58 protein-coding genes, 10 tRNA genes and 1 pseudogene (1 of these 69 running past the window's edge) are annotated in these 57,671 nt (G+C 36.5%); 56 read left to right on the plus strand and 13 right to left on the minus strand.

The window, feature by feature from the left end; translation table 11 throughout:
- Nucleotides 1-33: 33 nt before the first annotated feature.
- The 19 genes from J7E66_RS08115 to dacB all read left to right on the plus strand — a co-directional run bounded on the left by J7E66_RS08115 (nt 34) and on the right by dacB (nt 14,550).
- A tRNA-Val gene (locus J7E66_RS08115) sits at nt 34-109 on the plus strand.
- Between the two features lie 15 nt (nt 110-124).
- A tRNA-Leu gene (locus tag J7E66_RS08120) sits at nt 125-209 on the plus strand.
- A 34-nt stretch (nt 210-243) separates the two neighbouring features.
- A tRNA-Gly gene (locus J7E66_RS08125) sits at nt 244-318 on the plus strand.
- A 9-nt stretch (nt 319-327) separates the two neighbouring features.
- Nucleotides 328-416: transfer RNA gene (locus J7E66_RS08130), tRNA-Leu, on the plus strand.
- A gap of 56 nt (nt 417-472) precedes the next feature.
- Nucleotides 473-549, plus strand: a tRNA-Pro gene (locus J7E66_RS08135).
- 21 nt (nt 550-570) lie between these two features.
- Nucleotides 571-643 (plus strand) — tRNA-Ala (locus J7E66_RS08140).
- Nucleotides 644-664: 21 nt separating this feature from the next.
- Nucleotides 665-741, plus strand: a tRNA-Met gene (locus tag J7E66_RS08145).
- Nucleotides 742-771: 30 nt separating this feature from the next.
- Nucleotides 772-864, plus strand: a tRNA-Ser gene (locus J7E66_RS08150).
- Nucleotides 865-885: 21 nt separating this feature from the next.
- A tRNA-Tyr gene (locus J7E66_RS08155) sits at nt 886-970 on the plus strand.
- 5 nt (nt 971-975) lie between these two features.
- Nucleotides 976-1,046: transfer RNA gene (locus tag J7E66_RS08160), tRNA-Trp, on the plus strand.
- 255 nt (nt 1,047-1,301) lie between these two features.
- Nucleotides 1,302-1,943: a transcriptional regulator CcpN gene (gene ccpN / locus J7E66_RS08165; protein ID WP_214999222.1), complete on the plus strand. Its 642-nt coding sequence runs from the start codon at nt 1,302-1,304 to the stop codon at nt 1,941-1,943.
- Between the two features lie 17 nt (nt 1,944-1,960).
- Nucleotides 1,961-2,776 (plus strand): pyruvate, water dikinase regulatory protein, encoded by an 816-nt coding sequence (locus J7E66_RS08170; protein WP_214999047.1) that lies wholly within the window; start codon nt 1,961-1,963, stop codon nt 2,774-2,776.
- Between the two features lie 2 nt (nt 2,777-2,778).
- On the plus strand, nt 2,779-5,448 hold the full coding sequence (gene ppdK, locus J7E66_RS08175; RefSeq protein WP_214999049.1) for a pyruvate, phosphate dikinase: 2,670 nt from the start codon (nt 2,779-2,781) through the stop codon (nt 5,446-5,448).
- A 113-nt stretch (nt 5,449-5,561) separates the two neighbouring features.
- Complete coding sequence (locus J7E66_RS08180; RefSeq protein ID WP_168244672.1) at nt 5,562-5,753, plus strand: YbxH family protein; 192 nt, start codon at nt 5,562-5,564, stop codon at nt 5,751-5,753.
- A gap of 78 nt (nt 5,754-5,831) precedes the next feature.
- A complete protein-coding gene (locus tag J7E66_RS08185) occupies nt 5,832-8,405 on the plus strand; it encodes a DEAD/DEAH box helicase (RefSeq protein WP_214999051.1) in 2,574 nt (857 codons plus the stop codon).
- A 118-nt stretch (nt 8,406-8,523) separates the two neighbouring features.
- A complete protein-coding gene (locus tag J7E66_RS08190; protein ID WP_214999053.1) occupies nt 8,524-9,867 on the plus strand; it encodes a methyltransferase domain-containing protein in 1,344 nt (447 codons plus the stop codon).
- Nucleotides 9,867-12,461, plus strand: coding sequence for a polynucleotide kinase-phosphatase (locus J7E66_RS08195; RefSeq protein WP_214999054.1), 2,595 nt, complete (start codon nt 9,867-9,869; stop codon nt 12,459-12,461). Before J7E66_RS08190 ends, J7E66_RS08195 begins: the two co-directional genes overlap by 1 nt.
- A 99-nt stretch (nt 12,462-12,560) precedes the next feature.
- Entirely contained in the window at nt 12,561-13,835 is a 1,275-nt protein-coding gene (locus J7E66_RS08200) for a LysM peptidoglycan-binding domain-containing protein (protein ID WP_214999056.1), read from the plus strand.
- Nucleotides 13,836-14,079: 244 nt separating this feature from the next.
- Entirely contained in the window at nt 14,080-14,550 is a 471-nt protein-coding gene (gene dacB / locus J7E66_RS08205) for a D-alanyl-D-alanine carboxypeptidase/D-alanyl-D-alanine endopeptidase (RefSeq protein WP_251032833.1), read from the plus strand.
- Nucleotides 14,551-15,513: 963 nt separating this feature from the next.
- Here the strand turns inward: dacB and J7E66_RS08210 are convergent.
- The 8 genes from J7E66_RS08210 to J7E66_RS08245 form a co-directional block, all read right to left on the minus strand.
- On the minus strand, nt 15,514-16,209 hold the full coding sequence (locus J7E66_RS08210; RefSeq protein ID WP_214999058.1) for a hypothetical protein: 696 nt from the start codon (nt 16,207-16,209) through the stop codon (nt 15,514-15,516).
- 73 nt (nt 16,210-16,282) lie between these two features.
- Nucleotides 16,283-16,468 carry a hypothetical protein gene (locus J7E66_RS08215; RefSeq protein WP_214999060.1) on the minus strand — a complete coding sequence of 62 codons (186 nt, stop codon included), beginning with the start codon at nt 16,466-16,468 and terminating at the stop codon, nt 16,283-16,285.
- Nucleotides 16,446-17,015 (minus strand): hypothetical protein, encoded by a 570-nt coding sequence (locus tag J7E66_RS08220; RefSeq protein ID WP_214999062.1) that lies wholly within the window; start codon nt 17,013-17,015, stop codon nt 16,446-16,448. The genes J7E66_RS08215 and J7E66_RS08220 overlap by 23 nt, the downstream gene beginning before the upstream one ends.
- Before the next feature lie 87 nt (nt 17,016-17,102).
- Nucleotides 17,103-18,080 (minus strand): hypothetical protein, encoded by a 978-nt coding sequence (locus J7E66_RS08225; protein WP_214999064.1) that lies wholly within the window; start codon nt 18,078-18,080, stop codon nt 17,103-17,105.
- An 11-nt stretch (nt 18,081-18,091) separates the two neighbouring features.
- Nucleotides 18,092-21,031, minus strand: coding sequence for a helix-turn-helix domain-containing protein (locus J7E66_RS08230; protein WP_214999066.1), 2,940 nt, complete (start codon nt 21,029-21,031; stop codon nt 18,092-18,094).
- Between the two features lie 6 nt (nt 21,032-21,037).
- On the minus strand, nt 21,038-21,211 hold the full coding sequence (locus tag J7E66_RS08235; protein WP_214999068.1) for a hypothetical protein: 174 nt from the start codon (nt 21,209-21,211) through the stop codon (nt 21,038-21,040).
- A 22-nt stretch (nt 21,212-21,233) separates the two neighbouring features.
- The gene (locus J7E66_RS08240) at nt 21,234-22,484 is read right to left on the minus strand and encodes a hypothetical protein (protein ID WP_251032834.1); all 1,251 of its coding nucleotides are present in this window, start codon (nt 22,482-22,484) and stop codon (nt 21,234-21,236) included.
- Nucleotides 22,485-22,942: 458 nt separating this feature from the next.
- A complete protein-coding gene (locus tag J7E66_RS08245) occupies nt 22,943-23,641 on the minus strand; it encodes a hypothetical protein (RefSeq protein ID WP_214999070.1) in 699 nt (232 codons plus the stop codon).
- Nucleotides 23,642-24,401: 760 nt separating this feature from the next.
- Between J7E66_RS08245 and J7E66_RS08250 the strand changes: the two genes are divergently transcribed.
- From J7E66_RS08250 to J7E66_RS08270, 5 genes are all read left to right on the plus strand, one after another.
- Nucleotides 24,402-25,124 carry a hypothetical protein gene (locus tag J7E66_RS08250; protein ID WP_214999071.1) on the plus strand — a complete coding sequence of 241 codons (723 nt, stop codon included), beginning with the start codon at nt 24,402-24,404 and terminating at the stop codon, nt 25,122-25,124.
- Nucleotides 25,125-25,260: 136 nt separating this feature from the next.
- Nucleotides 25,261-25,575 (plus strand): YolD-like family protein, encoded by a 315-nt coding sequence (locus tag J7E66_RS08255; RefSeq protein WP_214999080.1) that lies wholly within the window; start codon nt 25,261-25,263, stop codon nt 25,573-25,575.
- Between the two features lie 36 nt (nt 25,576-25,611).
- Complete coding sequence (locus tag J7E66_RS08260) at nt 25,612-26,013, plus strand: hypothetical protein (RefSeq protein WP_214999082.1); 402 nt, start codon at nt 25,612-25,614, stop codon at nt 26,011-26,013.
- Nucleotides 26,014-26,481: 468 nt separating this feature from the next.
- Nucleotides 26,482-28,596: an ATP-dependent nuclease gene (locus J7E66_RS08265; protein WP_214999084.1), complete on the plus strand. Its 2,115-nt coding sequence runs from the start codon at nt 26,482-26,484 to the stop codon at nt 28,594-28,596.
- Nucleotides 28,593-30,428, plus strand: a complete 1,836-nt coding sequence (locus J7E66_RS08270; protein WP_214999086.1) for a UvrD-helicase domain-containing protein — start codon at nt 28,593-28,595, stop codon at nt 30,426-30,428. The genes J7E66_RS08265 and J7E66_RS08270 overlap by 4 nt, the downstream gene beginning before the upstream one ends.
- A 583-nt stretch (nt 30,429-31,011) precedes the next feature.
- Here the strand turns inward: J7E66_RS08270 and J7E66_RS08275 are convergent.
- The 3 genes from J7E66_RS08275 to J7E66_RS08285 all read right to left on the minus strand — a co-directional run bounded on the left by J7E66_RS08275 (nt 31,012) and on the right by J7E66_RS08285 (nt 32,147).
- Complete coding sequence (locus tag J7E66_RS08275) at nt 31,012-31,353, minus strand: hypothetical protein (protein ID WP_214999088.1); 342 nt, start codon at nt 31,351-31,353, stop codon at nt 31,012-31,014.
- A 229-nt stretch (nt 31,354-31,582) separates the two neighbouring features.
- The gene (locus tag J7E66_RS08280; RefSeq protein ID WP_214999090.1) at nt 31,583-31,870 is read right to left on the minus strand and encodes a hypothetical protein; all 288 of its coding nucleotides are present in this window, start codon (nt 31,868-31,870) and stop codon (nt 31,583-31,585) included.
- A gap of 67 nt (nt 31,871-31,937) precedes the next feature.
- Nucleotides 31,938-32,147, minus strand: coding sequence for a ribbon-helix-helix domain-containing protein (locus J7E66_RS08285; protein ID WP_214999092.1), 210 nt, complete (start codon nt 32,145-32,147; stop codon nt 31,938-31,940).
- Nucleotides 32,148-32,398: 251 nt separating this feature from the next.
- Here J7E66_RS08285 and J7E66_RS08290 point away from each other — a divergent pair, with 251 nt between their 5' ends.
- The 17 genes from J7E66_RS08290 to J7E66_RS08370 all read left to right on the plus strand — a co-directional run bounded on the left by J7E66_RS08290 (nt 32,399) and on the right by J7E66_RS08370 (nt 41,855).
- Nucleotides 32,399-32,713, plus strand: a complete 315-nt coding sequence (locus J7E66_RS08290; protein ID WP_214999094.1) for a hypothetical protein — start codon at nt 32,399-32,401, stop codon at nt 32,711-32,713.
- Between the two features lie 22 nt (nt 32,714-32,735).
- Nucleotides 32,736-33,077 carry a YolD-like family protein gene (locus J7E66_RS08295; protein WP_214999096.1) on the plus strand — a complete coding sequence of 114 codons (342 nt, stop codon included), beginning with the start codon at nt 32,736-32,738 and terminating at the stop codon, nt 33,075-33,077.
- Nucleotides 33,078-33,151: 74 nt separating this feature from the next.
- Nucleotides 33,152-33,325 (plus strand): hypothetical protein, encoded by a 174-nt coding sequence (locus J7E66_RS08300; protein ID WP_214999097.1) that lies wholly within the window; start codon nt 33,152-33,154, stop codon nt 33,323-33,325.
- A 384-nt stretch (nt 33,326-33,709) separates the two neighbouring features.
- Nucleotides 33,710-33,895 carry a hypothetical protein gene (locus J7E66_RS08305; RefSeq protein WP_214999099.1) on the plus strand — a complete coding sequence of 62 codons (186 nt, stop codon included), beginning with the start codon at nt 33,710-33,712 and terminating at the stop codon, nt 33,893-33,895.
- A gap of 317 nt (nt 33,896-34,212) precedes the next feature.
- Nucleotides 34,213-34,767 carry a hypothetical protein gene (locus J7E66_RS08310; RefSeq protein ID WP_214999101.1) on the plus strand — a complete coding sequence of 185 codons (555 nt, stop codon included), beginning with the start codon at nt 34,213-34,215 and terminating at the stop codon, nt 34,765-34,767.
- Nucleotides 34,768-34,953: 186 nt separating this feature from the next.
- On the plus strand, nt 34,954-35,331 hold the full coding sequence (locus J7E66_RS08315) for a hypothetical protein (RefSeq protein WP_214999103.1): 378 nt from the start codon (nt 34,954-34,956) through the stop codon (nt 35,329-35,331).
- A 131-nt stretch (nt 35,332-35,462) separates the two neighbouring features.
- Complete coding sequence (locus J7E66_RS08320; RefSeq protein WP_214999105.1) at nt 35,463-35,720, plus strand: hypothetical protein; 258 nt, start codon at nt 35,463-35,465, stop codon at nt 35,718-35,720.
- A gap of 41 nt (nt 35,721-35,761) precedes the next feature.
- Nucleotides 35,762-35,914, plus strand: a complete 153-nt coding sequence (locus J7E66_RS08325; RefSeq protein WP_214999107.1) for a hypothetical protein — start codon at nt 35,762-35,764, stop codon at nt 35,912-35,914.
- Nucleotides 35,911-36,327: a hypothetical protein gene (locus J7E66_RS08330; RefSeq protein WP_214999109.1), complete on the plus strand. Its 417-nt coding sequence runs from the start codon at nt 35,911-35,913 to the stop codon at nt 36,325-36,327. The genes J7E66_RS08325 and J7E66_RS08330 overlap by 4 nt, the downstream gene beginning before the upstream one ends.
- A complete protein-coding gene (locus J7E66_RS08335; RefSeq protein ID WP_214999111.1) occupies nt 36,324-36,557 on the plus strand; it encodes a hypothetical protein in 234 nt (77 codons plus the stop codon). Before J7E66_RS08330 ends, J7E66_RS08335 begins: the two co-directional genes overlap by 4 nt.
- Entirely contained in the window at nt 36,554-36,808 is a 255-nt protein-coding gene (locus J7E66_RS08340; protein ID WP_214999113.1) for a hypothetical protein, read from the plus strand. Before J7E66_RS08335 ends, J7E66_RS08340 begins: the two co-directional genes overlap by 4 nt.
- Nucleotides 36,765-37,349: a hypothetical protein gene (locus tag J7E66_RS08345; RefSeq protein WP_214999115.1), complete on the plus strand. Its 585-nt coding sequence runs from the start codon at nt 36,765-36,767 to the stop codon at nt 37,347-37,349. Before J7E66_RS08340 ends, J7E66_RS08345 begins: the two co-directional genes overlap by 44 nt.
- Nucleotides 37,342-37,644, plus strand: a complete 303-nt coding sequence (locus J7E66_RS08350; protein WP_214999117.1) for a hypothetical protein — start codon at nt 37,342-37,344, stop codon at nt 37,642-37,644. The genes J7E66_RS08345 and J7E66_RS08350 overlap by 8 nt, the downstream gene beginning before the upstream one ends.
- Nucleotides 37,645-37,646: 2 nt before the next feature.
- Nucleotides 37,647-37,877: a hypothetical protein gene (locus J7E66_RS08355; RefSeq protein ID WP_214999119.1), complete on the plus strand. Its 231-nt coding sequence runs from the start codon at nt 37,647-37,649 to the stop codon at nt 37,875-37,877.
- Between the two features lie 220 nt (nt 37,878-38,097).
- Nucleotides 38,098-39,078, plus strand: a complete 981-nt coding sequence (locus J7E66_RS08360) for an aldo/keto reductase (RefSeq protein ID WP_214999121.1) — start codon at nt 38,098-38,100, stop codon at nt 39,076-39,078.
- 289 nt (nt 39,079-39,367) lie between these two features.
- Entirely contained in the window at nt 39,368-40,372 is a 1,005-nt protein-coding gene (locus J7E66_RS08365; protein ID WP_214999123.1) for an aldo/keto reductase, read from the plus strand.
- A 310-nt stretch (nt 40,373-40,682) separates the two neighbouring features.
- A complete protein-coding gene (locus tag J7E66_RS08370; protein ID WP_214999125.1) occupies nt 40,683-41,855 on the plus strand; it encodes an MFS transporter in 1,173 nt (390 codons plus the stop codon).
- A gap of 222 nt (nt 41,856-42,077) precedes the next feature.
- On the opposite strand, the gene J7E66_RS08375 is transcribed toward J7E66_RS08370, so the two are convergent.
- Nucleotides 42,078-42,623, minus strand: a complete 546-nt coding sequence (locus J7E66_RS08375) for a TetR/AcrR family transcriptional regulator (RefSeq protein ID WP_214999127.1) — start codon at nt 42,621-42,623, stop codon at nt 42,078-42,080.
- A gap of 249 nt (nt 42,624-42,872) precedes the next feature.
- Between J7E66_RS08375 and J7E66_RS31695 the strand changes: the two genes are divergently transcribed.
- The 14 genes and pseudogenes from J7E66_RS31695 (at nt 42,873) to J7E66_RS08440 (ending at nt 55,812) form a co-directional block, all read left to right on the plus strand.
- Nucleotides 42,873-43,106, plus strand: coding sequence for an SGNH/GDSL hydrolase family protein (locus J7E66_RS31695; protein ID WP_251032835.1), 234 nt, complete (start codon nt 42,873-42,875; stop codon nt 43,104-43,106).
- 15 nt (nt 43,107-43,121) lie between these two features.
- Complete coding sequence (locus J7E66_RS31700) at nt 43,122-43,313, plus strand: nuclear transport factor 2 family protein (protein WP_483861497.1); 192 nt, start codon at nt 43,122-43,124, stop codon at nt 43,311-43,313.
- 269 nt (nt 43,314-43,582) lie between these two features.
- On the plus strand, nt 43,583-44,023 hold the full coding sequence (locus J7E66_RS08385) for a nuclear transport factor 2 family protein (protein WP_214999129.1): 441 nt from the start codon (nt 43,583-43,585) through the stop codon (nt 44,021-44,023).
- A 275-nt stretch (nt 44,024-44,298) separates the two neighbouring features.
- Nucleotides 44,299-44,739, plus strand: coding sequence for a nuclear transport factor 2 family protein (locus J7E66_RS08390; protein ID WP_088087117.1), 441 nt, complete (start codon nt 44,299-44,301; stop codon nt 44,737-44,739).
- A gap of 269 nt (nt 44,740-45,008) precedes the next feature.
- The gene (locus tag J7E66_RS08395; protein WP_214999131.1) at nt 45,009-45,449 is read left to right on the plus strand and encodes a nuclear transport factor 2 family protein; all 441 of its coding nucleotides are present in this window, start codon (nt 45,009-45,011) and stop codon (nt 45,447-45,449) included.
- Between the two features lie 102 nt (nt 45,450-45,551).
- Nucleotides 45,552-46,535: an aldo/keto reductase gene (locus tag J7E66_RS08400; RefSeq protein ID WP_214999133.1), complete on the plus strand. Its 984-nt coding sequence runs from the start codon at nt 45,552-45,554 to the stop codon at nt 46,533-46,535.
- A gap of 189 nt (nt 46,536-46,724) precedes the next feature.
- Nucleotides 46,725-47,312 carry an SDR family oxidoreductase gene (locus J7E66_RS08405; protein ID WP_214999141.1) on the plus strand — a complete coding sequence of 196 codons (588 nt, stop codon included), beginning with the start codon at nt 46,725-46,727 and terminating at the stop codon, nt 47,310-47,312.
- A gap of 239 nt (nt 47,313-47,551) precedes the next feature.
- Nucleotides 47,552-48,733: an MFS transporter gene (locus tag J7E66_RS08410; protein ID WP_214999144.1), complete on the plus strand. Its 1,182-nt coding sequence runs from the start codon at nt 47,552-47,554 to the stop codon at nt 48,731-48,733.
- A 179-nt stretch (nt 48,734-48,912) separates the two neighbouring features.
- On the plus strand, nt 48,913-49,962 hold the full coding sequence (locus J7E66_RS08415) for an NAD(P)-dependent alcohol dehydrogenase (protein ID WP_214999145.1): 1,050 nt from the start codon (nt 48,913-48,915) through the stop codon (nt 49,960-49,962).
- Nucleotides 49,963-50,317: 355 nt separating this feature from the next.
- Nucleotides 50,318-51,607 (plus strand): annotated as a pseudogene (locus J7E66_RS08420) (cation:proton antiporter); the annotation flags it as partial.
- A gap of 240 nt (nt 51,608-51,847) precedes the next feature.
- Nucleotides 51,848-52,216, plus strand: a complete 369-nt coding sequence (locus J7E66_RS08425; RefSeq protein WP_214999150.1) for a nuclear transport factor 2 family protein — start codon at nt 51,848-51,850, stop codon at nt 52,214-52,216.
- A 208-nt stretch (nt 52,217-52,424) separates the two neighbouring features.
- Complete coding sequence (locus J7E66_RS08430) at nt 52,425-53,570, plus strand: low temperature requirement protein A (RefSeq protein ID WP_214999152.1); 1,146 nt, start codon at nt 52,425-52,427, stop codon at nt 53,568-53,570.
- A gap of 301 nt (nt 53,571-53,871) precedes the next feature.
- On the plus strand, nt 53,872-54,717 hold the full coding sequence (locus J7E66_RS08435) for an aldo/keto reductase (protein ID WP_214999154.1): 846 nt from the start codon (nt 53,872-53,874) through the stop codon (nt 54,715-54,717).
- Between the two features lie 129 nt (nt 54,718-54,846).
- The gene (locus J7E66_RS08440) at nt 54,847-55,812 is read left to right on the plus strand and encodes an aldo/keto reductase (RefSeq protein ID WP_214999156.1); all 966 of its coding nucleotides are present in this window, start codon (nt 54,847-54,849) and stop codon (nt 55,810-55,812) included.
- 293 nt (nt 55,813-56,105) lie between these two features.
- Here the strand turns inward: J7E66_RS08440 and J7E66_RS08445 are convergent, their stop codons facing one another.
- Nucleotides 56,106-56,651, minus strand: coding sequence for a TetR/AcrR family transcriptional regulator (locus J7E66_RS08445; protein ID WP_214999158.1), 546 nt, complete (start codon nt 56,649-56,651; stop codon nt 56,106-56,108).
- 201 nt (nt 56,652-56,852) lie between these two features.
- Here J7E66_RS08445 and J7E66_RS08450 point away from each other — a divergent pair, with 201 nt between their 5' ends.
- A protein-coding gene (locus tag J7E66_RS08450) for an MATE family efflux transporter (RefSeq protein WP_214999160.1) crosses the window boundary here: on the plus strand, nt 56,853-57,671 show its 5' portion. It continues 543 nt past the right edge of the window; the window shows 819 of its 1,362 coding nt (coding positions 1-819); it begins with the start codon at nt 56,853-56,855; the stop codon falls past the right edge of the window.

The raw sequence follows: 57,671 nt of genomic DNA on the forward strand, positions 1-57,671 counted from the left end.
GAGAGTAGGACGTTGCCAGGCGGTATTATATATGGAGGATTAGCTCAGCTGGGAGAGCATCTGCCTTACAAGCAGAGGGTCGGCGGTTCGAGCCCGTCATCCTCCACCATTTTTCTTTTACTATGCGGGTGTGGCGGAATTGGCAGACGCACCAGACTTAGGATCTGGCGCCGCAAGGCGTGGGGGTTCGACTCCCTTCACCCGCACCATAGTTTTTTGCGTTAGAAAAAAACATCCATATATGCGGAAGTAGTTCAGTGGTAGAACATCACCTTGCCAAGGTGGGGGTCGCGGGTTCGAATCCCGTCTTCCGCTCCAATTGTTTTAGCCGGGGTGGCGGAACTGGCAGACGCACAGGACTTAAAATCCTGCGGTAGGTGACTACCGTACCGGTTCGATTCCGGTCCTCGGCACCATGCTTTATCGAAGGTAATTTAACACATCAAATATAGCGCCCAGTGCGTCATATTATCGGGAAGTAGCTCAGCTTGGTAGAGCACTTGGTTTGGGACCAAGGGGTCGCAGGTTCGAATCCTGTCTTCCCGACCATTCTTTATTGCAGAATATTTTGGGGTCTTAGCTCAGCTGGGAGAGCGCCTGCTTTGCACGCAGGAGGTCAGGGGTTCGATCCCCCTAGACTCCACCTTAATAATATAATTTTTTTGGCGGTGTAGCTCAGCTGGCTAGAGCGCTCGGTTCATACCCGAAAGGTCGGGGGTTCGACTCCCTTCGCCGCTACCAAAATACTATTATATGATTTTCTTTTTCCATGGAGGAATACCCAAGTTTGGCTGAAGGGATCGGTCTTGAAAACCGACAGGCGGGTAACACCGCGCGGGGGTTCGAATCCCTCTTCCTCCTCCAGTTTTATTATTTTTTATATGTGGAGGGGTAGCGAAGTGGCTAAACGCTGCGGACTGTAAATCCGCTCCCTCCGGGTTCGGCGGTTCGAATCCGTCCCCCTCCACCATGTTTAGGGGCATAGTTTAAAGGTAGAACTAAGGTCTCCAAAACCTTCAGTGTGGGTTCAATTCCTACTGCCCCTGTCAAAAAGGCAAAAAAAATTCCAAGTATATGCTTGGAATTTTTTTTGCCTTTTTTTATTTTGCCTCTTTCGTCGCATGCGGCGGGATTAACTTGTTTGGGCTCCTTATTAAAAAAATAGTTTAATATTTTGTAAAAAAATAAAACTTATTGTTTCGGTTTATAACATAATGTAATATACTATATACAAATAAGTATAACACATTTATAATGAATCTATTGAATATAACATATTTAATGTAGATAAGGGGGGGGTAATTATTAAATTATCTAAACGTCAGGATGAAATCCTCCAGATTGTTAAACAAAACGGGCCCATTACAGGAAAAGACATCGCAGAGAAGCTTTCATTAACAAGAGCTGCACTAAGACCCGATCTTGCCATTTTAACGATGTCAGGTAACTTAGATGCAAGGCCGCGAGTAGGTTATTTTTTTAATGAAAGCTTTGAAGCAAAGCAACAGGCTAAAAGGTTTATCCACCAAAAGGTAACGGATTATAAAGCCCATCCAATTGTCGTTGAGAAATCAACCTCCGTGTATGATGCGATCGTGCAGCTCTTTTTAGAGGATGTGGGCACACTTTATGCGGTTGATACAAAAGGACATCTAGCAGGGGTTGTTTCCCGTAAGGATTTGCTCAGAGCATCACTAGGAAATCAAAATCTAAATGAATTGCCTGTCAGTGTCATCATGACTAGAATGCCAAATATTATTACAATTAATCCTGAAGAGACCTTGCTCGAAGCAGCCAAAAAGATGATCCATAATCGCATTGATTCTTTACCAGTTGTTAAGGAAATAGAGGAGCAAAGAAGTACATATTTGCTGGTAGGAAGAATCACCAAAACCACCATAACGCGGGCATATTTAGAAATCATGGAAAACAATTCAAACTAAGGAGAGTGGCTGCCATTTTGGTACAGAAAGAAGTTGTCTATGTTGTATCTGACTCAGTAGGTGAAACAGCTGAGTTTGTAGTAAAGGCGGTGGCAACACAATTTAATGGCGGGCAGGTAGAAATTCGCCGTAATTCCTATGTGGATGATTTTGAAGATATTGAAGATATCATTTTACTAGCAAAAAAGGGACGGACGATTATTGCCTATACGATCGTTATTCCATCATTAAAAGAGTATTTAGATCGACGTGCAAAAGAAGAAAGCATTTTTGCTGTAGATTTACTAAGTCCATTGATGAATGCGTTTGAAATAAGCTTCAATAAACAGCCGCACCATCGACCTGGATTGATGAGAAAATTGGACGAAGAATACTTCCGGAAAATTGAAGCAATTGAATTTGCAGTTAAGTATGATGATGGGCGTGACCCAAGAGGGATCAAAAAGGCGGATATTGTTCTAGTCGGTATCTCACGTACATCTAAGACCCCTTTGTCTATGTACTTAGCACATAAACGATTTAAAGTGGCCAATGTTCCTTTGGTTCCAGAGGTGCCACCGCCAGATGAATTATTCGAAATACCCCGTAAGAATTGTATTGGATTAATAATATCACCAGATAAATTAAACGAAATTCGCAAGGAACGTCTAAAGGCTTTAGGGTTAGCCTCACAGGCTAACTATGCAAGCTTTGGGCGAATTCTTGAGGAACTTGATCATGCTGAAAAAGTAATGAAGCGATTAGGCTGTCCTGTTATTGATGTATCAAATAAAGCTGTTGAAGAAACAGCTGGCTTAATTTTAGACGTGTTAAAAAAAGAGAGGAGCTACTAATAATGGAAAAATTCGTTTATTTATTTCATGAAGGAAATGGCAATATGAAGGGGTTACTTGGGGGAAAAGGGGCAAACCTAGCGGAAATGACGCGTATTGGTCTTCCGGTTCCGTATGGTTTTACAATCACTACACAGGCTTGCAATGCATTCTATGAAGCTAGCAAAACCATTCCAACCTTTGTTGAAGTCCAGACTTTAGAGGCTCTAACCCGTCTTGAAGAAAAAATGGGCAAAAAGCTTGGCGACCCAAAAAATCCTTTGCTCGTTTCCGTACGTTCTGGTTCTGTTTTCTCCATGCCTGGCATGATGGATACCATCTTGAATCTTGGAATGAATGATGAAACCGTTATCGGAGTAGCAGAATTAACCAATAATCCACGGTTTGCTTATGATTCCTACCGTCGTTTCATACAGATGTTTAGTAATGTTGTACTAGATATCGATACCTACTACTTTGAACAATTATTAGAAGAAATACGCGAGGAAAAAGGCTATTCCTCTGACCCAGAAATGAGTGCTGATGATTGGAAAGAAGTGATTATTGGCTATAAAGGTATAGTCAAAAAGCATAAACGAAAGGATTTCCCGCAAGATCCAAAAGAGCAGCTATTCCTTGCGATTCATGCAGTCTTTAACTCTTGGAATAATCAGCGTGCGATAGTCTACCGTCGCCTTAACAAAATTGCTGACCATTTAGGAACAGCTGTAAATATTCAAAGTATGGTGTTTGGCAACATGGGGAATGATTCAGGCACAGGCGTAGCATTCACAAGAAATCCATCGACTGGTGAGCATGTCCTTTACGGTGAATACTTAATCAATGCCCAAGGGGAAGATGTAGTGGCAGGGATTCGTACTCCACAGCCAATCGCTACTTTAAAAGATGAAATGCCAGGAGTATATAAGCAATTCACTGATACTTGCAAGCGCTTGGAACAGCATTACGAAGAAATGCAAGATATCGAATTTACGGTTGAAGGTGGTAAGCTATTTATCCTGCAAACCCGTAATGGAAAAAGAACAGCGCAGGCAGCGATTCGAATCGCCGTGGAAATGTTCGAAGAAGGAATCATTGATAAAAAGACGGCCTTGCTACGTGTTGACCCGGAACAATTAGATCAACTGCTGCATCGCAGGATTGACGACAAATTTGAGAAAAGAGTTTTAGCTAAAGGCTTGCCAGCATCACCAGGTGCTGCGACAGGTCAAGTCGTTTTTGATGCCGATGAAGCAGAGCAATTAAATAATGATGGAAAAAAAGTAATTCTTGTTCGTCCTGAAACCACTCCAGATGATATCCATGGTATCGTTGCATCGCAAGCAATACTGACAAGCCGAGGCGGCATGACAAGCCACGCTGCAGTTGTCGCGCGTGGTATGGGGAAAGCGTGTATTTGCGGATGTGAAGCATTAAAGATAGATCTGAAAGCTAAACAATTTACAATTGGTGAGACAGTTATTAATTATGGAGATATCATAACGATTGATGGCTCTACGGGTGAAATTATGCTTGGGGAGATTCCAATGATTGACCCAGAACTTTCGGATGAGTTTCAAATGTTGCTTGCATGGGCAGACCAAGAGCGTAAATTAGGGGTCCGTGCCAATGCAGATAACCCAGAAGATGCAAAAAAGGCATTTGAATTTGGTGCAGGCGGAATTGGCTTATGTCGTACTGAACATATGTTTATGGATTTAAAACGGATTCCAACCGTGCAAAAAATGATTCTTGCTGAAACTTATAATGAGAGAATGGAAGCTTTGAACCTGTTATTGCCCATGCAGCAAGGGGACTTTGAAGGAATCTTCGAAGTTATGCAAGGATTACCTGTCACTATCCGTTTACTAGATCCACCCTTACATGAATTCTTACCGGATAAAGAGGAACTGTTAGTGGAAGTAACGAAGCTTCAGATTTTAGATCCACAATCACCAGAATTGAAGAAAAAAGAGCAATTGCTGAAAAAGGTCCGCCAATTAGATGAGTTTAACCCTATGCTTGGTCACCGTGGCTGCCGCCTTGGGATGATTTACCCGGAAATTTATGAAATGCAAGCAAAAGCCATTTTCTATGCAGCCGCTAAGCTCGCTGATAAAGGCATCGAAGTACAACCAGAAATCATGATTCCTTTGGTCGGTCATGTGAATGAATTAAAGGATATGCGTAAATTGGTGATCGATGCGGCATTACTTGTCCAGGAGGAAACTGGAAAAAGATTCAAGTACACGATTGGAACCATGATTGAAATTCCGCGTGCTGCTTTAACTGCAGATAAAATTGCCGAGGAAGCTGATTTCTTTTCGTTTGGGACCAATGATTTAACACAAACAACATTTGGTTACAGCCGTGATGATGCGGAAGGCAAGTTCCTGCAAGCTTACATTGAAAATAAAGTGCTTCCGGATAATCCGTTTGCTGTCCTTGATCAAGAAGGCGTAGGTAAGCTTGTTGAAACAGGGGTGAAGCTTGGCCGTGGAACAAAACCGTCCTTAAAAACAGGTATTTGCGGCGAGCATGGCGGAGAAAAGAGCTCGATTGAATTCTGCTACAAAACCGGCCTAGATTATGTCAGTTGTTCACCATACCGGGTACCACTAGCACGTTTGGCTGCAGCACAAGCAACCATTCGACATGAACAAAATAAACAAGAAGTTTTTACAACAGCATAAAGGAAGAACAAGGGATGTTGCAGCATGCACCATCCCTTTTTTATTGTGATGTAATTGGATAGACGCCCATTTTATGCAAATACTATAAAAAATTATTTTAAAGGGGACTTACAATGGGGGCTATTGAACGCAGCGGTTATCGATTTGTACCAGAATTTAGTGTCATTCAACAAAATGGGGCCATTCATGTATATAATCAGGATAACTTCATCGAGGAAATTAAATTCCACTTTTCAGGGAAGTTTCCTGAACTGGATCAAATCGAAGACCTGGTTGATCAATATTGCAGCCAGCATCAACTTTAAAACCGAATGCTTGTTCGGTTTTTTATTTTGTGATAGAATGGATATAATAAACCATTTTATAGAAATGGAGGGAAATCCATGAATAAATTAACCACTATATACCCTCAAGCGATAGAACATACAAAATTGAAAGTGTATGAAGATATTAACCATTATTTCGAAACGATGGAAACACTGCCAACCATTGAACAATACCTAACTGACAGAAGCCATTATGTTGAGCAAATTTGGACCAATGTTTGGCTGAATAAGTCGACCAATGATGTTCCAAGGAATGAAAAAAAGCAATATTTAACTGATAAAGGCTTCGAGGTACAGGGAATAGACAAAAAACTAATTAACAAGTTATTTAGGGATGAAATGCGAACCTATCATGTCTTTGATACGATGGGGTGGGTTCATGAAACATTTTTAGGTAAAGAACAAGAGTGGGAGAAACAGTATCAGGCGGCGAAGGTTAATTTTATAAAACGAGAAGAACAAAAACAGCTTGAAGAACAGAAGCAATTGATTAGAAGTGAGATTGAAGATGCCGCTGTTGGAATCTTGGAAGAACAATATGAGCTGTTTTATTTATATGTTCGTTACTTCGTTGCCATACAACTAGTTGCTGACCTACAAAATAATGTAAAGTTTCAATCGGTTGATACCTTTGCATTAGAAGAAAAATTAGTGGATGAAGGCCATTTTAACCCCTCAGTCTATACAACTGTTGCCACCTTTTTTGAAGAACTGACAGGGGATATCCATAAAACTTTGAATTGGGGCAGGAGTTTTTATGAATATCAAACCTATTTTTTCGTTTATGAAAGCTTAATTGCTGACTATTTGTCTGAGCTTATTCCGGAAAAAATATTAGAGCAGCTTTCTGAAAAGGTTAAGGATGATTTTCATAAAACCTTTCTTGAGAAACTATCGGCATCCTTCGTTAAGGGCAGCATTGCTCAGGTTCTTTATGATGTCGAGGGTTATTTTATTGAGGATATCCAAGCTGAATACCTATCAGACTTAATACGTTTGTCAGAAATACCTTTTGATGCAAAGGTTCATAAAGAAATTTTTGAAAAAGACTTCCAATCGCGCGAGCAAAAACAAAAAGAAGCGCAAGAAGAACTCGAGCGGAAAAAAGCAGAAGAAGAGCGGATGATGAAGGAAATCTTTGCAACGGAATACGACCCTTCGTTACAACGTCAGGTCCGTTATGTCTTGCACATTGGCGAAACCAATACAGGGAAAACCCATCATGCGCTAGAAAGAATGAAAGATGCTTATAGCGGGTTATATTTAGCGCCGCTTCGATTATTAGCACTTGAGGTATTTGATAAATTAAACGCTGAGGGGACGCCGTGTTCCTTAAAAACTGGGGAGGAGGAAAAAATCACCCCAGGTGCAAATCATACTTCCTGCACCGTGGAAATGTTTCACGAAAAAGAGTTTTATGAAATAATCGTCATTGATGAAGCACAAATGATTACCGATAAAGACCGTGGTTTTTCCTGGTATAAGGCAATCACGAAAGCTAATGCAGAGGAAGTCCATATCATAGGCAGCAGGAATTCAAAAACCATGCTGCTCCAGCTTTTAGGTAATTCCATTATCGAAGTTCATGAATACAGTCGTGATACTCCTCTTGAGGTTGAAACGAAGGAGTTTCATATTAAACACATTAAAAAAGGCGATGCGCTGATTTGTTTTTCACGAAGGCGAGTTCTTGAAACCGCCTCACGACTGCAAAATGACGGACATACTGTCAGCATGATCTACGGCAGCATGCCGCCAGAAACAAGAAAAAAGCAAATTCAGCAATTCAACACTGGAAAAACAAAAGTCATCGTTGCTACAGATGCGATTGGAATGGGCTTAAATCTGCCAATTCGACGGATTGTTTTTTTAGAAAATGATAAGTTTGATGGAACTAGACGACGACTGCTGACATCACAAGAAGTGAAGCAAATTGCTGGACGTGCGGGTCGAAAAGGTATTTACAATATTGGCAAAGTGGCCTTTACTAGTGATATCAGAAAAATGAGAAACTTGCTTTTGCAGGAGGATGAGCCTGTTCATACCTTTGCAATTGCACCAACCAATTCAGTTTTTGAACGCTTTCAACGCTATTATCACGACTTAGGTACATTTTTTGAATTATGGGGGAAATTTGAAAGTCCAAACGGAACGAAAAAAGCTTCCCTTGCCGAGGAAAAGTCGTTGTATCAAATGGTAGCAGGTACTGAAATTGAAGCACGTTTATCCTTAATGGACCTTTATGGATTTTTACATCTGCCTTTTTCAAAAAATGAACCAGTATTAACGAAGCAATGGGAAGAAAAAATGTATGCCATTATCCATGGGAGAGAACTCCCAGAACCGATTGTAAAGGAACGAAGCTTGGAGGAATTAGAACTCAGTTACAAAGCAATTGGACTTCATTTGTTATTTTTATATCGACTAGGAGAGCGAACGACAGCAATCTATTGGGAGCGGCTAAGAGAAGAGGTCAGCGATAAAGTGCAGGACCGCTTAAAGACGGATATAAATAAATTCGTTAAAAAATGCAAAACCTGTGGAAAGAAGCTACCATGGGATCATTCTTTTCCTACTTGTGAGGCCTGTTATGCAGCGAAGACTAGAAGATATCGATATGATGAATATTAAGAATAACCCGGTGTTCTAAACTTAGGAACCCGGGTTATTCTTCAATTAAAATCAAATTAATGTAAATATGTTAAAATAAAACTCTGATAATTCGTTCCATGAAAGTGAAGTGAAAAAGATGCAACTATCATTAACAGTAAGAGGCCCTGGTGTTGAAGCGGTTTCTTACCTTATAGCTAAAAATCCGAATAATCTATATGAGCGTGGAGAGAAAGGGTTGACTGTCCGTCTGGTCTACCCGACTTTTTCAAGCGAGGAAGTACAGTTTTTAATCTATGTTAAAACGGATCCAATTGAACTAGTGAAAAACTCACCTGATTCTTTTGATATTACCCATTACATAAATGACCGCGAGTTTGCGGCAAGCAGTATTTTTGTTTCCTCGATTCGTAAAGCGCTGGGAACTGCACTGAATGGGAAACCAGCAGAGGAATATGCTTCATGGGTCGAGCATTCCTTTGAAATGGAATTAACCTTTGGACCGATTGCTACTGATTTAAGCATTAGGGAACTTGAAGCGTTATTTGCTCCAATGGGTTACACCATCAAGATGGAATACGGGGAAAGTTTTATTCGCGAAAAAAGCTCTGCCCGATTTATTACCCTGTTAGGGAAACAAACGCTCCAGAATGCACTTAAACATATTTCGATTTTAATTCCCGTTATTGATAACTATAAGCATTATTTTATTGACGAAAGAGAATTGGAAAAGTTGGACCGCTACGGGGAAGGATGGTTAGAGGAACATCCACAAAAGGCGCTGATTTTAAAACGTTCGTTACGGTTTCAAAAGGTGATTTCTCAGTCAAGATTCTATGAAAAAGAGACGAAAATCAATGAGAAGCATGAACCTCCGAGAATCCGTTTAAATGACCTTCGTTACGAAGCGATTATTAAAAATATTGAGGCCCTGCAAAAAAAAGCCACCATTGTTGACTTTGGTGCTGGTGAAGGGAAGTTATCTGTTCAGCTGGGATTTATTAAAGGGGTGCAAGAGATACTTTCTGTTGAACCATCGAATAAAGCTCGGTTAAAGGCATTGGAACGATTCGACTATGCAAAGGCGAAACGTGGATTTGTAGAACCCAAGTCCTTGGCAGGATCGTTATTTTATTATGATGAACGGTTGAGTAACAAGGATGTCATGGTTTTATGTGAAGTGATTGAACATATTGATGAATACCGGTTAACAAGGGTATTCGAGACGATTTTTAAAGACTATCGACCAGAAGTGTTGATCGTGACCACGCCTAACCAAGAATACAATGTTGTCTATGATATGAATGAGGAAATGAGACACCACGATCATCGCTTTGAATGGACAAGGGCACAGCTTCACCAAAAGATGGAAGCTTTGACAAAAATCTATCCATACCAAGTAAGTTATAAAGGCATTGGTGAAGAAAATCAACTATACGGGCATCCTACTCAAATGGTTATTTTCAGAAGGGAGGAGGGATGATGGCGAAAATTAATTTGCCTCATGCGGGTATCGTCTTACTTGTAGGCCCGTCCAATTCGGGTAAAACGACTTTAATAAATCAATTAATGCAAGAACAACAGATTTATGCATCGGAAGTAGTAAGTTCCGATCAGTTCCGTGTTTTAGTTAGCGATGTTGAATTTATTGATTGGAATCGGCGACCTAAATATGAAGCAGATGCTCTTTTTAATGAATACCAAAAAATTTCAAAAGAAGCTTTTGAAGCGATGGATTATATCATTGCCAAACGTTGCCGCCTCAATAAATTAACATTTATCGATGCTACTCATTTACGTGATTACGAACGTGAAAAATACCTGCAAATGGCTAAGAGGTATCATGTTCCGGCCATTGCAATCGTGCTGAATTTGGCAGAAACTGAATTACTCAGACGTGACTTAGAGAGGGATTTCCCAAGAGGTAAAAACCGTATCAAGCAGCAATACCAACATTTCAAGAAGACGCTGCGCTCCATTAAAAAGGAGGGCTTTCGGCGATGCTACATATTCGGTGATGAAGAATTGCAAGTCTTAAATGTGAACCGACTTGGTAATCCATTACTAATTGATGTTGGCAATGGCATTGATTTTATTGGGGATATTCACGGTTGCTTTGAAGAGTTTAGCGAAATCCTGTCAAAGCTTGGTTATATAGAAAATGAAGAGGGTTATTTTATCCATCCAGAAGGGCGGAAAATCCTTTCCCTTGGGGATGTGATGAGTAGGGGACCTCGTTCGATCGAGACGCTGCAATTTTTTCAAAAGCATGTAGCAGCAGGACTTGCCTATATGATTGACAGTAATCATGGTTGGAAAATCGCCCGCTGGCTTGACGGTAAGAATGTTACGCTTGCTCATGGTGATGAAAATGTAAAGGCTGAATTTGATGAGTATGAAGGTAAATTTGGTAAGGATGAGGCCGATCGTTTAAAGGAACAAATAAGAGACATGCTGTTAGAGGCTAAATCACATTACATTATCCAGAAAAATGGAGTCAACGTCGCTGTTGCAGTCCATGCAGGAATCAAAGACCATTATATCGGCAAACAATCGCCGCGCATTTCCGATTTCTGTCGGTACGGAGACTCGGATGGCCTTGACGAAAACGGCAAACCCGTCCGAAAAGATTGGTCAATTGCTCATCAGTCCAGTGAACTTATTCTCTGGGGGCATGATCCTAGGACGCAGCCATTATTGGTTAATAACACCCTCAATATTGACCAAGGAGTCGTTTTTGGTGGCAACCTAACAGCATATTGTTTTCCGGAAAGGAAATTTGTTTCTGTCAAAGCGAAAGCCGATTATGCAAATGTGCCGGACAATCCATTAAAGGTATTGGAAAGTAAAAGGCTGGCACCGCCCAATATCGCAAAATTTTTAGAAGGATATTCGGTATTAACGGAACTATATGGAGAGATTGCAATTTATGCGGATAGTACGAAATCAGCACTGGATGACCTTTCCCATTACACATTGCCGATTGAGGAGATTGTCTATCTTCCGCCTACGATGAGCCCGACACCGAAACCATCGAGTTTAGCAGGATACTTAGAGCATCCGATTGAAGCATTTGAATACTATCAGGCGAATGGTGTTGACTCGATGGTTGTCGAGAAAAAGCATATGGGCAGCCGCGGCATTTTGTTTCTTTTTAAAAATAAAGAAACCGCTAAAGAGTATATTGGCAGGGAAACATTAGGATTGATATACACGCGGACTGGCCGGGCCTTTTTCAAAAAAGAACTGGAAGAACAAATATTACAAGTATTAAATATTGACTTGAGTGGTTATTTTGAAAAATACAACACTGATTTTGTCCTGATGGACGCTGAGATCCTTCCGTGGAATCTAAAAGCAAAAGAATTAATTATGAATCAATATGCTCATGTTGGTGAGATGGCATTGCTTGATCGCAGTAAATTAAAGGAACAGCTGGAGAAAGCGGCCGAAAACGGCAGGGATGTATTAGGATGGCTCGAAGAAACGGCTGAGAAGATTCAAAATGCCCAGGTGTTTAACGAAGTGTATCAAAAGTATTGCTGGGAAACGGAAGGTTTAGCAGGCATTCAAATTGCCCCTTTTCATACACTTGCCCACAGTAATGAAACCTTTTTCGATAAACCGCACACGTGGCATATGGAGAAAAACAAAGAATTCAGCGTCCTATCAGATTTGTTCGTGGAAACGGAATATCGAATAGTTAACGATGAAGACTCCATGAAATCGGCCATCGAATGGTGGGAAGAAATGACGGAGGATGGACATGTAGGCTTTGTTGTAAAACCCGAGTCTTATGTGGCACGTCATAAAGGCAAACTTATACAGCCTGCCATTAAAGTAAGAGGCCTAAAGTATCTTCATATTATCTACGGCATCGACTATTTACAACCAGAAAATCTTTCCCGTCTTAAGCGGCGAAATGCAGGTAAGAAACAACGAAATGCCCTAAAAGAATTTGCTTTAGGTGTAGAAGCGGTAAATCGTTTTGTTAGAAGAGAGTCATTGGAGCGCTACCATGAATGTGTGTTAGGTGTTCTGTCGCTTGAATCGGATCCGATTGACCCGCGACTATAGGAATAGGGAAACGTACTTGTTAGCCGGCAAGTTCGTTTTTCTATGTGTAATAATTTATCATCATTCGCCCATATGATAGTAATGAAGGAGTGTGAGAAAATGGCTGTTCATGTTGTAATCTCAGGTGAAAATTTGTGGGCGATATCCACTAGGTATGGGGTTTCAATTCAAACGATTGTAGAGCTAAATGGGTTACCTTCAGCAAGTTCCATCGTCCCGGGTCTTGCACTTTATCTTCCGGATATCTTGCCTCCACTCCGCTACTATCAAATTAAAGCAGGCGATCACATCTGGCAGCTGGCTCAACAATTTAGGGTCAATCCTTCGGTTATTCTCGCTGCAAATCCAGGGATTAATCCCAACCTACTCGTAATTGGCCAAATCATAAATGTTCCCACTCCAATAAGATTATCTCTCGTAACACTAGGGTTTTTAGTGCCATCATCTGAGAGTGCAAACCTTGCCACAATTAATAGTTTAGCTAACCGATTAACCTATTTAGCGATTGTCGCTTATTCGTTCACAGAGGAAGGCTATGCGTTTAATGTGAGCGAGGATGCAGCCCTGGTTGCGAGAAGTAATCAATTGAAGATCATCCCATTATTGATGGTCCGAAATCTTGCCGGAAATGATTTCAGCGCGGAGTTGGCAGGGCGTGTCCTGGAAAATCCAGCCTATCGGGGAAATTTGGTAGCGAGCTTGGTCAACTTAACCAGGCAAAGAGGGTTCGGTGGCGTCAGTATCGATTTTGAATTTATTCCACCGGCAAGACGAAATGATTTCAATTTATTTTTAACAGAATTAAAGCGCAGCTTAGACGGGCTTATTTTACAAGTAAATGTTCACGCCAAAACAGCTGATATTCCAACGAATCGAATCATTGGTGCTTATGATTATGCGTCGATTGGCAATGTGGCTGATATCGTGGCGGTGATGACCATGGATTATGGCTACCCGGGGGGGCCACCCGATCCGATTGCCCCGATTCCGTGGCTGGAGCAAGTGATTCAATACTCGGTGACACAAATTAATTCTCGTAAACTGCAAATCGCCGTGGCGTTATATGGGTATGACAAGGTTGTTGGTACGAATGCAACCCAAGCCTTTTCGGTACTTGCTGCTCAAAATAAAGCGATATCACTGCCTGAGAACATCGAGTTTGATATCACGGCTAGGGCACCTTGGTTTCGCTACTGGCAGGGTAGTGAGGAGCATGTGGTATGGTTTGAAGATATTAGGAGTTTTATAGAAAAGTATAGGTTAATTGATAGGTATCAATTAGCTGGGACGACTTTTTGGCAAATTAGCTTGCCGGCACCCCAAAATTGGGCTTATCTTAGTAAAAATATCCATGTGGTGAAGAGAATCGTATAAAATTACACTTTATTCTTGACAGTGTTGCGGGTGAATTTTGTCTTTGTGCTATTTTGAAGGGGTTTTGTGCCATTTTGGGATAGTTTTGTGTCATTTTCACCAGTTTTTGTGCCATTTTCCATGGGTTTTGTTCATTTAGACAAAAATTGGAAATTTTGCGGTTGTCCAATAAAAAAACCATCGATGATATTATTTGTTATTTTCGGACAAACTCTTAGAAAAAAGGAAAGGCTGGAACCAAAGCTTGATTAACAGACTTAAATATTACACCCTCATCTTCATTACGGTGCTCGCAGCATTCGTTCCTTCTATAAAAGCATCCGCCATGGAAAATATGGCTCAGCAGATAAATCACCTAATAAATAACGAACCTGAGTTAAAAGGAGCAATTGCCGGCATAAGCATTCGTACCGCTGAGGACGGAAAAATCATCTATGCCTCCCAAGGCGACGTCCGCTTAAGACCTGCTTCCAATATGAAACTATTAACAGCTGCAGCCGCCCTTACTATCCTCGGAGAAGACCACACCTTCACGACGGAGATCCATACGGATGGCTTAGTGAAAAAGAAAGTACTCCATGGGAATCTGTATTTAAAGGGGAAGGGTGACCCAACCCTATTGATATCTGATTTTGATAAAATGGCTGAGGACATTCAAAAGCGAGGCATCAAAAAGATAAAAGGGAATCTTGTTGGAGACGGTATAGTATCTTAATAATTACGCTATGTACACAAATTATTTTAGGGCTCCATGCGTTGACACTATTGGGTTCACACCCAAAATATGTACCTGTACTTAAATAAAGCATGTACTTAAATCCTAATATAAAAATTCATAGTGTACATAAATCATAGAAATTTTATAAATCGTCACCCAGATGTTTGAAAATGAAAACATAATAAATTTTTTTAATATAACTTTTTGAAATCGAACAATTAATTAAATAGAACATCTAGAAAACCTTTAAATCGACTTTAGAAAGGATAGGTGAACTGTAGAGGAACTTCTAACTTAATGTAGTCCACTAGTTTGATAAATTTTAAGTGGGAATGGTCATGACAGTTCTTCAGACTGAGACAGAAGGTAAGTCTTACCTTTACAAGCAAACTCAACTCATTAACGAAGATGGCGTTAAACAATCAAGCATTAATTGGGGTATCTTTTAATCGTTTCTTTCGAAAGAACATGCTTATGCATGCGGAAAATAATTAATAATTTTCATGAACTGTATTCAATTTAGTAACTAATTACAGAATGTGCTAAAAACACACCGTTGTTAAAGAGCAAGAAAGGCTAATAAGGTATACAAAAAGGCCGAGCAATTGTCGGTCTTTCTTCTTCTGCTTATAAATCTACATTAACAGGACTATATAGAAATAAAGTAATGAAAAGAGGTAAAATTAGTTATGCTCTGCACCATGCGATGGAGATAACCCTGCGATAGAAAATATATTGCTTGGACATGCTTAAAGGGGATAGACGGACTAGCCTTAAATTTTTCTTCATAAAAAAGATACTAGGTCGAATTATAAATCTGCTGTGACCATAGTGATTGGTGAGAACCTTAGATAATAAGAGGGAATTGGGACAGTAGGAACACTTTGTACGAAAAAATAGCTTGGTGTTTTGACGCATACACCAAGCTATCATTTTAACTAAAACTTTAACAGAAATATTCTATTCTTCATCAATGAGATTGGAATAACGTTTGAATTTCTTCAGATTTTTTTTTGAATCTTCATTCAGTTTAGCATCCAGTTCAACATCAGGTTCTTCTGCTATTTCAAAGTGCGTATTTAAATTTGTTAAATCCAAATCTTCTTTTTTGTTTTCGAACTTGAGCAAGTTGTCTTTGATATTTAAGGACCTTCTTTTTTCTTCAAAGGTACTTGAAACCACAGCTTGCTTGTACAACCTTTCATGATTTCGGGCATTTTCTTTTTCCGCTGCCAATTCCTTTTTTAAACTTTCTATGGTTTGCTCCAGCTCATTTTCTTTATCTGAGCCTTCTTTAAGCTTTTCATAATCAGTGTATAAGTCAAAAAACATCATTTCAAACTCATGTAGCTTTTCCATCAATAAGTTTTTATCCTTATATATTTCAAACATTTCATCGATAGAAGGGAAGTACACTGGATCACGGTCATGGAGCTCAACTTTTCTGCCGATTGGTTTATTAATTGATTCAATATATTCCCCAATCCTTCGTTTAAAGGTATTTCTGCTGATCCTCGTATGTTTTTCCAACAAAAGGTAAGTGACTTTCGCACCTTTTAATTTTTTGTGTTTCACATCAAAAGCAATTTGCATCAATTCTTGGTCTGTATATTGCCGTGGTGCCCCTCGGTTTGCTTTTTCCTGTAACTGTTCCATAATTTTAGTTCTCCCTTTTAAGGTTAACTATTCGTCGTACAATTTTAAGCTTATTTTTTTAAATCATAAGAGTTCAACTTCTCAATAAAATCAGAGAACCTTCGACGATATACGCTTTTGCTGATTCCAGTGTGTTTTTCCAGCAAGAGGTAGGTGAGTTTAGCCCTCTAAGTTCGTATTTCAAATGAAAAGCTTTTTCCTTTAACTCATTGTCTGAATATCGTACAGGTCTTCCTTTAATTGATTTTGCTTGTTCCATTTTCGTAATACCCCCTTAATATTTTTAGATCCACCATAAGCTTTTGATCCATATATTGCTGGAGTTTTTTTGATGCCCATTTAATTTCATTTTCGCTATACTTGTTCTTTTCTTTAGAAATCGTCCCATACAAGGAATTTAAATAATCGATTTGTTCATCCATTTTTCGTTTCGTTTCGTTCGAAAAATCTTCAAGCCATACTAAACCTTCTTGTTCTTCGTTAACCGAAGGTAAAAAGGCATAAAATCCACAGGGGCGGCAGTCCTCTCCACAATTTGTTGGGAAACCTTCAACATCTTCACAGAAACCATAATCAACTCTCCGCAAATTAGATGTGTCCAAATATTTATATTTTTGGCCTCTATCATAAGCCTCCCTTCGTAAGCCTAACAAACCTCCAGGCAAGATTTTATTTATACTAATTTCATATGGCCGAGTATTGGCCAAATGATAAGCAAATGAGTCAGATAGCTCAGGGATATGGCTATAATAATGTGATGGCTGGTCAATCCTTGAATGTCCTGCCATTCTGGCAATGGATAACATATTAAACCCTTGGAAAAACATATTCATTATGGCAAAGTGCCGAGTGTCGCCAGGTTTAATTCTTGTGATTTCACGTTGTTCGTACTTTTAATTTACAATCTCGATAAAAAAGGATTTAAGTAAATCATCAAATTGATGATTTGAAATTCTTTCATAATCATTTTTTGCTCTTGGATGAGTAAGTTTATATAGTTCTTGTGGGAATAAGAATGCACTCTCAATCCCCAGTATTTCCAACTGAAAAATATATTCCCTGAAGAAACGATATATTTTTTCATCAATTTGAAGGGGCTGTTCCCAAAATTCCTGTTCTGGACCTCTACTTTTTAATTTTGTGCGAGGGATAGTAATCCAAAAAGTCCCATCACTTTTTGGATCCAAGCAATCCATACGTATTCTTAAAAATTCATTAGGCCGCATGGCAATGATATTGGTTAAATACCACCACAGTTCCACAGGATAGTACTTTAACTTTAAAAATTCATCACTGTTCATTTGGGAATAGTGATTCATTACATCTTCAAAAATAAAAACATCACGGAAAGGGGGGAGGTCCCTAACGGTGTACTCTTTCTTATTAAATAAAGATACCTTCTCCAAAAAAGCTTCCTTTTGAGGAAAAGAGTAAAAATCGACGAATTTTTGGAACGCAGACATAACATCATAGAAGATAGCTTTTCTACTAATCTCATCCAAGTGTGATTCAAAAATTTCAATGTCAGTAAAACCTTTTGTTATCCAAGCTAATTCCTTAACAAGATACTGGTTTCTTTTGGTATGCTGAGGGGACAGGCCTGAGTGCCTTGCCATAACTACAAAGCACTTTAATGAGTTATTGATTTCTGGATATAATCCTACATCAAATACTACAGTTTGTAGTTCTTCGCTTGTTTTATTTGTTAATTTCCATGTATTCGAATCGAAGGAATCCGCAATTATGTAACTGCCATCCTTTAATTCCTGGAATTTTTCCTGAAATGAATCCACATTTAATGATTGATAAGTTACTTTTTCAACAAAAGATAGCTTGATAGAACCGATTTCAATTGATTTCCTATTTTCCATTAGCAGCATCCCTACCGTTCTATTAATGCATGATGGCTTTGTTGGTTTAGCATAATCTCAATTTCCTCGCTGGTAAGATATTGTTCCCCGACACTATCCAATAACTCTATCACTTCACTCTCCAAAATAAATGCATTTAATTTTTCTTTACCTAGAAACTGTTTGGCTTCTGATAAAATAAATAATAAATTGTCAATAAACATAGATTCCCTTATCCTAATGGCATCGTACATATGGGAATCCCGAAGCTTTTTAACTCTTGACCGTAATTGGTTAGCAGCTTCAATTAAAACCATTTGTTGCGGAATAAAGTTAAAGCAACCAAAACAAGATTTTCTCTGTTTAAATTCGCAAGCGGGGTAGGTTAAACATTGACCTTCTCTCTCCTTGGATGGCATTTCACCTCTAAATATTTTATAAAGAAGGTAAAGCAAATCATTTTTTGGCATTTTGATGAGTTTCATGATGGTTGACTCGTACATTATTCTGGAATGATCAAGTAGAAAGCCACTCCATTTTTCGATTTCTAAAGGAGTTTTTGATTCTCGAATTTTTCTGATTAACTCCGTCCGCTTTTCCAAATTATGATTTTTGGAATCATCTTGAGTTGCCAATTTCACAATAGAATTGTAGAGCCACCCAAAATGGCCACGTCGAAAGAGTGTTAATGATACTCTATTAATGGAACCATCTCTGTTTTTTGATTCAACATAAATGGCCGTTGTTTCGCTTTTTTTATGTGAGCGAGACTTTTTAACCATCTCAAGTGCTTGGTCAGAATCTTCTCCATCTTCCTCAAGGATATGATGAAAAAGGTATAAGGCGGTGCTACGGTTCATGACTAAGCTTTTAAAATTCATTAAAGACGTTTCTTTACCAAAAAATTTAAGGTGATCATCAGAACCTGTTGTATCAATGGCTTGCCCCCTATATCCTAAAAGAAAAGAACCGAGTAACAGGGATTTATGTTTTTGCTTTCCCTTGTATTTGCGTCTGTGAATTTCAGAAATCACTAGAGCAGTCGCAAAACAAACATCTAAGGTTGGGTCGACGTAAAAACGTAGTTCTGCTTTATTTTTACTTGCAACAGAACCCTCCAGTTTTAAATACATGTCATTTATTACTGTTTGGACCTGTGTAGTTGAAAGGGTACTCGATTTAAAAAAGTTAAATGAAGTCACATTAATTGAATCGATGTCAACTTCAGGCATTTCCCAAATAATATCATTACCTCTCCAAATGTTAGTCAAAAGCATAATGACATAAACCCACATATTGGCGTATTTTTGGTCCTCGACCGCATTTAAGGTGTGTGTATCTACTTTTTGGACGTTTCGGTAATAGGCATCATAAATTTCTGGGGTATAGATTTCTTTCTCTACTTCTTTCCTCTCTTTATTTCCTTCATCCACAACAAGGACTTTAGATTTTACAATTCCTTTTTTTGCTAAAACATATTTGTTGAAATAGACGAAATTCTTTCTTATGGTTTGACTGGCATTGTCGTCATTTACAATTGATAACAATTTTATTTCATCAAAATCGAAAACCTCAATACCATTACACTTTGTTAACAAGTAGTTATATAAACGTTTTGAATCAAGATATATATCCTTTAAGGTACCAGCTCGGCCACCTGAGTCAGTAATTTTTTTTGATGACCAATTTTTAAATAGGTTATGTGTTTCAACTGGTATAGTACTTTTTAAACTTTCAAAGTACTCATCAAGCTCAGCAAGAGCCGTCTGTTTCGTGTACTCTGCCACCATCTGACTATATTTTTGTAGATACTTTTGTGCTTCATCAAGAGGAATATAATATCTTTTATTAATCTCGATTGCCTTTATTTCTCCGTTTTTAATCCTGTGAATAATATAATGGTCTTGTTGGTCAATTTGAGCAGCGAGCTCACGGGGAATTAAATACTCAGGGCTCTCATTATCAACCTTATAGGTTTGGATTGAACTCCTGGGAATCATCCAATTGTTTTTATATTTCAACGCACCTATAAGCCTTCCGTCATTACATAAGTCTCGAATATACGTGGAAGAATAATTCAACAATTTAGCCGCTTCAATAACATCATAAAAATCACTCGTGATGCTATCCTCGTCAAGGTGAAGGCTGTTTTCCCTAATGTAATTCTCCAAATTTTCATATTGACCCTTAGTTAAAAAATAGCTCGAATTAAACTGCTTTACCTCAATTCTTTTTTGCTTCCTTAAATAACGTATTAATGTAGGAAGCTGGTCCAAATCGAGGGGTAATCCTTTGTTTTTCAACTCTTCCCAAACTTCCGAGACACTTAAATAATCCTTTAACTCATCTAATTTTTTCTTCACAACTTCGTAATCAGATTGAGAATAAAAGGATGCTGTTTGGGCTCGAACTTTGATGATTTCTTTTGCCTTTCTTAACTTGTCAATAAATAAGGTGAATTCATCGATATTCATTCGAGTAAGATTTTCCTCTTTTGCCTTCCGCCACATATCAGCTGCACTTAGTAAGTCTTGGGATGAAGAAATCACCAAAGTTCTGTTAAACAGCATTCCTTCAATTATATTTATGGAGGATGGGTCATAAATAAATATATTTCCAATCTTTGTATACTTGATTGTTCCATGATCCCTAAGAGCTTTTAGTTTGTTACGGAAATTGTGAATTACAATATCCAATAATTGTTTAGAAGAAAAATGTTCAAACAGTTCTTCTGCGGTATAACCGTTATCAAAAGTGGTATAGACCTTCCTTATTTCATTTATGATGATTTGTAATTCCTGTTCATCATAAAGGTAAGCAATTTTTCTTCGTTTGCCTTTTATAAATCCTGCGTCACGAAGTTTTTTGAGGAAGATATAGAGGGTATTAATAATATTAAAAATATTGACACCCTTTTCTTTTAAAATTTGCCAAATCTCTTCGGCTATAAATGTTTTTGATGGCTCTTCCAAATGGACCTACTCCTTCGTATCAAGCGGAACAATTAACTTATTTGATTTGAAGCTAGCAAGGAGGGAAGAATAAGCATCCGATGATGAAACCGAGCGATCGCCACGTAAAATGGTTGGTTCCTTACCATGTGGTTGTTTTACGACGTGTTCCTTTAAATCTCTTTTTTGTTCTTTCTCCATATAAATCTACTCCTTTAATAATTTATTTTTTACGTTCGATCAATCGAGGGATGTACTCCTCATGCATGGACCTAAATTTTTCATTCATCTTATCCCTAAAGCGGGTGGTTCCAACCAAATAATCCAACGATGAAAACAAGCTTTTATCGCCCCTTAAAAAGGCAAGATCATAAGGATTATCCACTTCCTCAGCTAAAAGATTTGTAAAAGTACCCCGTCCGATGTGAGCGTTCCAATTTCTACTTTCTAAGGCATTGGCCACAAGTTTATCTTGTGCTGTTGAATAATCCGAATGTTTTAATACATCAAGGAATACTCTTTTAACTTTTTTAAAATATTGATAGAAGCTCGCAGATGTCATGGCCTTTCCATTAGCATTTACAAATAAAGCCCCAGAACCATCAGTTGGTTTATACAATTCGCAATGTTCACGGAACAGAATATGACCCCAATCATGAATTTGGAAAATGACTTGGCTTCTCGGCTTTTTTACATAACCTCCGCCCGATGAATTTTGTAAATCCGTACGAAAATTTTGGTCCTTAAGATCCACCATGAACGAACCATCTTTTACTTTTCTTGCGAGCTGAGCCCTTTTGACATTTAAGGCTTCTGATGGCCTAAGTCCGCCAAACATAAGCATATAAATGCCAAATGCAATGGGTTTTGCCTCTAAGATAGCAATTTCTAAAAAGAGAGGGATGTACCGCAGCGGGATTAAGTGTTCTCGGTTGACTTTTCTTTGTCTAGGGTAGTACACATTTTCAAAAGGCGATTCAAAGTAAGATCCCCATGGTCCCTCTTTTTTAACAAATTGCTCAGGTGATAGACCCTCGATGATGTCCTTTTTGGCCAAGTATAGATAGAAGAGTTTGAGAGTTCGTTCATATGACCTTACAGTCCCAGGAGCGATATTTTTGTCTACAAAACTATTTAAAAACATCACCCCAATATCAAGAGTTAAGTCCGAAAAACTCTTTACTTTTAAACGTCTTCGATTCAATATCACCCAATTCAAAAACACAACAATGTTCTCAACATGTTTTTTTTGTGTGTTAGGTTTTCTATACCACCAATAAGAAACGATAAAATCTGAAATTTTGTGTATGATTGCCATATTCGTTTCTAAGTCCTTTAGCCCAATCACAAAAAACTGTTTTTGTTCCTTTTTTCCATTAATAACAGCCCAATCAATGTAAACGGAAACTTTTACGAATTCTACGTTTTCGTTGGGATCCATTAATTCAATAATGTTATCTGTAACTTCGTCCATTGCCTCACTCCATTTATCAATTGTTTGTAAGATAAAAATGAAGCTCCCAATGCTAAAGGGCAATTCCTAAATTATGTATTCGTGATGTTTTTTAGTGAGTATGTGCTTTTTTCATGTTGTTTTTTAGCCCTTTTCTAAAACCTTCCCACTTAAAAAGATTTGAAGTAGGGAGGGGGAAACTATATATCTTTTTGGCTGAAGTGTTAACCCAGTTTTGCAGCATATCCAGTGCTTTAAATTTTGTTTTCCATGTTTTGAACCTCCTAAAATATGTGATGTTTTAAAGTTTATCACGAGTCGACTATAAATAGGCAAACATATGTTCTTTTTTCTTCATTATAAACGACAAAGTGTTTAAAAATCAATGCTAATTGCTTTAAAATCAAAAAACAATGAGGGGGTGGAGGAACAACAAAAAATTTTTAGACGTGACAAAAAGGGTAAAGTTTTTCCCTTTTTTAGTTATTGCTTGACAAACATTTGGTAATTTTTGCAATTTCTATTGATAATTTTTTATCAAGTTCCAATCGAGCATTTTCATCTGATGTTTGATTTGGTATATATTTTTGTAATCTGTTTATTAGTGCATTTAACAGAATTCTCAAATCTTTCTCAATATAAGTATCTTTTGCTGCGATATTGTCAATGTCTCGATAGAGGTCATGTAAGTTTGGGTCGTTGTCAAATGCATAATTTATAATCCTTATAGGGCCTAAAATCTGATCCCTGTGAACGTTAAATTCTTGTTCCAAGAATACAATCAATTCAGCTTTTATACTTTTTGTTTTTTTTCCACTAATCTGCTTCTTTATTGCATCGGCCGTGTACCCCATAGCATCGCCAATCTTTTGATATATTTCTTTTTTACTTTTTACATCTAACCGATCTTTTAAATTTGTTATCACTACCCCCGTACGCCAATAAATCTCATCCATAAGATAAGCTAGTGGTTGTCTAAATTCCTTTGGATCTGAAACCTCCCATCTCGTAGGTTTTTTTAAATATCTATTTGCAATCTTATGCTCTACACCCCCAACCGTTTTTACCTCTATTACAAGTTGTTCATCTCCATGGAGAGTCAATGAGTCAATTAATGATTTTTCCAACCATTTATAAAATTTGGGGTCAATTACCGTCCCAAATAATTCATCATCCACAGCAAGGGATAACATATGTTTGCGAATATAAGTAAAGGCATCTTTTTTTCTTTTTTACACTTAAAGCCTCAAATTTCTTACAAAAATCTTTTAGTTCTGAATCATTTGACTTCATTCTCTTGCCCCCAAAGAAACTTTTACGTTATTTTTTGTTACCGAAAGGGGATTATTCAAAAACAGGTATACGAGGTATTTAATTTGGAAATGTTCATTTTAAAATTTCTCGAAGTAATTGCAGTTGCAAATGACAAACTTAAAAATACATGTCAAATGAAAAATAAAGAAGGGAGAAACTTTACCTTTTTTGAATTGCCTCATAAAATTTTTAAAACCCAAAAGTTATTTTAAATGTTTAATAATAAGCCTAATCTACGAACTTTTTTATTTAAATTAAGGATAAATGCAGTTAATGGTAGTAGCATTTTTTCTATTCGCTTATGATAAAATACGAAACATCCGATTTCCTGGGAGGGAAAACATCGATGGTAATATCATTTTAAGCATTGGCGTGCGGAAGGGGATGTCCAAGTATAGCCGACGTAAGAATGGGGGTGGGGGAAAGATATGTATCCGTCATTGGTCTTTGGTTTTTATATTTATAAATTTATTACGGATAAGAACAGTGCCTTGTGGATTCTTGGTATTATATTTTTCAGAAAATTCCTTCAACTTTGTTGAAAAGGAAAATAATATTGTTTATAATAAAAGGCAAACTAATGTTACAGAACAAGTGTTCGAAATTTAATAAGGAGGGCTTTTTATGGAAAATCAAAACTCAAAATCTAAAAATCAACCAGAAAATGATGAGAATATTATCTTGGATGAGATTCAAAGACCTGTCCGAAGTAGTAGAAGTAACACAGCAAGAGCTTATGTTCCAAAGTCTAAGGTAACAAGCAAAAATGACTTTTTAAGGGAAATTCCCGCTAAAGTCATTTGGAGATTGCTAGAATTAAGCGAATTACATTGTCCCGAATCTTCGTTCGCTATTTGTTTACAAGCTACTTATGCCATTCGAACTAATGATGTTTGTAATCTTAGACAAGCTAATTTTGGTGGATTTAAATATTCAACTGATGAGGGAAAAATGGGAGGTATTACAATTAGTATAGGATATAAACACCAGTGTAAACAAATTGATTATGAAAAGTTTTTATCAATATTAGAGTATTACCGTAAACGTCATTTTGAAAGACTAAAGTCGAATAATATGCAAGGGCCATCCCTTCCGTTATTTGTTAATGCAAAGGGAAAGCCGTTAACTGTCGAGAGTTATCGTAGGAAGTTTGAGAAGTTAGTCTCTTTCCTTATTAAAGATTTAATAGATTCAAATGAGTTAGAGTTGGCTGAACTCCTTTCAAGAAATAAGTTTACTCCCAATTCATTAAGGGTCTGGTTAACCTTTCAACTATTACTTAATGGTGAAACCGCACATAATATTCCCAATGTATCGAGTTCATCAAAGTTTAGATACAGTTTTTAAAATTTATTAAAAACATGGAAAAAGGTAGGGGAGAAAGTTCCTTACCTTTTTATCAACATGTTTCACTTGGAACATATGTTCACTTTTGTGGAAAAAATAAGGTTTTAAAAATCTTAAAGCAAGGAAGATGGGGAAATTGTCTATTAAAAATCACGGGAATAAGAAGTGGACATCCTTCATCTTCATTCCTGACCATACACAAATATTTGGGCCCAGATCCATCTTGAAAGAAACAAAAATGAAAGAAATGGATTCTTTATTTAAGCTAAGCCTTTTATTTGGCACTTGGCTTGAAGTCACTACCTTAATAAACGGTTTTACGACCAAAATAAATTGCCAAATCAAACGTATCATTGAGGCAAACCAATCCATTATAGTCAATGACGAACATGAATCCACATTAACCATTGAATTGGAAACAATCACAAATGTTATTGCATTGAAACTGTAAAGAAACCAACTAAAATATTGAATAGGAGAAAGAAGAGTGAAAGTTAAACAAAAAAAACAATACCTTCCCGAAGCTTTTGTTCTAGATAAGCTGCTGGGAAAACGAAAAGTTCGTGTGGGAGTTCTCGGAGGAATGGACTCTGTAGAAGCTATAGAATTAGCCTTCAATTTAAAAAACGATGATTCAACAATTGTTTTCTTACTATTTGATACTGGTTATCAAGCGTATTTTTGGGGTATTGAATTTACATTTAAAGGAATCGGAAATGTTGAACCAGAAGGTGATTTTATGAATGAGTTCTATGAAAAAAGTGCGAAAACCGAACGTTCAATTTTAGAACAAGCATTGGTCATCCTTAAAGATTATAAGGGGTATAAAAAATATCAGAAATCAATTGAGGGAAATTTAAGAAATACGATAAAACTGCATTCTAAATGAAAACAAGGTGCTACGGACTTGCTAGTTTTATAAAAGGGAGAAAATAAATTTATGTAACTAGAAGCATAATTTTGCCATATTGGCAAGTTATGCTTTTTTTGAGAATTTTTTTATGAAATCTACAACATTGCTAAGAAACTTATTAACGAATATAGGTAAACCTCAAAAAATTGTATGCTTATACCGTCAAGGGTGAATATTGAATTTCGTTATTTAGGTGTCCGAAAAGTAGCTGTTCACTTGTCAAAAATAGACCATTCTAATAAACGTTTTCAACAACTAAGAGTATTTTTTTTATTAAGCTGGAGGTAAGGTCCTAATTTGAACCATAAATTCTAATCCATCAGTATAAAAAACTCTGACTTATGGATTATATATTTAAATGGTAAATTATGAGTGATATGATAGATTCTAGAAGTTATTAGTTTTTGAAAATACTGATAAAGCAATAAGAAGGAGATTGTTTAAATGTATTTAAAAAGTATCAGTTTAACAAATTTTAGACAGTTTGGAATGATGGAAGATGGAAAACCAGCTATTACGGTTTTCTTTAACCCCAATTTCAATGTTTTAGTAGGCGAAAATGATGCTGGTAAAACAGCGATCATAGATGCTATTAGGTACTTATTAGGAAGTGTTAGTGATGAGTTTGAAAAAATAACTCAAGAAGATTTTTTTTGTTTTTCAAAGGATACTTATAGCGATTTCTTTTATATTGAAGGTATATTTTCAAACCTATCTGATTATGAGGCGGGATCTTTTCTTGAATGGTTGTCCTTTGATGATAATAATGATTACCAGTTGAGAGTCTCCCTACGAGTTGAAAAAAAGAGAAATGAAAATGGTCAAGAATACATTGATAGAAAAGTCCAGGCAGGGGATAAGAGTTTTGAGAGTAGATTAGATAACCATGCTAAAAATTTGCTAAAAACCACTTATTTGAAGCCATTGAGAGATGCAAGTAATGAATTGAAACCAGGTTTTCGTTCTAGACTGGCTCAAATCCTTAAAGCCCATCCTGCGTTTAAAAACTCGGATAATGATAACGTGCATAAACTTGTAGAAGCAATGGAGGAAGCCAACAACAAAATTGAAAACTATTTCGAAGAGGAATATGTAGACGGACGTTCATTAGTTAAAGATATAGAGAAATTATTAAGTGATTTTTATGACACCGCTGATCAAAGTAAATCAAAGTCAAAATTTTCAGTATCTAGTACAGATTTATCTTCAATATTAAGAAAATTAAGTCTTGATACAGAAGATGTAAATTTAGGATTGGGAAACTTAAATTTGCTATTTATCGCTACAGAATTGTTGCTAGTAAACAATTCTCCCGAAGGCAAAAACATAATTGGTCCACAAATTACCTTAATTGAAGAGATAGAAGCTCATTTACATACTCAAGCACAAATAAGGCTCATTAAATATTTGGAAGAAGAGCTTGAAAGAACAAATAATCAGAGCCAGTTTATCCTTTCATCCCATAGTCCAAACCTTGTAGCATCCATTGATCCAAAAAACGTTATTCTGATGCATCAAAAGTTTGCTTATCCATTGAGAGAAGGATTTACAAGGCTAGATAATGAAGATTATGCTTTTCTTGAGAGATTCCTTGACTCTACAAAAAGTAATTTATTTTTTGCAAAAGGTGTCATTTTTGTAGAGGGTGACTCAGAAATGCTCTTATTACCAGCACTAGCTAATTTAGTTGGATACCCCCTTCATAAATATGGAATATCACTGGTGAATATTAGAGGGACTTCTTTTGAACGTTATATTAAACTATTTTCCAGATCAGATTTATGGTTAAGAGAAATAAGATACCCTTCAATTAATATGCCATTATCAATTATTACCGATTTAGATGTTAAGCCTTGGATTTATTATAATTATGAAGGGAAAACTAAATCTATATATTCAATATTAAATGAGGATGAGTTAACTCGTGTTCTCGATTTGTGCGAGGAAAATACTGAGGATATAACTTTGGACCTAATAGGTAATGAGTATTCTACAGTAAAAAAATTAGCTGCTGACTTTGGATTTACACTGAATGACTCCAATCAAGAGCCAATTTCGCAAATTCTTAAAAAGGATATTACGGAAGAGTACATATCGTCTATTTCCCAACAAAAAAATCTTAATTTAGAAATGAAATATTCGGAGTATGATGCAAATTTGAAAATTAGTATCGCACCAGATTGGACTTTGGAATATAGTTTGGCATTAAGTGCATTAGCACCTTTACTTTTAGAAGCAATACATGAAGTAAGATATAAAAATCCTTATACAGGTAAACCCCAAAAAACATTTGAGGAACTGAAACAACAATTGAGTGCAGACACTAATCAGGATGAAACTGTAGCTTACAAGATTTTTAAGCCAGTAAATGACAAAATTGTTTCCAAGGCGGAAGTGGCACAACTTCTTGCTATTAAAATAAATGAAATTATGAAAGACGAAGAAAAAAGTAAAGAGTTGAGAGATACAGTCATGAGTGATCAAAAGCTAAAGTATCTTGTCGATGCTATAATCCATGCTTCAATGGTTACTAAAGTTTTGGAGGAGGTTAATTTATGACTGTAGAGAATCAACTTGCATTAATAACATCTAAACTTTTACCTGATGGATTTGATTTTTTTGATCAACAAAAAGAAGCAATACTCGCTGATGGGTCTGTTAATGTTGTTGCAGGGCCAGGAACAGGTAAGACCACTGTTTTAATAGCAAAACTTGCGTTACTACTACAACAAAATCCAGATATTAACCAGGGAATATGCCTTATCACACATACCAATGTGGCAGTGGACGAAATAAAAAATGGGTTAAAAAAAATTGGGATTTCAAATGTTGAGTATCCTAATTTCATAGGGACCATTCAAGATTTCTTTAATACTTTTTTTGCAAAAAAGGCGTTTCATATTATTCATGGGGATAAAATTTTTAGAGCAGTAGATGACGATGAATATAAAAAGAAATTTGATGATATTTTTGAACTACTTAAACCAGAATGGTATAACCACAGGCCTCCAAATATTAGAAAAGCCTCTCCAAAGATCGTAATCTCTGATGACTTGTCATTTTCTGTGTTTAGCAATGCTAACCACAGATATAAACAAGCCTTTGAAAACAGTATCAAAAGGCTTTTCAATATGGGAATTTTAAATAATGAACAGTGTCTTGAACTTAGTAATTGGTATATTGAAAGATTTGAGGAACCAATACGGAATGCAATCATAGGTCGGTTCAAATACGTCCTTTTGGATGAAGCCCAAGATACAGGTCCATTACAATATAATCTGTTAAATAAACTTTTTTCGAATAAAAAAGTTTCCTTTCAAAAATTTGGAGACCCCTATCAGGCTTTATACACTATTTTTGAAGGTAATAACGATGCGTGGATACCAATAAGGGAAAGTGAAATTCTCTATAAAGAAATTTCTAAAACATCAAGATTTGGACAAAACATTTCAAATATGCTCAAAAATGTCTGTATTGAGAAATATGATACCTTTGAATCATTAAAAGTTGTTGAATCATTTGCTCCGCATTTTATTATTTATGAAAACGAGGAAGAATTACTTCAACAGTATCGAGAATTGATCAAGGTATGTGAACAGGAATCAGAATCCTTTTTTCGCTCCACAAAAAAAGATGCTATAGTTTCATTTTTACACGACGATTTAGAACATCTATTTTCTGCATATAAGAGACCGTCAATTAAGTCTAAAAAAGACGAAGGACAAATAAAAAAAATCTACAATTTTTTAATGGGTTTACTATCGAAGGAATTGGATACTCCTTTTAAACAAATGAAGGAAAATTGTGATACAAATTTAGATTGTAAGGTGAAATTAAGCAACTGTATTATAGAATTAATTAAGAAAGAGCCTTTAATAGATTTGGTCATTTTTAATCTCGAAAATGTTATTGCAGTCCTGACGAGTAACAGTGTAGTTGAATTTTCAATTATAGATATACACTCACAGTTAAAATCTTTCCATCGAACATTGTCTACTCAGGAAATAAAAAGAATTCCTGAAGGCGAACCTGAATTTTATATTGGTACTATCCATTCAGTAAAAGGCGAGAAACATCGTTCAACGATGTTAGTGATAGATACAATATTTAGGGACTACACCACAGCTCCGCCAACTGAATATTGGATGTTTGACCTACTTAAAGAGTATTTTGCTGGAAATTATACTATCCCAGCCATGATACCAGACAGGTTAGAAAGTAATGAGACTATAAAGTCTTTGAAATTGGCCTATGTGGCATTGAGCAGACCTACACATCTAACTGTAATTGCTATTCCAGCTAGTTTAATATCTAAGGAAGATGATATTTTTCAGCGGTTGGACAATAATGGGTGGCAAAGATTTGAACAAAAAGCGGGTTCATATGTTTAAATAAATTGAACATGAAGCGATTATCGCAAGAAGTCGTTTCTTTGAGGAAATCGTTGTATTTAACGGTCAGTTGGATAATCCCATTAACTTTTTTGATGATTCATATTTGTCCGAACCTTTTCAACTACATGGTTATACAGTAAAAAATAGCGAATGAGTGACCAACATAACTTTAAAGCAGCCTTTTAATAGACGGCTTTTAGGAATGATTAGGCATCGGTAAACGCTGATGCCTTTTATTTCGCAATTTTTTTATGTTTCACGTGGAACATATGTTCTTGTCGTTGGTACTCTGTTAGTCTATCAGTTGGTGTCAAAGGAACTTACAATAGAATCATTGTAAAAATATAGTAAAATTGTTTTATGTTTGAAAGGACATTCCTTTCAAAACGGGTAAAAGAAATCCTTTTCGAAACGGAAGCACTAATACAACAAAACCCCTGATTCCTTGGTAAGTCAGGAGTTTTTTACGTTCTTATTAGAATTGTTCCAAATGCATGCTGTAACAAGTCCTATTTTGGTGTTTTTCTAAGAAACTCCCATCAAGAGAACCCGTTACTATGTTTTGCGTGGCACTTTCGTTTTAAATACCGTTTAGCAAACTATCATCACCTGAGAATAAAACATAAGCATCAAACATTTTTTCAGCCCATTCCTCGTTATGATGATCAAATGACCAATGCAGAGTACCTAGGCATATGTTTAATTGTTTTTTCATGTTTCGAGCATTAATGTATCGATTATTACCGCAAATCGAAAGAAATAAGTCATTAACACTGGTCCAATGCATCATTTGATCTCTCTTAATATTATTATTGGCTCTGCCCATGATTACCTTTAGATCACTGTATGGAATATCGCCATGAAATAATGCATTTGCAATGTAACCTAAAGCTTGCTTTTTCGAATAAATTTGTTCACTCACAACACATCGAACTCCTTATAATATACTGGACACCCAATGATGTAATGAGCTGTGATGTCACGTCCGCAAATGAGAAGTAATTAATCGTCTGATGATTTTCTCTTCCTGATATTTTTGTATGAAAAAAAACCCTTGCTTATACCAGTTTACAAGGATTAATAATAAAAATTTGGCTATTAAAAGTATTTATGACAATTAAAAAGGAACTCTTTGTCAATCCAGCTTTGCTCTAATCAAAGGGGAGTGGAGTTAAAGCTGTTTCAATATCCCCATTCTCATCAATATAAAATCGAATATTCATAGCTTCTTTGCCATCAAAAAATGTCAATATAATGGACTTATTTTCAACATAAAAAGATACTACTTCATTTCCTTCTTTAATCAATTGAAAGATATTATTTTCTGTCTGTGAATAAGGCTTATCAAGGAGTTCCGCTAATTCAGCTTTTAAGGGCAGACCATGAAATTTTAACGTTCGGTAGCTCTCTATACTAGTTACTTTTTTATCATTACTCATTTAACTATCCCCGCTTTGAAAATAGGTAAGGAACATTTTATTTTCCTTACCCGTTATTAATTCCATATTAACTTAAGCGATCATTCACTTCATTCTTAATTTTTTGCAACTCCTCAAAAATTGAAGCCCCATTTTCTTCGTAATCCGCCACTAGATGACAAATCGCCATTAGGCTTAATTGATTCATTGAATAGCCTGTTTCATCGTGCAGATCTCGGAGTCTATCTTTTAACTTTGGAGGAAGATAAATTCCAAACCTTTCCCGATTATCCGTCAATATTCATCACCCTCTAGGCCTTTATTTATATGAAATTTCTTACTAATATCATAGCACAAACATACGTTCTGTATCAATAAAATTCCATTCGTTATTGCAGGCCAGCCAATCTATTAAACGCAAAATAACACTATTTAGTGCTATGTACGAGGAACGTACGTTCTTATAAAATGAAAGCAAGGAAGCATCCTTTAATAGAAAGGGGGACAAAAGAAATCGAGACTGAAAACCATTTTTTAAAATTTTCATCTATGAAGCCATATCAAAACCATGACAGTAGAGGCCTTTATATTTGGGGCCTTTACGGAGAAAAGGAAGACGAAGATTACATTTACTTCTTTTTTCTTAAAGTCACAAAAGAATTTGAAGTTCGAAATAAGGAATGTTTAAAGAGAAGAAGCGATGAATGGTTGGATAGTCGAGGAAAGAGAGTTGATCAGGCAACGATTTTCATAACGATGAATGAAGAAATATTATTGGCCATTCGAAATTGGTATTTTAATAACCTTGAACGAATCAAACAACTATTTTTTGTAAGGAATAATGCCAACCAATTTATTCATTAGTTAAAGGAGGAGCAAAACAACGATGATAAGGGATCGAGGAACAAAAAAATGGACAGCCTCTTTTATGATGCCTGAACACATCCGTGAATTAAAGAAAATGATGAACGAGGCAAACAAGCAACCCCGTCCTATCCTGGATGAAATGGAGATTGAAGAAATGGAACGATTGCTGCAAAAAAGCCTTATGCAAGGCACTTTGCTTCAAGTTACTACTTGGAAAGGTGGATTTTTTAATAAAAAGGTTTGTCAGGTCGTTCAAATTGATTTAGTGGCTAAAACAATTGCTTTTCAAGATAAGCTGCAATCCAAATTTAAAACTCCATTTTTTAATATTACTAGTGTTACAGAAGTGAATTCCTATTAATTGCATACAAAAGTCTAGAACATATAAAAAAACGCTCATTTTACCTTTGGCCTTTACATGGAGGTTTATGTAGGATGGAAAAGTGCGAAGTCATTTTTACGCCTCAAGAAGCACTGTTATATAAAGGACTCATAAAACAGCTGAGTGAAGCAAACTCGTATCTTGAAATAAAAATGTACCAAAACAAAATTGAGGACCTCCTTGATAAGGGAAGACTCCGAGTATTAACAAAGGAATTGAAGAGGTGAGTTCTTATACCATCTCAAATTGTTATATTTGCATCTTATATCATCCTTGGACTTGCTTTTGGTTATGAACTAATCGTAGAACTTGATGAGGAAATAGAAAAAGGGACCGAAGAAATTATTCATGAATTTGAAAGGTTATTAGAGGTTTGTGAACCGATTGGTGGTTATAAAGTCATTATTCCTTACTGCTGATTGTGTGTGGGATTTTTTGGCTCCCAATCATTCTTACCGTATATTTTCGAAAATGGTTTAGAAAAAAGAAAAAGTGAGTGTAGTAATATGTTAGCACTAACAATCATTAGTGTACTAGTCGCTGTTGGTTTTATTTTTATTATCTCTGTAATTGCATTAGTTCTCACTATAAAAAATTTCAGGAGGTAAGTCATGGGTAAAGAATGGGATGAAATAAGATTGAAAATGATGATGCAAAGGCATGAACATATGATCGAACTTATGAGGTTATCGGCTATTTCAGCAACCCTTCAATATAAGCATATAACGAGCGTAGAAAAGCTTAAATTCATTGAAGAATTTACTAAAGAAATCCCCAAAAATAAGACTAAGAGTTAACCAATGGGATGGAGTCTGTAACATTATGCCCCAAGACTTCATCCTTTGTTCTGGAGGGAAGGTGGAACCGCTAGATACTTTTATCAATTGGTTAAGAGTCTTATTTTTAGTTATGACTCTAGGCGATACGATCGTGAGTGTACGTAAATATAGGAAAACCAAAAGAAGTACTCAAATTAGTGGAATTGAATACCGAAGAGTACTTCGAGATTTAATATTTAATAACGTATTAATCTTACTGATGTTTTTAACAATAGTTTGGGAGGATTGGTTTAAATGACCATCTTTAATAAAAAAATTGAGGAGGAAAACAAAACGTGGGGACATTTTATACAATAGGAATCATTAACAAATTCGGTGCTCAGGCAACCAAAGGGCCAACAAAATGGAGTCGTGAAAATCTAGCATTAACTGAAGTAGAGTGGAAGGAAGCATTGGATAAACGAATTGATACGTCTATTTTCAATTTGGAATTACAGGAAGACGGTACAATCAAAGGCTTCCTTAAAAATGACATATTCAAGGAAAATATCAAGGGATTCTATGAGATCTTGCGGGAAATCCTAGGTGAGCACAGAAACGGTAACTTCGATTATTACGAAAAAGGCATGTCCGAAGATGGAGAACTCCACGATATAAACGTTAAAGACGAAGATGACGGGTATTCGTACGAGTGGGCTGATGATTTAAGGATATTGGACAAGGATGGGGTGGAAATTCGAATAGAATGCGAGTTTATTATGTTGTTCCTGGAAGGGAAAGTTCTGGTCGAGGAGTTCTACACGGATCCTGTGCTGATCAACTATTTGTTCCGCAACTGCAAGATTGACAATCCATTGGCTGGTGCAGTTATCAGTGCCGTGGTTGGGTAATGAGTGTAATTAGTAACCGTTCTTTTATGATGAAATAGTAAAAATCATCGGCCAGACTGGCGAATTCGCTATGGAAGAGGCTCGGAAGCATGGCACTTATATCGTTTACAAGAATAAGGAAGGCGATATTGTTGGTAAATATCCAGATGGCCAAATAAAGAAAAAAGAAAGCGAGTGCGATGATTAATGGGTTTTTACACCGAAGCACGAACCAAAGAAGGTAGATTGATTGGCAGTAAGAGTTTTCAGGTCTGGAATCCGAATGTGGAACATTTCTACAAGTCGCTGGGATTGGAAAATCCTTACGGTCAGTACAGCGGAGATAAAGGTGATATATCATTTACAGCAGAACAATTAGCATCCGCTATGCAGTATATTGAAAGCCTAGAATTTTATAGCGAGCCAATAATAGAAAAACTCGATCCGATTGTTGGCATGCTTACCATTGCTGGAGGAGGCCAAAAGCTTGATGCAAAAGCCGAAAAAGAGCGAACTCTTGAGTTCTTAGATGTTTGTGCAGCAGTGGCTCTTAAAGATGGGAGCGTCATCCTAAATATGGGTTAGGAGGACAGTAATGTATTAGAAGACTTACTTTCAAATGATAATGAGCAGAATATGGGATTTTGATGACGCTATGCAACCGAAAGAACATTGGTGGTGGTATTTAAGTAAGTGTGTCAAAAAGGAGGACGATAATGAGCATTGAAATTCATAAAGAACGGAGAAGAATAGCATACCGTTTATGTGGCTGTTTCACACCTTTAGAAGTAATCGCCTACGTTACAAAATTACCGCTTCCCGATGTTATAGAGATAGACAATAAACGAACCTCATATTACAACCAGTTAATTAAACAGAGAATGAATTTTGTTACAGACGTAGATAAGTTATTTGCGAAACTTGAACTGGATGACATTGAAAAGGAGGACGGTAATGAACAGGGACAGAATTGAAGGTTTTTATATTAAATTGCGAAAACACTTGGAGGACGACAATGGACGATAAAGAATTAAAATGGTTGCAAGAAACGGCAAAAAAGTTAAATGACGAAAAGATTCGCAATGAGTATGAAGAAATGGTTAAGAATAGACCTGAAATAGCCAAGCATTTTGCCAGCATTATTAATCCGAGGCGTGATCATAAATGACTGACGAGGAATTTTCCATATTTGAAAAGGTGATGCGGGAAATACACAACCATTGGGGATTTAGCGATATACGAACAGAGAGCGAAATAAGCGATTATCGTAGAGGTTATGAGCAAATTAAAGAAAGTCAATTACCGCCAGAAGAACAGCGATACCAGCGTGAATTAAAAAAGTTTATCGAAGAGTTAAATGGAATGTCTTCAACCACCTATTTAGCAGCTCGATTAAGTGTTATTCGTGATATTGAAGATTTAATAAAAACCGAAACTAATGAAAGGACGAAAAAAGGATTAGGTAAAATAGTCGATGAATTTTATCGCTTGGTAAAAGATGCGATGGTACCTAATGAATTGATGGAGCAAGCACGAAATAGAGTTAGCTTACCACCATTTAGAAAGGGAGATAACGAATGACTGATAAAAGGAACGGAGACATCACTAAACATCCGTTTTATATAAAGGATCCAGTCGCAAGGCAACGAGCACTCGACCAAGCTGTCGAAAGGGCGAAGGGAATTCTATTCCCATCGGAGCCATCGAAAGAAATCAAGTTCAAACGTGAAACACGGTTAGTATTTAACGGCGTGAAGGAGTTCAATAAATTTTATAAGGAATGGAAGAAAGAACAAAAGGTGAAGAAATGAGTGAACCGCATAATTATCAACTTAAATTAAGAACTGGTGATGAAGTTATTTTCACTGCTGATATTACAGCCGATGAAGTACAATCACTGCCTCGATTTGCTAATCAAGCCGAATTCTTTAAGTTTTTCACGGAAAGAACGAGACATAGTGAACTACCGTTTGTAATTATCAAAATCATTAAACCGCCGTTGGTAAAGGAGGACGATGATGAAAGCTGGGGACATTGTTGCAGCAATCGAATCAATGAATAATGGTGAACGGATTAGGACGTTAAAACTGTTGCACGAAACATATTTTTATAACAGGGATTTCCCTTCGGATTTGGAGGAAGAGGAAGAATTAATGGTTGAAGAAAGAGCAAAACTCCCCGAATCAGAATGGGTAGATCATGATCCGAACCGTTATAGTACGGTTGAGGAAGTGAAGGAACGGTTTTATCCGAACAATTACAAACCTATTAAACTCACGGGAAAAGACGCTCAAGATGTCATAGACGAGCTAAACGGTAAAGTGGTTCCAGAAGAAGAGAAAAAACGGATTAAGTTTCTTGATGATTGCAAAAAGTTGTATGAGAATCATGAACGCAAACGACTGTTAGGCCAAATTGTTCCCGAAGATTACCTAGACACTGATGAAGAAATAAGCAAAATGGCAGAGGAAGCCGCAGATGAAGAAGATTTTATTTTACCTCAAGCTCGTGAAAAATACATTGAACACTTCATTAGAGGTTATAAAGATTCTCAAGAAAAAACATTTAAACGATTAAAAGAATTGGAGAATAGCAATGAGTGACAGCCTAATTTATCGAATCGAAAAACTGATTATTGAAGAAATGAAAGGGATATGCGGCGATATTGAAGGCATTAATTGGGATGAAGTTCGCCTTAAAAATGATACCGACATTAATTGGCATAGCCCTGGGATGGATGTTTACTTTTACGTAGATAATGAACACCCAAATGAATATAAGTTTTGCCATGATTATAAGGAAGATCGGGGTCTGCTCTTAATTGAAAATAAGAGCCGAAAGCCAGTGAATTATAGAGAAATCAAAATATGGGGGACTTGGGAGGGTGACGATGTTTAGAAATGGACAAAGTAACCGATTGGGCATTTCTTCTATTTAACGAAACTACTGATGAAGAGGTAAAGGAAACTGCAATTAAGCTACTTGTGGGAGACTTATCGCTAAAAGAATTAATAAATATGGATAATATGAAGGTTCACTTTAGAGCTGTAAAGAAAAAACGGAGAAAAGGATGTATAAAATCAAAAGAACTTAATCAGTTTATCGAGGATCACTTATTACTAGGAGATTGAAGGATAACAGCCAGGTTATATACACTGGCTGTTTTATTGTTCCAAATAAGCGTGGTTCGCCACTCCACTTACTCACCATCAATTCTTTAAAGTTATTAAACAATTTTATTCCATCTGTTCATTAATTAACAAATTATAACTATTTAACAATTGTAAGTCTCACATTTATTTTTATACTTATAATTGAAGATTAAAAATATTTGGAAAGTAGGGAGTGTAAATGGAATATACAAAACTCGGAAATACGGGAATGGATGTTTCAAGACTCTGCCTTGGCTGTATGAGCTTTGGTGAGGTACAGCCAGGAGGTCATCAATGGGTACTTAATGAGGAGAGCAGCCGTCCTATTATTAAAAAAGCCCTTGATTATGGTATTAATTTTTTTGATACAGCAAATATTTATGCAGGTGGAACCAGTGAAGAGATTGTTGGACGGGCATTAAAGGATTATGCCAATCGGGATGAAATTGTGCTCGCTACAAAGGTTTGGGGGCGTATGCATCAAGGCCCCAATGGTTCTGGGCTTTCCCGTAAGGCCATCCTGAGTGAAATTGATAAGAGCCTTAAGAGACTGGGAACAGACTATGTAGACCTTTATATCATCCACCGCTGGGATTACAATACCCCAATTGAAGAAACAATGGAAGCCTTGCATGATGTTGTGAAAGCTGGAAAGGCAAGATACATAGGTGCTTCTGCTATGTACGCATGGCAGTTCCAAAAGGCTTTACATGTAGCTGAGAAAAATGGGTGGACTCGATTTGTATCCATGCAAAATCATCTAAATCTCATATACCGTGAAGAGGAAAGGGAGATGTTGCCTCTTTGTAAGGAAGAAAAAATAGGGGTGACCCCATATAGTCCGCTCGCATCAGGCAGATTGACACGTGATTGGTCGGAAAAGACTCATCGTTCAGAAACAGACAAGATTCTAAAATCTAAATATGAACCATCTGCGGATTTAGATCGATTAGTCGTAGACCGAGTTGCATCAATCGCAGAGAAACATGGTGTTCCTCGCCTTCATGTCGCACTTGCATGGTTGCTGCAGAAAGAACCAGTAACAGCTCCTATTATCGGTGCTACGAAAATTTCTCAGCTTGATGATGCGGTAGGTGCTCTATCACTCAAGTTAACGCCTGAAGAAGTTGCTTTTCTAGAAGAGCCGTATGTACCTCACTCAATAGTAGGTCATAATTAATTTTGGTTTAGTGTTTGAAAAATAGGTTTTTAAAAGCGATCACCTTGGAAAATTTAAATGTCTTTGAGTTTGAATTGAGCCATCAGAATATGGGTATAATTGCTAATTTAGTAACCAAAGTGAGGTTGTTTTTTTTCACAAAACGACCCTCAAATTTTGGGAAATGGATTGGTACATGTAAACTTGATCATTAATGTCAATCGATTTGATATGTAAAAATAATGTTTATTTATATACTTAAAATCAAAGATTAAATATGTTACATCTTTTGGAAAGTGAGGACTATCACATGGAATATACGAAACTTGGAAATACAGGATTGGATGTATCTAGACTTTGCCTTGGCTGTATGGGTTTTGGAGAAAAGGAACGTTGGATGCATCCGTGGGTAATTGATGAAGAGAACAGTCGTACAGTTATTAAAAAAGCTCTTGAGTTAGGTATCAATTTTTTTGATACTGCTAACACTTACTCGGATGGAACGAGTGAAGAATTTCTCGGACGTGCCCTTAAAGATTTTGCAAATCGAGATGAAATTGTCATAGCAACTAAGGTTTATTTTCCATTGGGCAAAGACTTAAACAGCAAAGGCCCGAACAGTATAGGATTATCCCGAAAACATATTATGAGAGAAATTGATAAGAGTCTGAAACGTCTTGGGACTGATTATGTGGATCTGTATCAGATTCATCGCTGGGATTACAACACACCAATCGAAGAAACGATGGAAGCTCTCCATGACCTAGTGAAGGCTGGCAAGGTAAGATACATCGGTGCTTCTGCGATGTATGCATGGCAGTTTTTGAAGGCGAACCATGTGGCTGAGAAAAATGGTTGGACTAGATTTGTATCGATGCAAAATCACCTTAACCTCATATACCGTGAGGAGGAACGGGAGATGCTGCCATTATGTAAGGAAGAAAAAATCGGCGTAATTCCTTACAGCCCTCTTGCTTCAGGTAGATTAACCCGTGATTGGTCGGAAGACACTCTTCGTTCTGAAACAGACGCAACCCAAAGATCTAAATACGGTGCAACTGAAAATAATGACCGTTTAGTCGTGGAACGAGTTGCGGAATTGGCGGAAAAACATGGTGTGCCAAGATCCCAAATCGCACTTGCCTGGTTATTGCAGAAAGAACCAGTAACAGCTCCAATTATTGGTGCAACCAAAATTTCTCATCTTGAAGATTCCGTGGGGGCTCTATCGGTTAAGTTAACCAATGAAGAAGTTGCGTATTTAGAAGAGCCTTATGTTCCACATCCTGTGGTTGGTGCTCTGGGTTCTAAGTAATATTGTTTCAGCAATAGCTTTTTAATAGCGATAACCCTGACTTCCTTAAATAATGCTGGAGGTCGGGGTTTTTTTGCCATTGGTTAATTTTTATATCGGAATGGCCGTTTTGTTTAAAAATTTCTTTAAAGTTTATGAACAATTTATTTTGATTTGTCTATTAATGCACGAAACTTGATTATTTGGCAATTGTAGTTATCTTTTTTTTATTCTATATTATGTACAGATGTCTATTAATACCTCGTTGTCAATTTTTGAGGTTTAGCTAAACCATAAAGTAAGAGGTATAAAAAAATTAGGGAGATGTTTTATGACTAAATCAAATAACTTGCTTATACTTATATTGGTCATAGGTGTTTTTGGTATCTTAAGTACCGAAATGGGGTTTGTTGGTATATTACCTGTAATTGCTGACACCTTTCATATCAGTGTGTCTAAAGCAGGATTGCTTGTAAGTCTTTTTGCACTTGTTGTTGCAATATCTGGTCCCACGATGCCGTTAATGTTTTCTGGTATAAACCGCAAAAAAGTCATGTTACTTGTACTTGGCATTTTCATTTTAGGAAATATTGTCTCAATGCTTACATCAAACTTTACGATTTTATTAATCTCCCGTGTCATTCCTGCTTTTTTTCACCCAATTTATATCTCTTTAGCTTTGACAGTGGCCGCTACATCAGGTACCCCAGAAGAAGCAAGAAAATCTATATCTAAAATAATGATGGCAGTTTCTGCTGGTATGATCCTTGGTGTACCGATTGTTACTTTTATAGCGAATGTAGCTTCATTAGAAATGGCGATGTCATTCTTTGCTATCGTTAATGCCATTGCATTCATAGTTACCTTGCTTTTTGTACCATCTATGCCCGTAGAGCATAGAATCTCTTACGGAGCACAAGTAAGTGTATTAAAAAAACCTATTATTTGGTTATCAATTGCTACTGTCATTTTTATTAATTCAGCAGTTTCTGGGGTTTATAGTTACGTTGCTGAGTATCTTGAAAATTTCGCTCATATATCTGGGAAAACATTGAGTTTGGTATTATTCCTTTTTGGTATAACCAGTCTTGTTGGAAACATCGTGGCGGGGAGGTTACTTGCTAAAAACACTCTTAAAACTGTAGTAACTTTCCCAATCGTATTAGGATTAGTTTACATTTTAGCATTCTTAATGACTAATTTCATTGGACCCATAGCTATAATATTTGTTTTGATTTGGGGAGTATTATTTGCTATAGGAAATAATATTAGTCAATATTGGATTGCGTCTGCAGCTCCTGAAGCTCCTGATTTCGCAAATGGATTGTTTCTAACTTGCGGTAACTTAGGAATAACAATTGGTACTGCAGTAAGTGGGTTAATTATATCAGGAATGGGTGTACAGTACGTATTATTAGTGGGATCGCTATTTTTGTTATTAGGCTTATCATCTATTATACTAAGAACCTACATGAATAGCCCTATAAAACAACTTTCTAAATAAGGAATTAAATAAGCTGTCAATAGGCAGCTTATTATTTTAGAATGGGTGGATAATTAACAATTTAAGTCTATTGGAAATGCACAAAATACGTTCATTTAGTTGTTAATGGCATTTTTTATGGCTAAGTAATAGTGTTTGAACTATGTTTCTTTTGAAAGCAAAACCCTGATTTCCTAACTAAAGTAGGAGATTAGGGTTTTTTATGTTATTGGATTTTTTAAACTATACAATTCTCTCTATTAAAATGCCCACCTGTTCCGCCATTATTTGAGGCGTATAAGGCATTCCATTAATAAACCACCATTCCACTAATTCCACATAAGCACCTGCAATAAATCGAAGAACTATCTCTTCATTTATACCGTGATTTTTTCCTTCTGTTACATTTACTTCTCCCTTTAAACCTTCGATAACAAACTCAAGGAACTGCCTACGGAAAGAAGGGGCTCCTTTACTGGCTAACATTGTTGAAAAGAATAAATAATGATTTTCAAAGTATTCAAACCAGATTAGATTCCCATCGATAAAATCCATATCAGATGCGGATTCGGCCAAATCCTTTAGTTCGTTGATATGTTCTTCAATTAGTTTATCCAGCAAATCAAATTTATCCAGGTAATGAAGGTAGATGGTTCTTCGACTGACATTTGCTCTGTCGGAAATTTCTTGTATGGTAATCTGATCAAAATTTTTTTCAGACATCAGTTCAATAACAGCTTTTTTTATCGCTTCTTGAGATTTGAGTATTCTCCTATCCACCTTAGACATTAGGTAGTCACCAAACTTTCTAAAAGATTATGAACAATTTTAATCGATTTGTGCATTATTTCACGAATCAAGGTTAATTGACAATTGTAGGCATTCTGTTTCTGTTTATAATTATATACAGATGTCACATAATTCATCAATGTGAATTATTAATGACATCAAGATAGAAGAATAAGAAAACAATTTTCTGTTCTAAACTAGCTCGCTAGAAATCACAGGAACAGAAATTAAAAATAAGGAGGAAATTCCATGTCATTAGAAATTTTACAAGCAAAATCAGAATTAAAAGAATTAGTTGATACATTCTCAAATTTGGCCGATGAAAAAAACATTCCAGGTCAAATGCCTTTATTTACACCTGATACCAAAGTTCAAGTGTACATGGGTGATAATTTATTGTTTGATATTTCAGGAACGAAACAACTGGAAGAAGTATTCACAAGTTTCACAGCTAATGTTAAACGTTCATTTCATATGAACTGACAACAAGTTGTCAAAATTGATGGCGATACTGCAACAGGTATTGCCTACTGCCAAGTTAAATTAGTGAGCGAAGAAGATGGGAAAAAAGTCATCACCGATAGCAGTATTCGATATGACGATGAGTATGTGCGTCAAAACGGAACTTGGTTAATCAAGACCCGTATTTCTCACTTTTCGATTAATGACAAACGAACATTACAAAGCTAATTTGATTTTTCTATCCACCTTAGACATGCGGTAGTCATTCTAAAAGATTATGAACAATTTTAAATGATTTGTGCATTATTTCACGGATCAAGGTTAATTGACAATTGTAGACATTTTGATTCTGTTTATAATTATTTACAGATGTCACATAATTTATCAATGTGAATTATTAATGACATCAAGATAGAGGAATAAGAAAACAATTTTCTGTTCTAAACTAGCTCGCTAGAAATCACAGGAACAGAAATTAAAAATAAGGAGGAAATTCCATGTCATTAGAAATTTTACAAGCAAAATCAGAATTAAAAGAATTAGTTGATACATTCTCAAATTTGGCCGATGAAAAAAACATTCCAGGTCAAATGCCTTTATTTACACCTGATACCAAAGTTCAAGTGTACATGGGTGATAATTTATTGTTTGATATTTCAGGAACAAAACAACTGGAAGAAGTATTCACAAGTTTCACAGCTAATGTTAAACGTTCATTTCATATGAACGGACAACAGTTTGTCAAAATTGATGGCGATACTGCCACAGGTATTGCCTACTGCCAAGTTAAATTAGTTAGCGAAGAAGATGGGAAAGAAGTCATCACCGATAGTAGTATTCGATATGACGATGAGTATGTGCGTCAAAACGGAACTTGGTTAATCAAGACCCGTATTTCTCACTTTTCGATTAATGACAAACGAACATTACAAAGCTAATTTGATTTTTCTATTCACCTTAGACATGCGGTAGTCACCAAACATTCTAAAAGATAATGAACAATTTTAATCGATTTGTGCATTATTTCACGAATCAAGGTTAATTGACAATTGTAGACATTTTGTTTCTGTTTATAATTATTTACAGATGTCACATAATTTATCAATGTGAATTATTAATGGCATCAAGATAGAGGAATAAGAAAACAATTTTCTGTTCTAAACAGCTCGCTAGAAATCACAGGAACAGAAATTAAAAATAAGGAGGAAATTCCATGTCATTAGAAATTTTACAAGCAAAATCAGAATTAAAAGAATTAGTTGATACATTCTCAAATTTGGCCGATGAAAAAAACATCCCAGGTCAAATGCCTTTATTTACACCTGATACCAAAGTTCAAGTGTATATGGGTGATAATTTATTGTTTGATATTTCAGGAACAAAACAACTGGAAGAAGTATTCACAAGTTTCACAGCTAATGTTAAACGTTCATTTCATATGAACGGACAACAAGTTGTCAAAATTGATGGCGATACTGCCACAGGTATTGCCTACTGCCAAGTTAAATTAGTGAGCGAAGAAGATGGGAAAGAAGTCATCACCGATAGCAGTATTCGATATGACGATGAGTATGTGCGTCAAAACGGAACTTGGTTAATCAAGACCCGTATTTCTCACTTTTCGATTAATGACAAACGAACATTACAAAGCTAATTTGATTTTTCTATCCACCTTAGACATGCGGTAGTCATTCTAAAAGATTATGAACAACTTTAAATGATTTGTGCATTATTTCACGGATCAAGGTTAATTGACAATTGTAGACATTTTGATTCTGTTTATAATTATTTACAGATGTCACATAATTTATCAATGTGAATTATTAATGACATCAAGATAGAGGAATAAGAATACAATTTTCTGTTCTAAACTAGCTCGCTAGAAATCACTAGAACAGAAATTAAAAATAAGGAGGAAATTCCATGTCATTAGAAATTTTACAAGCAAAATCAGAATTAAAAGAATTAGTTGATACATTCTCAAATTTGGCCGATGAAAAAAACATTCCAGGTCAAATGCCTTTATTTACACCTGATACCAAAGTTCAAGTGTACATGGGTGATAATTTATTGTTTGATATTTCAGGAACAAAACAACTGGAAGAAGTATTCACAAGTTTCACAGCTAATGTTAAACGTTCATACCACATGAACGGACAACAAGTTGTCAAAATTGATGGCGATACTGCAACAGGTATTGCCTACTGCCAAGTTAAATTAGTGAGCGAAGAAGATGGGAAAGAAGTCATCACCGATAGTAGTATTCGATATGACGATGAGTATGTGCGTCAAAATGGAACTTGGTTAATCAAAACTCGTATTTCTCACTTTTCCATTAATGACAAACGAACATTACAAAGCTAATTGTTTATAACTGGGAGATTAAAAAGCACATACCATAGTTATTTACCTTATAAATAAATCGAAACTAAATATTACATGGATAGGAAAGGGAGGAACAATTAAATGGAATATGTGAAACTTGGAAATACGGGCTTGGATGTATCTCGGATTTGTCTTGGTTGTATGAGCTTTGGTATAGGAGAACGGGGAGCTTTTCCTTGGGCACTTAATGAGGAGCAAAGTCGTCCTATGATTAAAAAAGCCCTTGAGTTAGGGATCAACTTTTTTGATACAGCGAATGTTTATTCAGCTGGAACGAGCGAAGAAATTACTGGAAAAATATTAAAAGAATATGCCAATCGGGATGAAATTGTCATCACTTCAAAGGTTTTTTACCCAGTGAATGATCGTCCAAATGGTGCTGGTCTTTCCCGAAAGCATATTATGAGTGAAATTGATAAAACTCTTAAAAGACTGGGAACTGATTATGTAGATCTTTATCAAATCCACCGCTGGGATTACAATACTCCGATTGAAGAGACCATGGAAGCATTGCATGATGTGGTGAAAGCTGGTAAGGCGAGGTATATAGGAGCATCTACTATATTTGCTTGGCAGTTCTTAAAAGCACAGAATGTCGCTGAGCGTAACGGATGGACCAAGTTTGTAACCATGCAAAACCATTACAACCTCTTATACCGTGAAGAGGAGAGAGAGATGATGCCACTTTGTAAGGAAGATAAAATCGGTGTGATGCCATGGAGCCCGTTGGCCGCAGGAAGATTGGCAAGGCCTTGGGGTGAAATGGACGAGCGTGCTAAAGTAGATGTCATCGGAAAAGCTATCTATTCTGTAACAGCAGATGCTGACCGACAAGTTGTTGAACGTCTAACTAAAATAGCTGAAAAACGTAGTGTATCGATGTCACAAATCGCACTTGCATGGTTACTTCAGAAGGAACCAGTAACAGCTCCAATAGTCGGTACGACTGAAATTTCCCATATTGAAGATGCGGTAGCAGCTGTTTCTCTTAAATTAACACCTGAAGAAATTATGATGCTTGAAGAGCCATATGTTCCACATCCAGTGCTAGGTATGACTTTCTAATTATATTACAACCATAGATCAATATTCTTTAATGAGAGGATTAGAAGGCTGTTTATACTAAAAATATTGGATAACCAGACTTGGTTGAACAGAAGGAATCTCTAAGAACGCCCTAGTCCTATTACTAGGGAGTTCTTAATCATGCGGATGTAAAGATCAACTTTAGAATGTATGAAAGGAAGTTTAAATATGACGAATGTTTTAATCATTGGAGCAAACGGTTCACTTGCTAGTGTAGCTATTGATATGTTCCTTAAAGAAACCGATGCACAGTTGTCGCTTTATTTACGAAACTCACGCAGACTAAGAAACATTGATACTAATCGTGTCCGAGTAATTGAAGGCGATGTTATGGACCTTGAAAAACTAAAAGAGGCGATGATTGGACAGGATGTTGTCTATGCCAATCTTGCAGGTAATCTGGAACAAATGGCAAAAACAATTGTGGATGCAATGGACGATACAGGTGTTAAACGTCTCATTTGGGTTAGTTCAATGGGCATATATAATGAAGTACCAGGAGAAAGTCATGGTAGCATCTTAAATCCATATCGAAAATCAGCTGCGGTCATTGAAGCCTCAGACCTTGACTATACTATTTTGAGACCTGGATGGTTTACCAATAGGGATGAAATTGACTATGAGACAACTCAAAAAGGCGAACCATTCAAAGGGCATGATGTATCACGAAAAAGTATTGCAGATTTGATTGTTAAATTGGCTGTAACGCCAGGATTGGAAGTTCGTAGCAGCTTGGGTGTAAATAAACCTGAATAAGCATAGTCAAGACACTTATTTCTCACTTTACGATTAATTATAAACGAACATCACAAAGCTAAGTTGTTTAAAGATTAAGGATTAATGTTTGGTTGCTGTACCAACAGCACCTGAAAATGACTGGGAATAGTAAAATACTATCCAGTCATTTTTTCTGGAAATAGCTGAGCAAAATATTGTTTTAAGTTTTTTTAAAAGATAGATAGATTCAATAAAGGAAAAGGAGAACAGAAAAAACTATGGGTAATACTTGGAAAATTTATATGTTAGCCTTCATTGGCTTCTTCGTCGGTACGAACGAGTTCGTTATTGCGGGGATCCTTAATAAAGTGGCTGACTCAGCACATATATCGGTTTCAGCAGCAGGACAGCTTATAACCGTTTTCTCCATTGCTTATGCGTTTGGACCAACATTGGTGATAATGGCTCTGGCGAAAATGGATAAGCGTAAGTTATTAATGATTTCTTTAGCGATCCTTGTGCTGGGAAGTATTATGACAGCTGCACTTCCTAGTTTCATCTTCTTAATAGTATCACGTGTTGTACTTGCCGTAGGAACTGGCATATTTGTCATCACCGCCATGGATGTTGCACCAAAACTAGCATCTCCCAACCGTCAAGGTAGTGCGATAGCTACTGTCTTTGCGGGTTTTAGTACTTCGCTTATCATTGGTATTCCAATTGGTCGAATTGTGGCTCAAGCATACGATTGGAGAGTTATTTTTTGGGGAATTGCTTTATTAAGCTTATTGGCGATCTTTGCTATTGCACGTTGGATTCCAACCACAGAAGTAGCAAAGCCTATCCCATTTAGAATGCAAATGGGACTTTTAAAAAGACCAGTCATTGCGTTAACTATCGGAGTTACCTTATTTGGATTTATTAGTTATTCGGTATTCAATACATTTATGACCCCATTCCTTTCTTCAGTTTTGCATATGGGAGAAGGAGAAATCAGCATTATTTTCTTTGCGTTAGGTATTGCTAGCTTAGTTGGATCAAAACTTGGGGGATTCCTGGCAGATCGAATTGGCATCGATCGTACACTCTTCGGCAGCCTTTCTGTCCAATTTTTAGTCCTAATGATTTTGTCTATCGTTTTGATTGCGTTTGCTCATTCTGTAATTATCTCCATCGTGTTAATTATGATTTGGTCAATCGCTGTATGGACATTTTCGACGACCCAGAATTTCAAAATAGTCACAATTGGACAGGAAGCATCTGGTATCTTGCTAAGTCTAAACATGACTATTATTCAGATTGGAATTGCGGCGGGAGCTGGTATTGGAGGGGTTGCGATAGGAAGTACAATGCAACCGATCACTTGGGTAGGGGCTGCATCAGCCTTAATTGCAGTGATTATTTCAGTTGTTTCTTTAGGATTTAGCAACACCTCTCGTAAAAGTGTTGAAGTGAAGTGATAAAAACACATTAAAAAGTGCTTGATGTATCACGAAAAAGTATTGCAGATTTGATTGTTAAAATGGCTGTAACGCCAGGATTAGAAGTTCGTAGCAGCTTGGGCATGAACAAGCCCGAATAAGGATCGTAATAAGATTTTGTTAATTCATGATAACAAGAAAGGATTGTGTCTTCATTTATGTGCAATAATCATACAACCAATGTTTTAAGTGTTCCTAGTGCAAAAGAACCATTTGAAAAGACTACTATTGAGCGGAGAGAATTACGACCAGATGACATCTTAATTGATATTAAGTATTGCGGTATTTGCCACTCTGATATTCACTTTGCATATAACGAGTGGGGAACTGGGATCTTTCCAATGGTTCCTGGTCACGAAATTGCAGGGGTCGTGGCAGCAGTAGGATCAGAAGTTAAAAATTTTGCTGTTGGTGATCACGTTGGCGTTGGTTGCTTTGTTAACTCCTGCGGGGAATGCGAATACTGCCTAAGTGGCGAGGAGCAATTTTGTACAAAGGGCGTTGTCATGGTATTTAATTCGTTAGATTACGATGGTCAACTAACATACGGTGGATATAGCCAAAAAATCGTTGTAAAGGAAAAGTTCGTTATCCGTATTCCAGATGCTATGGAACTTGATGTAGCAAGCCCGTTATTGTGTGCAGGCATCACCACATACTCTCCTTTGAAACATTGGAACGTTGGACCAGGTAAGAAGGTTGCGATTGTGGGAATGGGAGGTCTTGGACACCTAGCGGTCCAATTTGCTCATGCGATGGGTGCTGAAGTAACTGCCTTGAGTCAGACGATGAATAAGAAAGAGGAAGCCCTTGGTTTTGGTGCAAATCATTATTTTGCAACCAATGACCCAGCTACATTCACTGAGTTAGCTGGTCGGTTTGACGTAATTTTAAATACAGTTTCAGCAAATCTTGACGTTGATGCTTATTTATCATTACTTAAAGTAGATGGAACACTCGTTAACGTAGGTGCACCAGCAGAGCCTGAAAAATACCATGTGTTTTCTTTAATCATGGGTCGCCGTAGCATGGCTGGTTCAAATGTTGGTGGGATTCGAGAAACACAAGAGATGATTGAATTTGCAGCTCAAAACGGCATTGCCCCTAAAATTGAGGTAATCCGTGCTGACCAAGTAAACGAAGCATATGAGCGTGTTCTCCGTAGTGATGTACGTTATCGATTCGTTATAGACATGTCTACTCTGTAACTTTTAACGATTGTTTTTTTACCATTAACAGATGAAGATGGGTCAACCAATTAATTCTATTGGTTGGCCCTATTATTGTCGTACGTTTTTCAATTTCCTCAAATCTACCCCAAGACACGTCTATCTATAAATTAAGTTATATTCAAACAAAGGTTATTTTGAATTGGGTAACTTTGAACTCTTAATTCTGGTATAGCCCTCCAAAATACACAATTTCAATCCATTCGTGCACTATTACACGAATCATCATTATTTAGTAATTGTGGATATATTGCATATGATTATAATAATATACATGCGAGTTTTAATTTATTCGTGTGTTTTATTTTTATTAAAATTGATGAGGAGGGATTGGATGGAACAACAAGGTTCTATTATCTCACTTTTAATTGTAAGTATTGTCGCATTTTTAACACCTATTTTGCTGCACCGTTTTAAATTACAATTTGTTCCCGTAGTAGTTGCAGAAATTATTATGGGTTTAATTATAGGAAAGAGTGGATTTAATCTTGTGCATGAAGACACATGGCTCGGAATTCTTTCTACTCTAGGATTTTTATTTCTTATGTTTTTAAGTGGACTTGAAATTGACTTTCGTGGCTTTTCCATGAAACAAGGCAAGAAACTAAGAAAGGAGAAAGTTGAACCGAATACCTTTCTAATTTCAAGCATCATTTTTGCTGGGATTTTTATTGTTTCCTTTGGATTATCCTTTCTATTTGTTCTAGCGGGCTTTATTCATAATGTTTTCCTAATGACTTTAATTATTTCATCGATTTCTCTTGGGGTTGTTGTCCCTACATTAAAAGAAGCGAATTTAATGAAAACGAACATTGGCCAGATTATCTTGCTTATTGCAGTTATTGCTGATCTGGTTACAATGATCTCTCTTGCTGTGTTTGAGTCTCTATTTGGTAAAGATGGTGGACATACCTGGACGCTTCTTATTTTGTTTGCTGTAGGTGCTGGGCTCTATTTTATCGCCAACTGGTTAAAGAAGCGAAAAATCTTTTCTGAATTGGCAGCAGGAACGACACAGATTGGGACAAGGGCAGTATTTACCTTATTAATTGCGTTTGTCGCTATTTCTCAAATTGTTGGAGCTGAAAACATCCTAGGGGCGTTTCTGGCAGGGGTAATTGTATCATTGCTGTCGCCTAACAAGGAAATGGTTCTTAAATTAGACTCATTTGGGTATGGATTTTTCATCCCGATCTTTTTTGTGATGATTGGTGTGAAATTAGATTTATGGTCATTGTTGAGTGAGAAAAAAATGCTGATGCTTATACCACTTCTTCTTATTGCACTGTTATTGTCCAAATTAATCCCAGCGATTTTTCTAAGAAAATGGTATGACATAAAGACAGTTATTTCTTCAGGGTTTCTTCTGACTTCAACTCTTTCGGTTGTAATTGCTGCCGCTACGGTTGGACAAAGAATAGGCGTAATCACCCAGCAGATGAGTGGGACCCTTATTCTGGTTGCCGTCATCTCCTGTGTAGTAACACCCATCTTGTTTAAAAAGATGTTCTCACAAAGGGATGATGGAAGTAAAGAACAGAATGCAGCGTTCACTAAATCCAACAATATTTGTTTGCCTTTAAAAAGAAAACTAAACTCTACTCAATCTAAGCCTAATGTTGTAGCACATAGAGCAGTAAAAAGCAGAAAAAGAATTGTATAGTATTTTAAGTTGTCGAGTATCGAAAGGTATATTTTAGCTAAACGATGCTGAATTTATTTATATTGTCTACACTAAGTCCAGCTATTGAAAGTTATTGTATCCGAACCGTTCATGAGTGAAAGAATGGAAAACGAAAACAGCACGAATAATAAGCAAGTCTTCAATAGATAAAAAAACGTTATTTAGGAGGTTGCAAAAAAAATGAGTGAAGATAAACAAAAAATCCTAGCAATTTATCAACAGATTGATGCTGCAATGGTTAATAAAGATACTCAAGGCTTGGAAAACATCCTTGATGACAATTATGTATTAGTTCACATGACTGGTTATCATCAACCTAAGCGAGAATGGCTTGAACAAATAGATAATGAACAAATGAAATACTACAAAACCATGCCGCAAAAAACAACAATTACAATAGAAGGTAATACTGCTACTCTTATTTGTGATACTAAACTTGATGCTAGAATTTATGGTTTTAGAAACACTTGGAGTATGCAAATGAAAATGCATTTTGATAAACGTGGAGACAATTGGTATCCTGTAAGGACTATTGCAACAAGTAGATAAAAAACAGAGATAATAAGATAACAACGGCATAATTTAACATTTCAAAAAATGGGAACCCTATTATAACCTTGTTCAGTCGCAATGGTGACAAGGATTTAATAGGGTTTATGATTTCTGCATATCAGTGTGATAATGGGGGTAACATTAACTTGTTATTCCACAATTAGTTATTATTTTTTTTTCTACTTAACAGGAGGAAATTGAGTTAATGCAGGATAATGTAAAAACATCCACAGATAAGTATGAGATTTCACCTCTTGAACTGATTTTCGATTTGGGATTTGTGTTTGCATTGTCCCAGCTGTCAGAACATTTACTACATCATCTCAACTGGCATGGTATGGCGGAAATGATAGCCCTGCTGATTGCGGTATATAATGTATGGTCATATACGAGCTTTGGAGCCACATTCATACGTGTCGGAAAGACTCAGACTCAGTGGATGATGCTTATCGTGATGCTTTTAGGGCTATTCATGTTCGCTTCAATTCATCGTGCATTTGGAGTAGAGGCGTGGACATTTGTAACTCCGTTTCTAGTATGTCAGATAGGAAATGGATTATTTACCACTTTTGCTGAAACTGGTCTTAAAGCTCATTACTCAAGAATGCTTGGATGGATTCTTGCTACTACACCACTCTGGATTATAGGTTCGTTTGCAGATAGCGAAGAGAGGCTTATATGGTGGGGCATTGCAGCAGGAATTGACATCTTAGGAACGTGGTTTGCCCATCCATTACCTGGTCGTGTTCTCAGATCCGAAAATGTAGAATTTGATGCGGAACATATGGTTGAAAGATGTAGGCTTTTCTTAATTATTGCACTGGGAGAGATTGTTTTTACGACGGGTAAAGCCATATCAGCAGCTCCAATTAATCATATCACGCTGCTTACAGGAATATGTTCTATCGCATCGATTGTTGCGTTATGGGCTATTTACTTCGGTGGATCAGAACATCTGGTACTACATTATACTGAGGAAACTACAAATCCAATTCTAGCTGCAAGACTTGCGATGAACGGTTTAATAGTAACTGTTGCAGGTTTAATTTTGTTTGCTGTAGGAATTGAGTTGGTGATTGAGCACCCTTATTCGGGGGCATCGGCATCAATGACCACTCTTCTGTTTGGTGGTCCCATCCTCTACCTTTTATCGCAGGGATGGTATCTCTGGTATATAACTAGGAAAGTCCCATATTACAGAGTAGTGGGAGGGATTATTCTAGTGATATGCGGATTCCTATCTAATTTCACGAAGACATATTTCTCTTTAATTATCGTAACGATTCTACTCGTTATTCTTTCTGGGATTATTACGGGGTCTGTAAAAAAGAATAAAGGAAATAGGCTCTGAACAAAGTTTTTTATAAGGCAGTATTAGTAGGAAAAGAAAACTTTCCTATAGTTAATGAACAAGGATTGAGAAGATTATATTGAAATGATTGAGGAATAGCATTCTTTATATTTAGTACACAATTTTATTGGATTTGTGAACTAATAAACAAATCGTCCGAATTTAACCATTGAAGCATCTCATATTTGTATTAAAATTATACAGAGATGTTACTTAATACATCGATGGGAACAAAATTAAGAGTCATTTTTGATTGTATGGAAGCCAAAAGTTAGTAATCCCATATAGGAGGAATCTGTAAATGGAAACTGTTACTTTATCTAATGGAATTAAGATGCCAATATTAGGTTTTGGAGTGTATCAAATTCCTGAGCTTGAAGAATGTGAACGTATCGTGAGTGAAGCAATTGAAGTGGGTTATCGTTCTATAGATACGGCTCAAGCTTATGGGAATGAAGAAGCTGTTGGGAATGCAGTTCGCAAAAGTGGCATACCTCGTGAAGAATTCTTCATTACAACCAAAGTTTGGATTTCCAATGCTGGCTATGAGAAAGCTAAAGCATCAATAGAAGAGTCTTTACGAAAGTTGCAAACAGACTACATTGATTTACTGTTGATTCATCAACCATTTAATGATTACTATGGTACTTATCGTGCTATGGAAGAGTATTATAAGGCGGGAAAAATCAAAGCAATTGGTGTAAGTAATTTCTACCCTGACCGTTTCATTGATATTGCTAAGTTTAGTGAAATCCCTCCATTGGTGAACCAGGTCGAAACACATATATTTAATCAACAAAAACAAGCCCAAAAAATAATGGAAAAATACGGCACCCAAATTGAGTCTTGGGGACCTTTTGCAGAAGGAAGAAATGATTTCTTTAACAATGAAACTCTAAAAGAGATTGGTGAGCAATATGGTAAAACGGTTGCTCAAGTGGCCCTACGTTATCTCATTCAACGGAATGTTGTTGTCATTCCTAAAACGGTAACGAAAGAACGAATGGTTCAAAATTTTGATGTCTTTGATTTTGCATTAACAAACGAAGACATGGATAAAATTGCGAAACTAGATCAAGAACAAAGTTTATTCTTCTCACATTACACTCCTGAAACAGTTGAAATGATAACAGGACTAGTTAGATAAACAATAAAGACTATGACGAAAAGGGAGCTAGTAGGGCTTCCTTTTTGATTATCGACATTTAAAATATGCTATTTGGGGTTATGTGATTTAAACACATGGCAGAAAATGCTTCTTTAGGAGATGAGTAAAATGAAAATGAGAGGACTTGGAAACAGTGGTTTAGAAGTCTCTGCTATTGGTTTAGGCTGTATGGGAATGGATCATGCTTATGGAAAGCCTTCTGATCGTGAAGAAATGGTCAAATTGATTCGTAGAGCTGTTGAACTAGGTTGTAATTTCTTTGATACTGCTGTTGTTTATGGAGAATCCAATGAAGAATTACTGGGCGAAGCACTTGCACTAGTAAGAGAACAAGTTGTGATTGCGACTAAATTTGGAATCACTGGGACAGAAATTGTAAATGAACGCCCTCAACATATCTTAAATAGCACACCAGAATCCATTAGAGAACAAGTGGAGGGTTCGTTAAAAAGATTGAAAGTAGATTGCATCGATTTATATTATCAACATCGTATTGACTCTAATGTAGAACCAGAAGCAGTTGCAGGAACGATGAAAGAATTAATGGAAGAAGGAAAAATTAAAGCATGGGGATTATCGAATGCACCCATTGATTATATGAAACGTGCACATGCCGTCTGTCCGATTGCTGCAATAGAAAATCAATACTCCATGATGTGGCGTGAACCTGAAAAAGAATTATTTGATATATGTGAAGAGTTAGGGATTTCTTTTGTTGCTTACAGTCCATTAGGAAATGGTTTCTTGAGTGGAAAATATACAAAAGATACAACATATGAAGAAGGCGACTTTAGAAGCTTCATGGGAAGATTCAAACCTGAAGTGATTGACCATAACCAAGCGTTATTAAATTTAATTGCAGAAGTTGCTGAAAGTAAGAATGCAACATCTGCCCAAGTTGTATTAGCATGGGAATTAGCTCAAAAACCATTTATTATTCCAATCCCAGGTACTACAAAATTACACAGATTAGAAGAAAACTTAGGCGGTGCTGATATAGAGTTAACAAAAGAAGAATTAGATAACCTAAATTTAGCTTTATCTAAAATCGATATTGACGAAACACATTTCTAATTAAAATAAGCTAATTGAAAGATAATTTACAAATTTAATTGATTTGTACATTATTTCACGAAACAAGATTATTTGGCAATTGCATGCATTTTGTTTCTGTTTATAATTATATATAGGAGTTCAAAATACTAAATCGACACAGGCAAAACCAAATGGATTGTTACTGGTCATTCAGAGAAAACCTAAATCGCTAAATAAGAGAGGCTTTTGAAGTCTCCTATTTTGTGATTTAGGTTTTTCTTTTATAAAAAACTCGATATAGTCATTTTTTAGGAGGAATCACTAAATGCTTATTATAGATTCCTCTCTAACAAAAGTCCCACCTGTTCTGCCATGACTTGAGGTGGATAAGGCAACCCATTGGTGATCCACCATTCCACAATCCCAACATACGAAGTAACAATAAATTGAAGAATTACATCTTCATTTAATCCTTGGTTTTTTCCTTTTGTTGTATCCACTTCATCCTTGAACTCTTCAATGAGAAACTTATGGAACTGACTACGGAAAGAAGGAGCACCTTTGCTCGCTAGCATCGTTGAAAAGAATAAATAATGACTTTTAAGGTATTCAAACCAAGGCAGATTCGCTTCTGTATATTCTGCAGCGGAGGTCGCTTCGCAGATTTCTCCCATTTCGTTAATATGTTCTTCAATGAGCTTATCCAGCAGATCAAACTTATCCACGTAATGAAGATAGATGGTTCCTCGGCTAACATTTGCGTGATCGGAAATGTCCTGAATGGTAATGTCATCGAAATTTTTTTCAGCCATTAGCTGAATCAAGGCTTTTTTTATGGCTTCTTGGCTTTTGGCTATTCTTCTATCTACTTTAGGCATTTTAAGGTTCACCAAACTTTCTTAAAAGATAATGAACAATTTTAATTGATTTGTTCATTACTAGTCATATTGAGTTGAATTAACAATTGTAAGCATCCTATATCCGTTTATAATTATATACAGTTGTTCATTAATGAATCAATATTTAATTTAAAAACAACTAGAGTTATGTAAATATGCAATAAAATCGGGGGGATTAACTTGCAACAGAATTCTTTATCGTTGCCATCCACAAAGTTATTTACAAATAGGGATTTATTCATAATATTTGTGCCACTTATTATAGAGCAAGGTTTAGAATATCTGGTGGGATTGGCAGACTCCATTATGGTAGCCCACGTAAGTGAATCTGCAGTATCTGGGGTTTCCCTTGTAGACTTTGTTATGGCTTTGCTTATTAGTTTGTTTGCTGCTCTAGCAACAGGTGGGGCAGTAATTGCGGGACAATACATGGGTAGAAAGCAGATGGAAGAATCAAGAGAAGCGGCCAATCAACTGGTATGGTTTGCTGGTGCAGTTTCTATTATCATCATGCTGATTATCTATCTAATCAAACCACTAATATTAAATGGACTGTTTGGGGAGATTTCTGATGAAGTACGTACAAGTGCAAATACTTATCTGATGTTCACTGCTATATCTATTCCATTCCTTGCCCTATATAATGCTGGAGCTGCTATATTTCGAACGATGGGTAATGCAAAACTGCCCATGTTTGTAATGTTGGCCATGAACATTGCTCACGCATTGGGGAATGCCATTCTTATTTATGGCTTCCACTTTGGAGTGGAAGGCGTTGCGATACCAACCCTTCTATCACGTGTTGCGGCAGCAGCAATTATTATTACATTGGCTTTTAACAAAAAGCAGCAACTATATATAAAGAAAAGTTTAAAGCATAAATTTAACTGGTCAATGATTAAAAAAATCTTAGGCATTGGTGTTCCATATGGATTAGAAAACGGCTTGTTCTATTTCGGAAGAATTGTTGTACTCAGCCTTGTTTCTACTTTTGGTACG

Source organism: Bacillus sp. ISL-7 (genome assembly GCF_018613065.1).

What these genes read in the sequence shown, in the direction of transcription:
- ppdK (WP_214999049.1), top strand. Translation starts at nt 2,779, where the DNA reads ATGGAAAAATTCGTTTATTTATTTCATGAAGGAAATGGCAATATGAAG.
- J7E66_RS08180 (WP_168244672.1), top strand. Translation starts at nt 5,562, where the DNA reads ATGGGGGCTATTGAACGCAGCGGTTATCGATTTGTACCAGAATTTAGT.
- J7E66_RS08185 (WP_214999051.1), top strand. Translation starts at nt 5,832, where the DNA reads ATGAATAAATTAACCACTATATACCCTCAAGCGATAGAACATACAAAA.
- J7E66_RS08190 (WP_214999053.1), top strand. Translation starts at nt 8,524, where the DNA reads ATGCAACTATCATTAACAGTAAGAGGCCCTGGTGTTGAAGCGGTTTCT.
- J7E66_RS08195 (WP_214999054.1), top strand. Translation starts at nt 9,867, where the DNA reads ATGGCGAAAATTAATTTGCCTCATGCGGGTATCGTCTTACTTGTAGGC.
- J7E66_RS08200 (WP_214999056.1), top strand. Translation starts at nt 12,561, where the DNA reads ATGGCTGTTCATGTTGTAATCTCAGGTGAAAATTTGTGGGCGATATCC.
- J7E66_RS08210 (WP_214999058.1), bottom strand. Translation starts at nt 16,209, where the DNA reads ATGGAACAGTTACAGGAAAAAGCAAACCGAGGGGCACCACGGCAATAT.
- J7E66_RS08215 (WP_214999060.1), bottom strand. Translation starts at nt 16,468, where the DNA reads ATGGAACAAGCAAAATCAATTAAAGGAAGACCTGTACGATATTCAGAC.
- J7E66_RS08220 (WP_214999062.1), bottom strand. Translation starts at nt 17,015, where the DNA reads ATGTTATCCATTGCCAGAATGGCAGGACATTCAAGGATTGACCAGCCA.
- J7E66_RS08225 (WP_214999064.1), bottom strand. Translation starts at nt 18,080, where the DNA reads ATGGAAAATAGGAAATCAATTGAAATCGGTTCTATCAAGCTATCTTTT.
- J7E66_RS08235 (WP_214999068.1), bottom strand. Translation starts at nt 21,211, where the DNA reads ATGGAGAAAGAACAAAAAAGAGATTTAAAGGAACACGTCGTAAAACAA.
- J7E66_RS08240 (WP_251032834.1), bottom strand. Translation starts at nt 22,484, where the DNA reads ATGGACGAAGTTACAGATAACATTATTGAATTAATGGATCCCAACGAA.
- J7E66_RS08250 (WP_214999071.1), top strand. Translation starts at nt 24,402, where the DNA reads ATGGAAAATCAAAACTCAAAATCTAAAAATCAACCAGAAAATGATGAG.
- J7E66_RS08265 (WP_214999084.1), top strand. Translation starts at nt 26,482, where the DNA reads ATGTATTTAAAAAGTATCAGTTTAACAAATTTTAGACAGTTTGGAATG.
- J7E66_RS08270 (WP_214999086.1), top strand. Translation starts at nt 28,593, where the DNA reads ATGACTGTAGAGAATCAACTTGCATTAATAACATCTAAACTTTTACCT.
- J7E66_RS08280 (WP_214999090.1), bottom strand. Translation starts at nt 31,870, where the DNA reads ATGAGTAATGATAAAAAAGTAACTAGTATAGAGAGCTACCGAACGTTA.
- J7E66_RS08290 (WP_214999094.1), top strand. Translation starts at nt 32,399, where the DNA reads ATGAAGCCATATCAAAACCATGACAGTAGAGGCCTTTATATTTGGGGC.
- J7E66_RS08295 (WP_214999096.1), top strand. Translation starts at nt 32,736, where the DNA reads ATGATAAGGGATCGAGGAACAAAAAAATGGACAGCCTCTTTTATGATG.
- J7E66_RS08300 (WP_214999097.1), top strand. Translation starts at nt 33,152, where the DNA reads ATGGAAAAGTGCGAAGTCATTTTTACGCCTCAAGAAGCACTGTTATAT.
- J7E66_RS08305 (WP_214999099.1), top strand. Translation starts at nt 33,710, where the DNA reads ATGGGTAAAGAATGGGATGAAATAAGATTGAAAATGATGATGCAAAGG.
- J7E66_RS08315 (WP_214999103.1), top strand. Translation starts at nt 34,954, where the DNA reads ATGGGTTTTTACACCGAAGCACGAACCAAAGAAGGTAGATTGATTGGC.
- J7E66_RS08320 (WP_214999105.1), top strand. Translation starts at nt 35,463, where the DNA reads ATGAGCATTGAAATTCATAAAGAACGGAGAAGAATAGCATACCGTTTA.
- J7E66_RS08325 (WP_214999107.1), top strand. Translation starts at nt 35,762, where the DNA reads ATGGACGATAAAGAATTAAAATGGTTGCAAGAAACGGCAAAAAAGTTA.
- J7E66_RS08330 (WP_214999109.1), top strand. Translation starts at nt 35,911, where the DNA reads ATGACTGACGAGGAATTTTCCATATTTGAAAAGGTGATGCGGGAAATA.
- J7E66_RS08335 (WP_214999111.1), top strand. Translation starts at nt 36,324, where the DNA reads ATGACTGATAAAAGGAACGGAGACATCACTAAACATCCGTTTTATATA.
- J7E66_RS08340 (WP_214999113.1), top strand. Translation starts at nt 36,554, where the DNA reads ATGAGTGAACCGCATAATTATCAACTTAAATTAAGAACTGGTGATGAA.
- J7E66_RS08345 (WP_214999115.1), top strand. Translation starts at nt 36,765, where the DNA reads ATGAAAGCTGGGGACATTGTTGCAGCAATCGAATCAATGAATAATGGT.
- J7E66_RS08350 (WP_214999117.1), top strand. Translation starts at nt 37,342, where the DNA reads ATGAGTGACAGCCTAATTTATCGAATCGAAAAACTGATTATTGAAGAA.
- J7E66_RS08355 (WP_214999119.1), top strand. Translation starts at nt 37,647, where the DNA reads ATGGACAAAGTAACCGATTGGGCATTTCTTCTATTTAACGAAACTACT.
- J7E66_RS08360 (WP_214999121.1), top strand. Translation starts at nt 38,098, where the DNA reads ATGGAATATACAAAACTCGGAAATACGGGAATGGATGTTTCAAGACTC.
- J7E66_RS08365 (WP_214999123.1), top strand. Translation starts at nt 39,368, where the DNA reads ATGGAATATACGAAACTTGGAAATACAGGATTGGATGTATCTAGACTT.
- J7E66_RS08370 (WP_214999125.1), top strand. Translation starts at nt 40,683, where the DNA reads ATGACTAAATCAAATAACTTGCTTATACTTATATTGGTCATAGGTGTT.
- J7E66_RS08375 (WP_214999127.1), bottom strand. Translation starts at nt 42,623, where the DNA reads ATGTCTAAGGTGGATAGGAGAATACTCAAATCTCAAGAAGCGATAAAA.
- J7E66_RS31695 (WP_251032835.1), top strand. Translation starts at nt 42,873, where the DNA reads ATGTCATTAGAAATTTTACAAGCAAAATCAGAATTAAAAGAATTAGTT.
- J7E66_RS08385 (WP_214999129.1), top strand. Translation starts at nt 43,583, where the DNA reads ATGTCATTAGAAATTTTACAAGCAAAATCAGAATTAAAAGAATTAGTT.
- J7E66_RS08390 (WP_088087117.1), top strand. Translation starts at nt 44,299, where the DNA reads ATGTCATTAGAAATTTTACAAGCAAAATCAGAATTAAAAGAATTAGTT.
- J7E66_RS08395 (WP_214999131.1), top strand. Translation starts at nt 45,009, where the DNA reads ATGTCATTAGAAATTTTACAAGCAAAATCAGAATTAAAAGAATTAGTT.
- J7E66_RS08400 (WP_214999133.1), top strand. Translation starts at nt 45,552, where the DNA reads ATGGAATATGTGAAACTTGGAAATACGGGCTTGGATGTATCTCGGATT.
- J7E66_RS08405 (WP_214999141.1), top strand. Translation starts at nt 46,725, where the DNA reads ATGACGAATGTTTTAATCATTGGAGCAAACGGTTCACTTGCTAGTGTA.
- J7E66_RS08410 (WP_214999144.1), top strand. Translation starts at nt 47,552, where the DNA reads ATGGGTAATACTTGGAAAATTTATATGTTAGCCTTCATTGGCTTCTTC.
- J7E66_RS08415 (WP_214999145.1), top strand. Translation starts at nt 48,913, where the DNA reads ATGTGCAATAATCATACAACCAATGTTTTAAGTGTTCCTAGTGCAAAA.
- J7E66_RS08425 (WP_214999150.1), top strand. Translation starts at nt 51,848, where the DNA reads ATGAGTGAAGATAAACAAAAAATCCTAGCAATTTATCAACAGATTGAT.
- J7E66_RS08430 (WP_214999152.1), top strand. Translation starts at nt 52,425, where the DNA reads ATGCAGGATAATGTAAAAACATCCACAGATAAGTATGAGATTTCACCT.
- J7E66_RS08435 (WP_214999154.1), top strand. Translation starts at nt 53,872, where the DNA reads ATGGAAACTGTTACTTTATCTAATGGAATTAAGATGCCAATATTAGGT.
- J7E66_RS08440 (WP_214999156.1), top strand. Translation starts at nt 54,847, where the DNA reads ATGAAAATGAGAGGACTTGGAAACAGTGGTTTAGAAGTCTCTGCTATT.
- J7E66_RS08445 (WP_214999158.1), bottom strand. Translation starts at nt 56,651, where the DNA reads ATGCCTAAAGTAGATAGAAGAATAGCCAAAAGCCAAGAAGCCATAAAA.